Origin of the sequence: Pseudomonas sp. xss_2, assembly GCF_043104195.1 — a bacterium.
Taxonomy (GTDB): Bacteria; Pseudomonadota; Gammaproteobacteria; order Pseudomonadales; family Pseudomonadaceae; genus Aquipseudomonas; species Aquipseudomonas urmiensis.
In genome coordinates this window covers 171,448-226,571 of record NZ_JBICKL010000077.1, presented here as the reverse complement: position 1 = coordinate 226,571, position 55,124 = coordinate 171,448, and the positions used below count along the sequence as shown (strand labels likewise).

Below are 55,124 nucleotides of genomic sequence, written 5' to 3'. Positions count from 1 at the left end.
GAACAGGTCACCACCGCTGACGAAGTGCACGGTCAGAATCAACAAGCAGATACTCAAGCTGAGCAACAACGCGTTCAGCGGCACCCCTTTGGAGGTAGTGCGCGAGAACAACTTCGGCGCATGGCCACGCTGGCTCAGCGAGAACAGCATGCGCGAGTTGGAGAACATGAACGAGTTCATCACCGACATGAACGAGATGAACAACACGATCTTCATCGCCACCGCGGCACCGCTGAAGCCAGCCAGGGTGAACAACGAGACATACGGTGAGGCCAGGTTGGCGGTGTCGGTCCAAGGCAGGCACAGGATCAGGATCGACACGGAGCCCACATAGAAAAGCATCACCCGCAGGATCACGCTCTTGATCGCGCGAATGACGTTCTTGCGTGGATTTTCCGATTCACCGGCCGCCACGGCGGCGATTTCACTGCCGCCCAGCGAGAAGATCACCACCACCACACCTGCCATGACTGGCGACAGGCCATTGGGCATGAAGCCGTCGTGAGCAGTCAGGTTGACCCAGCCAGGGGAGGGGATGTCGCTGTGCAGGCCAAGCAGGATCGAGATGCCCAGCGCCATGAAGATGACAATCGTGGCCACCTTCATTGCCGCCAGCCAGTACTCCACTTCGGCGAAGGATCTGACCGAGTAGGCGTTACTCGCCATCAGTGTCACGAGCATGATGAAAGCGCCTGCCCAGATCGGTAGCCCAGGCAGGAAATCATTCAGGATTGCGCCTAGTAGCACTGCTTCCAAGGTGATGGTCAACATCGACTTGAACCAGTACAACCAGCCGACAGCAAAGCCTGCCCATTCACCGAGGTAGGTGTTGGCGTAGGTGGAGAACGAGCCGGCATCTGGGTTGCGACAGGCCATCTCGCCCAGCATGAACATCACCAAGGTGACCACTATGCCGCCGATGAAGTACGACAGAATCGCGGCAGGCCCGGCCGAGGCAATCAGTTTGCCCGAGCCCATGAACAGCCCCGCGCCGATCACCCCGCCCAGCGCGATCATGGTGATATGCCGTTGTTTGAGGCTTTGCTTCAGACTGTTGGAATGCATTTCCTTGTCCTCTCTTATTATTCGGGAGGAGTCGGCGACATTTGCGCAGCGCACCAATCGGTGTCGCCCGCAAAGACTGTCGCCCCCCAACGCAAGCATCGTCGTGCGCCTGCGTCCACGCCCTGTAGCCTTTCTTTAGGCAATGGCTATCAGGCTGGCCACCTTGGACAAGGCCGGCGCGTAGCTCAAGCGAATTCTGCGCACAACATCCTGCGAATTTTTCTTGAGGGCGGTGCTTGCAAAGCGGCGGCGACAGTCGATCCAGCTAGGGGAACTTGATCGGGTAGTTCGATCAGGCAATTGCCATTGCCATCGTATTGACGGCTGCCTGCCAGGCTTGTCGGCGCTATTCTTAAACCTCGAACCATCGAGGTATCTATCATGAACAGGTTGCTGCTAGGGCTAGCATTAACGCTGGTTGCTGGCTGTCAGACGCCGATGCCCGTCGCCAATCCGCAGATGGCCTGGGTCGATTTCTCGACGCCATTTCCCAACGACAGAGTGCTGATGGCCGAACGCTTGGATAAACAGCGCCTGCGCGATGGGCGGTTTTTTCAAGTGACCCCGGGTCGTCATGAACTGGTGGTCAGGTTCGATTACGAAGTCAACGGTGGCGCAGGCATCAGCCTGATGGGTGGCACCACGGTTCGCCAATGCTACCTGACCGTCAACTACCCGCATTTCCAGGCGGGCCAACGCTATGTTCTTGAGGCGCGCTCGATGGCACTGACGCCGGAAGCGCGGTTGTACGATGCCAAGGGCGAGGTGGTTGCAGAGGTTAGCGAGTTTTATTGCTTGATGTGATGCCTGCCGGCAGAGCGCTGGCAAACCAGGTCTTTGCCAAGCGCTGCAGTTCACCGTTAGCTTGCTCAGCCACCTTTCATGCGCCGTGCCATCAGAAATATCCCAAGGCCTATCAACGCGGTAACAGCACCGATGTAGCCAGTACTTGTCCACCCTGAACCGGCCGTGATCGCCATACCGCCAAGCCAGGGGCCGAGTGCATTGGCCAGGTTGAAGGCAGCGTGGTTGGACGCAGCAGCCAGGCTTGGAGCCTCGTGTGCAATGTCCATCAGGCGAATCTGCAACGGCGCGGCCAATGCGATCATCGTACCGACCAGCCCAATCCCGAAAAGGATCGACCAAAGCGAGTTAGCTGCGACGGTAAAGAACAGCAGCACGGCGATCGACCACACCAAGACGTATCCCACCGCGCGAAACTGGAATCGGTCGAATAGCTTGCCACCTGCGATGTTGCCGATGATGCCGCCGATCCCGAATGCTGCCAGGCCGAATGGAATCCACTCGGGAGAAACTTTGGTCACCTCGAGCATCGTTGGCGCCAAGTAGCTGAAAACGGTGAACATGCCCGCAAAGCCAATGGACGCTATCGCAAGTGCCATCCAGACTTGCGGAAGACGAAACGCCTGAAGCTCCTTGCGCGGATCACTCCGGACTTCATCCTGAGGCTGAGGTACCAAGCGCCAGATCAGGGCAACGGTGCAAACGGCGATGGCCCCAACCAGCACGAATGCCGAGCGCCAGCCGAAGGATTGACCAAGGAACGTGGCGACTGGATTGCCTAGGAGCATGGCGAGGGTCAGCCCCATCATTACCCTGGCGACGGCGCCAGCGCGTTGGTTGGTCGGCACTATGCTTGAGGCCACCACCGCGGCGATACCGAAGTACGCGCCATGAGGCAGGCCACTGATGAAACGGAACGTGACCAGCCCACCGAAGGATGGCGCAAAGGCTGTGGCAAGGTTGCCGATAGCGTAGAGCGCCATTAGCAGGAGCAGCATGTGTTTGCGCAGAAGTTTGGCGCCCAGTATCGCGAGCACAGGTGCCCCAACCATTACGCCCAGAGCATAGGCACTGATCGCATGACCAACTTGAGGCTCACTCAGCTGCAAGTTCCGGGCAATTTCGGGCATCAGGCCCATGATGGCAAACTCGCCGGTGCCGATTGCAAAGCTCCCCAGAGCCATTGCCGCTTCCATCTTGGCAGCAGTGCTTCTGGCGGGCAGGGCAGGTGGCACTTGATGAACAGACATCTAAATCCTTAGCGAAACACGCTGAAGCGTTAAAGCTGCAGATGGTAGACAATACGCCATAGTCGCGTCGAGGGTAGTCGTCGCTGATTCTTTGAAGGCAGTATGCTTTTGCTGTGCATCAGCGTAGATAGAATGGCGACGGTGGCATCGAGGTTGACAATGTTATCCATGGGCTAATGGCCCAAGGCTTCGACAAGAGGACGTTATGGAGCGCCAACCCCCTGGCCCTATGCATGACATGGATGTTCCGGCATCACACAATCAAGGCCATGCCTTTGCAACGGATGCATCAGAGCGTTTGCAGTTGGCACTCGATGCTGGCGCGATTGTCGGTACCTGGGTGTGGGATATCCCGGCTAACCGTGTGACCGCTGACGAGCGCTTTTCCAGATCCTTTGGACTGCCTGCGCACAAGTGCATGGCCGGCATTCCTATCGAGGAGGCGTTTTCGTCTATTCATCCAAACGACCGTGATCGCGTCACGACCGACATCCAGGAAGCCATGCGTCGCGGCGGTGCCTACCGGTGTGAATACCGCGTTCGACAGCACGACGGTAACTACCGTTGGATCGAAGCCAATGGCCGGGCGGAGCTCGATGAACAGGGCAGGGCGATCAGGTTTCCCGGGGTTCTCATGGATATTGAATCCCGTCGCTCAGCTGAGGCTGAGCGTGACAGGATGTCGGCATTGCTGCGCACATTCACTGCCGCCGTGCCCGGTGTTGTCTACGCCAAGGATCTGGAGGGCAGGCTACTTGTAGCGAACCATGGCGCCACGCAACTGATCGGCAAACCGCCAGAGTTTTACCTGGGCAAAACCGATCTGGAGTTTCTTGAGGACAAAGCCCAGGCACGTCAGGTCATGGAAACCGATCAGCGCGTGATGCAGGGTGGCAAAGCGGTGCAGATCGAAGAACGGGTCGATATGCCGGACGGTACAGCGACCTACTGGTTATCAATGAAAGCGCCACTTTGCGACGATGCGGGGGAGGTCATTGGGCTGATCGGCTCGTCCATTGACGTGACTGCGCGCAAGAATGCCGAGTCGCAGCTTGTAGAACTCAATCGCACCTTGGAAGCACGGATCGAGGAGGCTGTGGCCGAGCGGGAAGCGATTCAAGCGGCGCTTCGACAATCTCAAAAGATGGAAGCGGTTGGCCAGCTGACAGGAGGGATCGCTCACGATTTCAACAATCTATTGGCGGGGATCACAGGTAGCCTGGATCTGGTCAAGCGCCGTTTGAAGCAGCGGCGCATTGCCGATGTTGAACGTTATCTTGGGGTGGCCCAAGGCGCCGCCCAGAGAGCGGCATCGCTGACGCATCGGCTCCTGGCATTCTCTCGTCGCCAAACGCTGATGCCTCTTCATATCGACGTGAACAGCCTGATCAGCGATATGCAAGAGCTGATCAGCCGCACAGTAGGGCCCTCGATCAAATTGAAGGTGGAACTGAGCGCGAAATCGAGTATTTGCCTGGTCGACCCGGCACAAGTAGAGAACTCGCTGTTGAACCTGTGTATCAACGCCCGCGACGCATTAGCCAGCAGCGGCTGCATTGCCATTACCACGTTCAACCAAGAGTTGGTACTAGGGCCAGAATTGGATCCTGAACTGCCTCCCGGAAATTATTTGACGATTTGTGTCGCTGACGACGGAATTGGCATGAGCGCCCAGACGCTTTCCCGCGCATTCGAGCCGTTCTTCACCACCAAACCAGTCGGGGCCGGTACTGGTCTTGGCTTATCGATGATCTATGGCTTTGCCAAACAATCAGGAGGCCAGGTCAGGATCGAGTCAGTTGAGGATCACGGCACCCGTGTTTATCTTCAGTTGCCTAGCCAAACGGCCCGAATCACGGCGCCGGAGCGTATGGAGCCACTGGATGAGACGACATTATCTGCATCAGGTGAGACAGTGTTGGTCGTCGATGACGAGCCATCAGTGCGCATGTTTGTGAGCGAAATGCTAGATAACTGTGGGTACCGGGTTGTCGAAGCCGCCGACAGCCTCGCTGGCCTTCAGTTACTTTGTTCAGACACTCAAATCGACTTGCTCGTGACGGACATAGGCCTGCCGGGTGGTATCGACGGTAGACAAATGGCAGATGAGGGGCGTAGAGCCAGGCCTGGATTGCCAATTTTGTTCATGACGGGCTATGCGCAGCCAAATGTGCTCGACAGCGTCCAGCTTGAACCTTGCACTGCGGTGCTGACCAAGCCTTTTTCACTTGAGGCGCTAATGCTGAATATCAGGGCATTGCTCAGGAAAAACGACTGCTAGATCGTGAGGATGTTGAGCGCCTGTGGGCGCGGGAGCGCCTGTGGGCGCGGGAGCGCCCGCGAAGTGGCCGGTCCAGTTAATCGGTCACGTGTCGAGACAGGCAACGGCGCTGCAGCGAGTGGGCTGCGTGAGGATATTACTAGATTTAACATAATATACATTATGCGTAGTTTAATATGAAGGTGCGGCCCTGGTTCCCACCAGATCCAGAGCTACACCACAGCGATTTACTGCTTTTGATTCAGCGCCTCACTCACTGCGTTCACGAACAACGCCTGTTCGTCATACAACGAGCTTGGTGTCTCGGCATTCTTCCAGGTCGACCATTGCACCATCACCAGATGCTCAGCTGGATTGATCGCGATCGTCTGCCCGTAGATGCCCAGCGCCCAGAATGTTTGCTCGCTGGTGGCGGTCTTCTTCGGTTCGGCATCTGCATCCGGCGCCGGCGCGTTGTACCACCATTGGTAGCCGTATTGACCATTAGGTGCGGCTTTGGTTACCGAGCCTTTGGCTGTAGTCCAGTGCGTCGAGCGTGCAAGCCAATCGTTGGGTAGCAACTTTTCGCCGTTCGGCAATTGGCCGCCGCTGAGCACGAACTGGCCGAAGCGTCCCCAGTCACGCAGCGTGGCATTGAAGCCGTGTCCGCCCATGTCGACTTTACCCGGTACCAGTGCGTGCCAGACGCCATCTTGCTGCATGCCATAGCGGCTCCAGATCTGGCTTTCCAGGTACTTGGCGATGGTCTGGCCAGTGGCGTTCTCCAGCACGCGGCCGACCAGCAAGGCGCCGCCGGTGTTGTATGACCAGACTTCGCCAGGCTTCACCCCGGGCTTGCGCTTGACCGATTTGACCAGGTTGAGCACGCAATCGTAAGGGTCTGGCTTGGCCTCGCATTGGGTCATGTGGGAGAAATCAGAGTCTGGCGATGCGTAATTCTCATCCCAGACCACGCCTGAGGTATGTTGCATCAGCTGATGCAGGGTTACGTCCTGCCACTCGGTGCCTTTGAGTTCGGGGATATACGCGGTGATCTTGTCGTCTACCGACTTGATCTTGCCGTCTTTTATAGCTACCCCCACCAGCACGCTGACTACCGACTTGGCAACTGAGCGTGAAGTCCACAGGGTCTGGGCAGTGTTGCCTTTGCCGTAGTATTCGTAGGCAATTTTGCCGTCTTTGAGCACCAACAGCCCGGTTACGCTCTGGTTTTCCAGGTAGTCGGCAAGCCCCTGGTGCTTGCCCTCCAGGCTGTATTGGACGTTGCTGAGCAGATGATCCGCTGCTGGTAACGGACTTGGCGTGGCGCCCTGGGTAGAAAATACATCCCCTTCGTACAGGCGGTAGGTATTACGGAACCCCACTACTCGGGTGTCTTGATCCCAGGTCAGCATGTTCTTGGCTTCCGGCAGCACTTTGTCGAACGGCTGCGGGCATGTGTGCAGATTGGGTACGCCGCACGGGCCCTTGCTATCGGCAGCCTGGGCGGTGCTGGCTGCCAGGGCTAGCGCAAGGATGGAAAATACAGTGGACGGCTTGATTGTTATTGGTGTTGCCCGCATGGGGTTTTCCTCAAGTTTTGCTGTGCGTGGGACACTTCACGGGGCTAGCCCGCGCCCACCGTGAGTCTCAGCAACTTGAACGGCGCGGAAAAGAACAATAAATTGACTGCCACTAATACAAAAACTAATACCCCGAGGCGCGCATGGCCATCGACCGGCTTCCCCCACTCAATGCCATCCGTGCTTTCGAGGCTGCGGCGCGGCTTGGCAGTTACGTGGCGGCGTCACAGGCTTTGCATGTGACTCAGCCTGCGATCGGTCGCCATGTGAAGAATCTGGAAGACTGGCTGGGTGTGCGTCTGCTTGAGCGCAGCCCGCGCGGCGTCACCCTGACGTTGCTAGGTGCGCACTATTACCAAGCGGTATCGCAGGCACTGCAGATCCTTGCCGACGCCAGTGCCCGCCTGGCCGGGCAAGACAACCAGCGTTGGCTGCGCATCCTGTGCGTACCGGCCTTCGCTTCACGCTGGTTGACCCCGCGGATCGACAGTCTGCGCAAGCTGCGACCTGACCTGAAGATCGCCATCGAGCCCAATGCCTCGTTTACTGCAGTGGATGCCAGGCAAGCTGACCTGGGTATTGCCTATGGCTTGCCTGGCGAGCTATCGGGCGTGCGTGAGGTCTTGATTCGCCCGGCAGTGTTTGCCGTCTGCTCGCCCAGCTTTCTTGCGCAGTTGCCAGGGCCGCTGACGATTGCCGATTTGCCCCCAAACAAGCTGATTCACGTCGATGACGGCACATGGTGGAACAGCTGGTTCGCCGCCAATGGCCTGCGTGTGCGGGTCAAGTCCGATGCTTCGCACATGAGCAATGACATTGTGCTCAACCTCGCAGAACGGGGCCATGGCATCGCGCTGGCAACCGAGGTACTGGTTCAGCGCGAGCTTGAGCAAGGTACGCTGATACGCTGCCTGGATCAGGCAGCGCCGCTGGAAAGTTATCAGGTTCTCACGCCGTCCCAGGCACCAAACGAGGATGCGCTGTGGTTCATCAATTGGCTTAAATCCAGCCTGCGCGAGGCATTTCCCCAGGCCAGAGTTGAATCCGTGGGCGTTCTCCCATAAGGTACTGCCCTGCCCTATATTATAATTTTCAGTGATAACTCAACTAAATATTCATTTAGTTGAGTTATATAATATTCAAAAGCACCCCATCCCTACTGAAACGCTCTCTACAAGGACGTCCATGAAGCTTCAATCGCTGTGCTGGCCTTTTTGGGCGCTCAGTACGCTAGCCTGCGCCGCAGTGCCCGATGACGGTCTGGTCTTCTCCCACAAGGACTGGGACCTCGCCTGCAACAAGTCTGGCCAGTGCATCGCGATGGGTTACTCCCCGGGCGATGGCATCGATGGCATCAGCCTGGGCCTGCAACGCGAGGCTGGCCCCAACACCGCTGTCACTGGCACGTTGATGTTCGCCAACCTCGGTGGCGAGCCCCCTGTCCCGCCGGTACAACTGGTGATCGACGAGGTGGTCGTGGGTACCCTGCGCGATGATGCTTCGGATTTTCATATCGAGCACGACCAGGTCTTGGCCCTGCTCGCTGCGCTGCCTGGCAGCACGCAGATCAAGGTGGTCGACTCCCGTGGGGCTGTGCGCACCCTCTCGGATGCCGGCGCTGCGGCAGTGCTGCTGAAAATGGATGAAGTTCAGGAACGGCTCGGCACGCCAGGCGCGCTGGTCAGCCGCGGCGCTGAGGATGAGCAGCTGGTACCAGGGCCAAGGCGCGCAGCGCCGCCTATCGAGCGCCCGCCCTTGGTTGACAATCGCCCTGAAGACCAGGCCTTAGCGCAACTCCCGGTCTTGCGCCAAGCCCTGCGCCAGACCTTGACCGGCCCTCGCCAGTGCCCCGATCTACAAGACTCCAGCCGTGCGCTGCCACTGACCGTGGAGCGGCTCGATGAGCAGCGTGTGCTGGTCGCCACGCAATGCCGGGCCAACAGCTTCAACACGGCCAACGGTTACTGGGTGGTCCAGGATCAGCCGCCCTACGCTGCGCAATTGGTCACCACTGAAGCCACACAATTCGAACGGCGCATGGCCCAGATCAGTTCCTGGCAAAAGAAGCGCGCCCTGGATGACTGCTCCACGCTGTCGTTCTGGGTTTGGAACGGTGCGCAGTTCGAGCTGTGGTACCGCAACGGTTACAACCGCTGCCGAGGCTTCAGATACGGCGCTTGGGGGATGCCGACCTACGTACGCTGAGCTTCAGGCCAAGCCGCCGAAACGCTTGTAGAAGCTCTCGTTGACATCCGGCAACGGCCCGTCGGCGGTCTCCAGGGCGCTGTTCAGCCACTCCTCGGCCTTGGCGCACACCAGTCGATACAGGTTGCGGCACAGCTGGCGGGCAGCCCTACCCTCCCAATCGCCCGGCAGCAACTCATCTGGCAGTTGTGGGTCACGCAGCAGTAGCCGGCGATATTCATGGATCAGCAGTGTGCGCGCCAGGAAGCAGTCCTGGGCGTCAAGCGCTTGCTGTTCCTTGAGGGCTTGCCACAGCGGCCGGAACAGGCGGATGAACTCGCTGTAATGCTCGCCCAGCTCCTCGATCCGCCAGCTTTCGCGAACCTGGGCGCGCATGGCTTTAGAGGCCAGCACTTCCTGGGTGTGGGTTTCAAAGACGATGCTGTCGTCGGTGGCGTCCAGCTCACGCAAGGTTGCGGCAAGATCACTGCGGTCGGCGCGTGGGCAGCCCAGCACGTTCGGCGCGATCGCACCATAACCTTGCCACTCCAGCTCTTCGCGAACGGCCTTGCGCTTGCTGGCTTCCAGCTGCGACAGCAAGACCAGTGTCCAGGCGCCATCCCAGGCCGGCAGGCTTGGGCTGTAGACCCGCTTGAAGGCCTTTTCGAAACGCCGCCGGCCAGTGCCGGTGAGGCTGTAGTAGCTGCGTCGGCCGACCTTTTCGGCGGTCAACCACCCTTCTTTGCTCAAGCGGAAGATCGAGGTGCGGATCAACCGTTCATTGATGCCGATTGGCTCGAGCAGATTGATCAGGCTGCCCAGCCACACCGTGCCGCCATGCGGCTCGATGGCGTCGCCATACAGGGTGATGATCAGCGAACTGGCGCGGATTGGCGTCTGTTCCTGGAAACGGGTGATCAGCGTATTAAGGGGGGCAAGGCTGCTCATGGGAGAACTGGAAGCGGATGGAACCCCGACTATACCTGCACGCCGCCCTGCCTGGCCATTACGTGGCAACGCTTGGTTCATGCACCCTGCTCCGCTTTTGGCCGCAAGCCCGAGTCACCCATGCGCGGTCGCAGCGCTTCGACTTCGGTCAGCGGCGGGCACTCGACCAGCGCGGCCATGCAGCGCTTGGCCAGCAGCTGATATTCGGCGGTACCCCGTTGCTTCCAGGCGATTTCCTGGTCGCTGAGCGTGCGTTTGGCCTGGGCCGGTGAGCCGACCACCAGGCTTTGCTCAGGGCATTGGAAACCTGCCTTGACGAACGCCGTGGCGGCGACGATGCAGCGTGGCGCGATGAAGGCGCTGTCCATCACCACGGCGTTCATGCCCACCAGGGCGTCCTCACCTACCCGGCAACCGTGCAGCACCGCGCCGTGGCCGACATGCCCGTTGCGCTCTATGACCGTATCGCCGCCAGGAAAGCCATGCATCACGCAGGTGTCCTGCAGATTGGCGCCCTCCTCCAGCACGATGCGGCCAAAGTCGCCGCGCAGTGAGGCCAATGGCCCTACGTAGCAGTGTGGACCAATGATCACGTCGCCAATCAGCACAGCGCTTGGGTGTACGTAGGCAGTGGGATGGATTACCGGTGTCAGGCCGTCCAGTCGATAGCAAGGCATGTCACACCTCTCCACATGATTCGAAATGTGTACCGATCATGTATCACAATAAAACTGATCGTCAATCTCGAATTTCCTGTATCGCTTTCAAGTGCTGGGTGGGTCGATCAGCAAAACCCTTATTTTGCGGGCGTTAGGCTGATAAAGACTGAGCCTAGTCAAAATCACTTACCAACTACAGGACACAGAAAACAAATTATGATGTTGCAGTTATGTATCGCATAAGGCATATACTTGGCGCACCTGAGCAGGCGTCGTGCTGCGCCCCCTGCTCCTGCAGACAATTCCAATAAATGCCGGCCTCAAGGCCGTGCGTGCAGCCTGAGGAACCCAACATGCCTCGCTACCTCGTTGTGCAGGCGCCTGAGGACGGCGTCCGTCTGATCACCCTGCAGCGGCCCGAAGCGCTCAATGCGCTGAATACCGAACTGCTCGCGGAACTCGCCACCGAGCTGGACAGCGCCGACCGCGACCCGGCGATCGCGGTGGTGGTAATAACCGGCAACCGGAAAGCGTTCGCCGCCGGTGCCGACATCCGCGAGATGGCCGAGCGCGACCTGGTCGGCATCCTCAATGACCCGCGGGTCGCCCATTGGCAGCGGATCGCCGCCTTCTCCAAGCCGCTGATCGCCGCCGTCAACGGCTTCGCCCTGGGTGGCGGTTGTGAGCTGGTGATGTGCGCCGACATCGTCATCGCTGGCGAAGATGCACGTTTCGGCCAGCCGGAAATCAACCTGGGCATCATCCCCGGCGCCGGCGGCACCCAGCGTCTATTGCGCGCAGTCGGCAAGCCACTGGCGATGCAGATGGTGTTGACCGGCGAGTCGATCAGTGCCCGCCACGCCCAGCAGGCCGGTCTGGTCAGTGAAATCAGCCAACCCGAGCTGACTGTTGAGCGCGCCATGCAGATTGGCGGGGCGATTGCCCGCAAGGCGCCGCTGGCGGTGCGTTTGGCCAAGGAAGCGCTGCTCAAGGCCGCAGACACCGACCTTGCCACCGGCCTGCGCCTGGAGCGCCACGCGTTCACCCTGCTGGCCGGCACCGCCGACCGCGCCGAAGGCATTCGCGCCTTCCAGGAAAAACGCCCGGCCCAATTCCTGGGCCAGTAATCGGCCCATTCCCATCGACTGACGGAGCGAGTCTGCAATGACTTTCGAGCACATCCTGTTTTCCATCGAGGACGGTGTCGCCCTCCTCTCGCTGAATCGGCCCGACCAGCTGAACAGCTTCAATACCCAGATGCACAAGGAAGTGCGCGAGGCCCTCAAACAGGTGCGCCAGGACCCGCAAGTGCGAGTGCTGTTGTTGACGGGTGAAGGCCGCGGTTTCTGCGCCGGCCAAGATCTGTCGGATCGCAATGTCGCACCAGGCGCGCAAATGCCCGACCTGGGCGAGTCGATCGAGCAGTTCTACAACCCGATGATCCGCACCCTGCGCGAGCTACCGATGCCGGTGATCTGCGCAGTCAACGGCGTGGCGGCGGGGGCCGGGGCGAATATCCCGCTGGCCTGCGATCTGGTCCTGGCAGCGCGCTCGGCAAGCTTCATCCAAGCCTTCTGCAAGATCGGCCTGGTGCCCGATTCTGGGGGCACCTGGCAATTGCCGCGGCTGATCGGCATGGCCCGGGCCAAGGCGTTGGCCCTGCTCGGTGAGCGGTTGAGCGCGGAGCAAGCCGAACACTGGGGGCTGATCAATCGGGTAGTCGATGATGCTGCACTGCGCGACGAGGCCCTGAGCTTGGCACGCCACCTGGCAACCCAGCCGACCTACGGCCTGGCCCTGATCAAGCGCGCCCTGAATGCCAGCTTCGACAATCGCTTCGACCAGCAGTTGGAGCTGGAGCGGGACCTGCAACGCCTGGCCGGGCGCAGCGAGGACTACCGCGAAGGCGTCGCTGCGTTCATGGACAAACGCCAGCCAGCATTCAAGGGGTGCTGACATGAGTGTGTTCAACACTAATACCCGGGTTGCAGTGATCGGCGCCGGTGCCATGGGCGCCGGCATCGCTCAGGTGGCGGCCCAGGCCGGTCACCCGGTGCAGCTCTACGACAACCGCCCCGGCGCGGCGGCCCAGGCGCTGCAAGGTATCGATCGGCAGCTCGGGCGGCTGGTCGAAAAAGGCAAGCTCGACGCCGCCGAGCGCGAGGCGATCAGCGCTCGCCTGCAGCCGGTCGAATCGATAGAAGCATTGGCCGATGTACAGCTGGTGATCGAGGCAATCGTCGAGAGCTTGCAGGTCAAGCAGGACTTGCTGCGCCAACTCGAAGCGCTGTGCGCCGACGATTGCATCCTCGCCAGCAACACCTCATCGCTGTCGATCACCAGTCTTGCGGCGGTGCTGCGCCGGCCGCAAAGGGTGATTGGCATGCACTTCTTCAACCCCGCGCCGGTCATGGCGTTGGTCGAGATCGTCAGCGGCCTTGCCACTGATCCGCAACTGGCTGCCCGGCTGTATCAACTGGCCAAGGCCTGGGGCAAGCAGCCGGTACATACCCGTTCCACCCCTGGTTTTATCGTCAACCGGGTCGCGCGGCCGTTCTACGCCGAAAGCCTGCGTCTGCTCCAGGAAGGCGCAGCGGACTGCGCCACCCTCGATGCGCTGCTGCGCGATGCAGGCGGTTTTCGCATGGGCGCGTTCGAGCTGACCGACCTGATTGGCCACGACGTCAACTATGCCGTGACCTGCTCGGTGTTCGATGCGTTCTATGGCGACTTCCGCTTCCAACCTTCGCTGGTGCAAAAAGAGCTGGTCGATGCCGGCCGCCTGGGGCGTAAGAGCGGCCAGGGTTTCTACGACTACCGCGAAGGCGCCGAGCGCCCGCCAGCAGCTGAGCTTCAGAGTACGACGCGAATCGATCGTTGTGTAGTGGAAGGTTGCCTGGGGGTGATGCAGCCATTGCTGCAGCGGCTCAAAGCCAGTGGCATCAGTGTCACTGAACGACCAGGCAATGGCCTGCTGCGCGTGGGCGATGCGACCTTGGCGCTGTCCGACGGTCGCCTGGCCAGCCAGCGCGCACGCGAAGATGGCCTGAGCAACCTGCTGCTGGTCGATCTTGCCCTGGACTACACCAGCGCAGCGCGCATCGCCATCAGCAAGGCGGCGGACACCACCGCCCAAGCGCAGGACCAGGCGATTGCCCTGCTGCGCCAAGCAGGTTTCAGCGTGAGCGAGGTTGCCGACCTGCCAGGCCTGGTGGTGCTGCGAACCGTGGCAACCCTTGCCAACGAGGCGGCGGACGCCGTGCTGCAAGGCGTCGGATCAGCCGCTGATATCGATCTGGCCATGCGCGCTGGGGTCAACTACCCCTGCGGCCCGCTGGCCTGGGCTGAGCACATTGGCCTGGGCTACACCCTGCGCGTGCTGCAGAACCTGCAAAACAGCTATGGCGAAACCCGCTATCGCCCTTCCCTGCTGCTGCGTCGCGTGCATGCCCAAGGAGGCCATCTGCATGACTGAAAGCCAACGCACCCCCGATGAACTGGCCCGCGCCTGTAGCGACGCGATGTTCTCCCGCGACCGAGCGACCCAGGCCATGGGCGCTCGCCTGCTCGACAGCGGCCCAGGCCGTGCGCGCCTGAGCATGCAGGTCCGGGCAGACATGATCCAAGGGCACGGCACCTGCCATGGCGGTTACCTGTTTGCCTTGGCCGACTCGGCGTTCGCCTTCGCCTGCAACAGTTACGACGAAGCCACGGTGGCCCAGGGCTGCAGCATCGATTACCTGGCCCCGGCGGTTGAGCACGATGTACTCACTGCCACTGCCAGCGAACTCAGCCGCAAAGGCCGCACCGGCCTGTATGACGTCAGGCTGGAAAACCAGCGGGGTGAGCTGATTGCCCTGTTCCGCGGTAAATCCTACAAAGTGCGCGGCACGGTGCTGGCGCAGGAGAGCAAAGATGACTGACCAGACCCGCAACGATGCGCTGATCATCGACGCCGTGCGTACGCCCATCGGCCGCTATGGCGGTGCCCTCAGCACGGTACGCGCCGATGATCTTGCAGCTGTGCCGATCAAGGCGCTGATGGCGCGTCACCCGCAGTTGGACTGGAGCGCTATCGATGACGTGATCCTTGGCTGCGCCAACCAGGCCGGGGAAGACAACCGCAACGTGGCCCGCATGGCCACCCTGCTCGCCGGATTGCCGCAGGCGGTACCGGGCACCACCCTCAATCGCCTGTGTGGCTCAGGGCTGGACGCCATCGGCAGCGCAGCCCGCGCCCTGCGCTGTGGCGAGGCTGGGCTGATGCTGGCAGGCGGGGTCGAATCGATGTCGCGCGCGCCGTTTGTCATGGGCAAATCCGAGCAGGCGTTCGGCCGTGGCGCCGAGCTGTTCGATACCACCATCGGCTGGCGTTTCGTCAATAAGCTGATGCAGGCCCAATACGGCATCGACTCGATGCCTGAGACCGCCGAGAACGTTGCCGCCCAGTTCGCTATTTCCCGCGCCGATCAGGACGCCTTTGCCTTGCGCAGCCAGCACAAAGCCGCTGCTGCCCAGGCCCGCGGCCGTTTGGCGCAGGAGATCGTGCCGGTCGAAATTGCCCAGCGCAAAGGCCCGGCGAAGCTGGTCGAGCACGACGAGCATCCGCGCGCCGACACCACCCTGGAGCAACTGGCCAAGCTCGGCACGCCGTTCCGCGGTGGTGGCTGCGTTACCGCTGGCAATGCGTCGGGCGTCAACGACGGTGCCTGTGCGCTGTTGCTGGCCAGCAGCGCAGCCGCCCGCCGCCATGGTTTGCAAGCGCGCGGCCGGATCGTCGGCATGGCGGCGGCGGGTGTCGAGCCGCGAATCATGGGCATTGGCCCGGTGCCGGCGACCCACAAGGTGCTGGAACTGACCGGCCTGGCCTTGGCCGACATGGACGTCATCGAGCTCAACGAAGCCTTCGCCGCCCAAGGCCTGGCAGTGCTGCGTGAGCTGGGCCTGGCGGACGACGACCCGCGGGTCAACCGCAATGGCGGTGCCATTGCCCTCGGCCACCCGCTGGGCATGAGCGGGGCGCGGCTGGTCACCACGGCGCTGCACGAGCTGGAAGAAACCGACGGGCGCTACGCCCTGTGCACCATGTGCATCGGCGTCGGCCAGGGCATTGCCCTGATCATCGAGCGCCTCAGACCAACGGACTGAGACTGAACCTGCTACGGGCAGTATGCTGCCCGCATGACACTCAAGGCCTCTGCGCCTACGTACAAGAACAATTCGAGTGAAGCCATGAACATGTACCACGATGCCGAACGCGCCTTGCTGGACCCGATGGAAACCGCCAGTGTCGATCAACTGCGCCAGCATCAGCTGGAGCGCCTGCGCTGGAGCCTGAACCACGCCTACGCCAATGTGCCGCTGTACCGTCAGCGTTTTGCTGAGTCTGGCGCGCACCCTGATGACTTGAAATCACTGGAAGACCTGGCCAAGTTCCCCTTCACCGGCAAGAACGACCTGCGCGACAACTACCCGTACGGCATGTTCGCCGTGCCCCAGCAGGAAGTGGTGCGCCTGCACGCCTCCAGCGGCACTACCGGCAAGCCGACGGTGGTCGGCTATACCCAGGCCGATATCGACACCTGGGCCAATGTCGTCGCCCGCTCGATCCGCGCCGCGGGTGGGCGCAAGGGCGACAAGGTGCATGTCTCCTATGGCTATGGGCTGTTCACCGGCGGCCTGGGCGCGCACTACGGCGCCGAGCGCCTGGGCTGCACGGTCATCCCCATGTCCGGTGGCCAGACTGAAAAACAAGTGCAGCTGATCCGCGATTTTAAGCCTGACATCATCATGGTCACACCCTCCTACATGCTCAACCTGGCTGACGAGATCGAGCGCCAGGGTATCGACCCGCATCAGCTCAAGCTGCGCCTGGGGATCTTCGGTGCCGAGCCTTGGACCGACGAACTGCGTCGCTCCATCGAGCAGCGCCTGGGGATCAATGCCCTGGATATCTATGGCCTGTCGGAAATCATGGGCCCAGGGGTTGCCATGGAGTGCATCGAAACCAAGGATGGCCCGACCATCTGGGAGGACCACTTCTACCCCGAAATCATTGACCCGATAACCGGTCAAGTGCTGCCGGATGGCCAGTTGGGTGAGTTGGTGTTCACCTCGCTGAGCAAGGAGGCGCTGCCGATGATCCGCTACCGCACCCGCGACCTCACCCGCCTGCTGCCCGGCACGGCGCGGCCGATGCGGCGGATTGGCAAGATCACCGGGCGCAGTGACGACATGCTGATCATTCGGGGGGTTAACGTGTTCCCCACGCAGATTGAAGAGCAGGTGCTGAAAATAAAACAGCTTTCTGAGCTTTATGAGATTCACCTGTATCGCAATGGCAATCTCGACAGCGTTGAGGTGCATGTCGAGTTGCGCGGCGAATGCCAGGCGCTGGATGAGGCGCAGCGCCAGCAGGTGGTTGGCGAATTGGGCCGGCAGATCAAGACTTACATTGGCATCAGCACCCAGGTATTGCTCAAGCCTTGCGGCACCTTGAAGCGTTCGGAAGGTAAGGCTTGCCACGTTTACGATAAACGCCTGGCTAGCTGAGTCTTCGCTCGTCACCCAGCCCCGGCCAATGGCCGTCATGCTGTTCACTTAAGGTACGTTTCGCCTGCTTTGGGGCCGCTTTGCGCCCCCAAAATCTTAAGTGAACTGCATTACGACCATTGGCCGGGGCTTTTTTTCGCCTGGCTTTTTTTGGGGCATTTTGCGGCCCATCGGCGATCCCAAGATTTCAAAGTGATACACAATTAGCATTCGATACATCAAAATATGTTTGATGTTGTGTTTTGTATCGCTTATAAATGACTCATGCCCCACCCAGCCCTGAGGCAGGAGTCAGAACATGTACGCACAGCTAGTGGAAACCGGTGTAAAGCACATCAAGTCGCTCGAGGAGATGTCCCCCGAGGAGCGTGCCTTCCAGGAAAAAATCGACGCCGAGATCAAGATCGAAGCCAAGAACTGGATGCCCGACGCCTACCGCCAGACCTTGATCCGGCAGATCTCGCAACACGCCCATTCGGAAATCGTCGGCATGCTGCCTGAAGGCAACTGGGTCACCCGTGCCCCCAGCCTCAAGCGCAAGCTGCAACTGATGGCCAAGATCCAGGACGAAGCCGGCCACGGCCTGTACCTGTACAGCGCCATGGAAACCCTCGGCGCCGACCGCGACGAAGAAATCGCCAAGCTGCACAGCGGCAAGGCCAAGTATTCGAGCATCTTCAACTACCCGACCTTGAGCTGGGCCGACATGGGCGCGGTCGGCTGGCTGGTCGATGGCGCGGCGATCGTCAACCAGGTGGTGCTGCAGCGCACCTCCTATGGCCCCTACTCGCGGGCGATGATCCGCATCTGCAAGGAAGAAAGCTTCCACCAGCGCCAGGGCTACGAGTTGCTGCTGACCATGATGCGCCACGGCACCCAGGCGCAAAAAGACATGGTCCAGGATGCGATCAACCGCCTCTGGTGGCCGGCGCTGATGATGTTCGGCCCCAGCGACGAGCACTCGCCCAACAGCGCCCAATCAATGGCCTGGAAGATCAAGCGCCAGACCAACGACGAGCTGCGCCAGCGTTTCATCGACCAGACCATCCCCCAGCTCGAACTGCTTGGCTGCACCGCGCCCGACCCAGACCTCAAGTGGAACGAGGCGCGCGGCCACTACGACTTCGGCGAGATCCAGTGGGATGAATTCTACGAAGTGATCAAAGGCAACGGCCCCTGCAACCAGGAGCGCGTCGCCACCCGCCGCCAGGCCATCGAAGACGGCGCCTGGGTACGCGAGGCCGCCGTGGCCTACGCACGCAAGCAACAGAACAAGAACGCCGCCTGAAGCGGCGATTGATGCGGAGATCGAACATGTCTGTCTGGACCCTCTACGAAGTATTCGTGCGCAGCAAGCACGGCCTGAACCATAAACATGTGGGCAGCGTGCATGCCGCCGACGCCGCCATGGCCATCGAGAACGCCCGTGAGCTGTACACACGTCGCAGCGAAGGGGTGAGCCTGTGGGTCGTGCCCTCGGCACTGATCACCGCCTCCTCGCCAGATGACAAAGACCCGCTGTTCGCCCCTGCCGACGACAAGGTTTACCGCCATGCCAGCTTCTACCAGCTGCCTGATGAAGTCGGACACATGTGAGGCCCGCCATGCACAATCAAGCACTCATCCAATACCTGCTGCTGCTCGGTGACAGCGCCCTGATCCAGGGCCAGCGCCTGTGCCAGTGGTGCGGCCATGCGCCGGCTCTGGAAGAAGAGCTGGCCCTGATGAACGTCGGCCTCGATTTGGTCGGCCAGGCACGCAACTGGCTCGAATACGCCGCCGAACTGAGCGACGACGGCCGCGACGCCGACGCCCTGGCGTTTCGCCGCGATGAGCGGGCCTATCGCAACCTGTTGCTGGTCGAACAACCCAATGGCGATTTCGCCGTGACCATGCTCAAGCAGTTCTTCTATGACGCCTGGCATTTCGCCGTGCTCCAAGGGCTGAGCCAATCGCACGACCCGCGCATCGCCGGCATTGCCGCCAAGGCCCTGAAGGAAGTCACCTATCACCTGCGCCGCTCTGGCGAGTGGGTGCAGCGCTTGGGCGGCGGCACCGAAGAAAGCCGCCAGCGCATGCTCGCCGCGATCGCGCTGCTGTGGCGCTTCACCGTGGAACTGGCGGCCGGCAGCGATGCCGAGCTGCGCCTGGCCGAAGCGGGCATTGGCGCAGATCCTGCGCAGGTCGGCGCGGCTTGGCTCAAGCAGGTCAGCGCGATCTTCGCCTCGGTCGAGCTGCCACTGCCCAAAGCGGCCAACCACTTCTATCTGAGTGGTCGCACAGGCCTGCACAGCGAGCACCTGGGCCTGCTGCTGGCCGAGATGCAGTTCTTGCCACGGGCCTATCCCGATGCAACCTGGTGAGCTGATCGCCAGCGACCGTGGCGCCCGCGCGGCACGCGGCGGTGACCTGGCGCGGGCCTGGGCGGTGCTGGAACAGGTGATGGACCCGGAGGTGCCGGTGGTCAGCGTGGTCGATCTGGGCATCGTGCGTGACCTCGACTGGCGCGCCGGCCACCTGCACCTGGTGGTGACCCCGACGTACTCCGGCTGCCCGGCAACCGAAGTGATAGAGGGCGATATCCGCCAGGCGCTGGAGCAGGCCGGATTCGCCGAGCCGGACCTGGAGCGGCGATTGACCCCGGCCTGGAGCAGCGACTGGATCAGCGACCAGGGCCGCGAGCGGCTACGGCGGTACGGCATCGCCCCGCCCGAGGGCAGCCAGAGCAAGCGCAGTCTACTCGGCCAGGCGCCGCAGGTGTGCTGCCCGCAATGTGGCAGTAGCCATACCGAGCTGCTCAGCCAATTTGGCTCCACCGCCTGCAAAGCGCTGTACCGCTGTCGCGAGTGCCTGGAGCCCTTCGACTATTTCAAATGCATTTGAGCCGTGGAGAACACCATGAGCCAGTTTCATAGCCTGACCATCAAAGACGTGCGCAACGAGACCCGCGACGCGGTTTCGATCGCCTTCGACGTGCCTGCGCACCTGCAGGCGGCATTTCGCTTCACCCAGGGCCAGTACCTGGTGATGCGCACCCAGCTGGATGACGAAGAAGTGCGCCGTTCGTATTCGATCTGCAGCGCGGTGCACGATGGCGAGTTGCGCGTGGCAGTCAAGCGGGTACCCGGTGGGCGCTTTTCCTCGTTTGCCAACGAAGCGCTCAAACCGGGCCAGCAATTGGAGGTGATGCCCCCCGCCGGCAGCTTCTTCGTGCCGCTGGAGCCGAGCCGCCAGGGCAATTACCTGGGCGTGGCCGCTGGTAGTGGCATTACCCCGATCCTGTCGATCATCGCCAGCACCTTGGCCAGCGAGCCGCACAGCCGCTTCACCTTGCTGTATGGCAACCGCTCAAGCTCCGCTGCATTGTTTCGCAACACGCTTGAAGACCTGAAGAACCAATACCTGGATCGCCTCAACCTGATCTTCGTGTTCAGCCGCGAGCAGCAAGACGTTGACCTGTACAACGGCCGTATCGACGCCGACAAGTGCGGCCAGCTGTTTACCCGCTGGATGGATGTGGCGAGCCTGGATGCGGCATTCATCTGCGGTCCGCAAGCGATGACCGAAACCGTGCGCGACAGCCTGCAGGCCAATGGCATGGCCAAGGAGCGCATCCACTTCGAGCTGTTCGCCGCGGCCGGCAGCCAGGCGCGGCGTGAAGCGCGTGAGGCGGCGCGCCAGGTCGATTCGGCGATCAGCCAGGTCACCGTGATCAGCGATGGCCGCGCGCTGGCGTTCGACCTGCCGCGCAATACCCAGAACATCCTCGATGCCGGCAACGCGATTGGCGCCGAGCTGCCCTACTCGTGCAAGGCCGGCGTCTGCTCGACCTGCAAGTGCCGGGTGATCGAGGGCGAGGTGGAGATGGACAGCAACCATGCGCTGGAAGATTACGAGGTGGCGGCGGGCTATGTGCTGTCGTGCCAGACCTATCCGATCAGCGACAAGGTGGTGCTCGATTTCGACCAGCTGTGAGATCCAGTAGACCTCATCGCGGGGCCAGCCCGCGCCCACGTACCTCGTCGCAATCGAATCCATTGCGTGGGAGCGGGCTTGCCCCGCGATGAGGCCCTCAGCAACACCGCACTAACCGCGTGACCTCAGTAAAAACAATTACAACACCAAGAGATCGCTTCCCATGACCCCCGAGCACATCGAGCGCATCAGCAATCACCCCGATTTCCAGCAACTGATCCAGCGTAAACGCCGCCTCAACGGCTCGCTGACCCTGATCATGCTGGCTGCCTACTACGGCTTCGTCCTGCTGGTGGCGTTCGCCCCCGGCCTCCTCGGTCAGTCGCTGAGCGGCGGCGTGACCAGTGTCGGCATGCTGGTCGGGGTGCTGATGGTGCTGTTGTCCTTCGCCCTTACCGGCATCTACATGCACCGCGCCAACAGCGTGATCGATCCGCTCAACGACAAGGTCAAGCAGGAGTTCGCCCAATGAACTGGACTGCCATCTCGATGTTCATGGTGTTCGTCTGCTTCACCTTGCTGGTGACCCGCTGGGCCGCCTTGCGCACCCGCTCGGCCAGCGATTTCTACACCGCCGGCGGTGGCCTGACCGGCATGCAGAACGGCTTGGCGATCGCCGGCGACATGATCAGCGCCGCGTCCTTCCTGGGCATCTCGGCGATGATGTTCATGAACGGCTACGACGGCCTGCTGTATGCCCTGGGCGTGCTGGCCGGCTGGCCGATCATCCTGTTCCTGATCGCCGAACGCCTGCGCAACCTGGGCAAGTACACCTTCGCCGACGTGGTTTCCTACCGCCTGGCGCAAACCCCGGTGCGCCTGACCTCGGCATTCGGCACCCTGGCCGTGGCCTTGATGTACCTGGTCGCGCAAATGGTCGGCGCCGGCAAGCTGATCGAACTGCTGTTTGGCATCAGCTACCTGTATGCGGTGGTGCTGGTCGGCGTGCTGATGGTGCTCTACGTGACCTTTGGCGGCATGCTGGCAACCACCTGGGTGCAGATCATCAAGGCGGTGATGCTGCTTTCGGGCACGACGTTCATGGCGTTCATGGTGCTCAAGCACTTTGGCTTCAGCACCGAGGCGATGTTTGCCAGCGCGGTGTCGGTGCATGCCAAAGGCCAGGCGATCATGGCCCCGGGCGGCTTGCTGTCCAACCCGATCGATGCGATTTCCCTGGGGCTGGGGATGATGTTCGGCACCGCTGGCCTGCCGCATATCCTGATGCGCTTCTTTACCGTCAGCGATGCCAAGGAAGCACGCAAGAGCGTGTTCTACGCCACCGGCTTCATCGGCTACTTCTACCTGCTGCTGATCGTCATCGGCTTCGGCGCCATCGTCATGGTCGGCACCGAGCCGTCTTATCGCGATGCCAGCGGCGCAATCATCGGCGGTGGCAACATGATCGCCGTGCACCTGGCCCAAGCAGTAGGCGGCAACTTGTTCCTCGGCTTCATCTCGGCCGTGGCGTTCGCCACCATCCTGGCGGTGGTTGCAGGTCTGGCGTTGTCTGGCGCCTCGGCAGTCTCCCACGACCTTTACGCCTGTGTAATGCGCAAAGGCCAGGCCAGCGAGCTGGACGAAATGCGCGTGTCGCGCCTGGCGACATTGGTTATCGGCGTGTTGGCGATCATTCTCGGCCTGATGTTCGAGTCGCAGAACATTGCCTTCCTCTCCGGCCTGGTGCTGGCGGTAGCGGCATCGGTCAACTTCCCGGTGCTGCTGCTCTCGATGTTCTGGAAGGGCCTGACCACCCGGGGTGCGGTGTGCGGCAGCATGGCCGGGCTGATTTCGGCGATCGTGCTGGTGGTGCTCGGCCCGGCGGTGTGGGTCAACGTCCTGCACAACCAGCAAGCGCTGTTCCCCTACAGCAACCCGGCGTTGTTCTCCATGAGCCTGGCGTTCTTCAGCGCCTGGGCGTTCTCGGTCACCGACGGCTCTGAACGCGCCGCGCAGGAGCGTGGGCGCTACCTGGGCCAGTTCATCCGCTCCATGACTGGTATTGGCGCGGTTGGCGCCAGCAAACACTAACCCTTGAACTTCGAATGTCGGGTACAACAATAATGAACCACACTCGCTTCAAGTCGCTGGCCTGGCTGGCCAGCCTGGCCCTGCCCTCGCCCGCCATGGCGGATTTGATCGCAGACAGCCACGCGCGTATCGAGCTGCGCAACCACTACATCAACCGCGATTTTCGCCAGGCCAACGCCCCCCAGTCCAAGGCCGAGGAATGGGGCCAAGGCTTTACCGCGCGCTTCGAATCGGGGTTCAGCGAAGGCCCGCTGGGGGTTGGCCTCGACGCCATGGGGCAGCTGGGGATCAAGCTCGACTCCAGCCGTGATCGGCGCAATACCGGCCTGCTGCCGTATGGGCCGAACAGCCACGAGCCGGTCGACGACTACAGCGAGCTGGGCCTGACCGGCAAGCTGCGGCTGTCCAAGAGCACCCTGCGCCTGGGCACCCTGCAGCCGATCCTGCCGGTGGTGGTGTACAACGACACCCGCCTGCTGTCATCGACCTTCCAAGGTGGCTTGCTGACCAGCCAGGAAATCGACGGGCTGACGGTCAATGCCGGGCGTCTGACCGAGGCCAACCTGCGTGACTCGTCCGGGCGTGACGATATTGGCTATGGCGCAGCGCAGAGCGATCATTTCGACTTTGCCGGTGGCAGCTACGCACTCACCCCGCAGACCAGCCTGAGCTACTACTATGCCAAGCTCGATGAGATCTACCGTCAGCAGTATCTCGGCCTGCTGCATACCCAAGCGCTGGGCGAAGGCCTGAGCCTGCGCAGCGACCTGCGCTACTTCGATAGCCGCGGTGACGGCGCCGAGCGCGCCGGGCGCATCGACAACCGCAACTTCAACGCCATGTTCACCCTCGGGGTGCGCGCGCATAAGTTCACCGCGACCTGGCAGCAGATGTCCGGCGACAGCGCCTTCCCGTTCCTCAATGGCGGCGACCCCTACACCGTCAACCTGGTCACCTACAACACCTTCACCCGCGCCGGGCTCGACTCCTGGCAGTTGCGCTACGACTACGACTTTGTCGCCTTGGGCATCCCCGGCCTGAGCTTCATGACCCGTTACACCGACGGCCGCCACGCCGAAACCGCAACCCTCAGCAATGGCCGCGAGCGCGAACGCGACACCGACCTTACCTACGTCATCCAGAGCGGCCCGTTCAAGGACGTCAGCCTGCGTTGGCGCAACGTCACCTTCCGCTCTGGCAACGGCCTGACCAGCAAGCTGGACGAGAACCGCCTGATCATCGGCTACACCCTGGCGCTGTGGTAACCGCGCCCCTGTCCATCACAACCGCTTGGAGAACAGTATGTCTGACGCCCCTACCCTGCAGAGCTTCATCGCTGGCCGCTGGATTGGCCAGCACGGCGCCCAGGCCCTGCGTAGCGCCCTGGACGGCCACATCCTGGCCTACAGCCATGAAGAGCGTCCTGATTTCGCCGAGGCTGTGGCATTTGCTCGCAGCCAGGGCCTGGCCCAGTTGCTGGCCATGGATTTCCAGCAGCGCGCTGCGCGCCTCAAGGCGCTGGCCCTGTACCTGGCCGAACGCAAGGAACAGCTCTACGCCCTGTCCCATCACAGCGGCGCGACCCGCGCCGACAGCTGGATCGACATCGAAGGCGGCAACGCCACGCTGTTTTCCTATGCCGGCATCGGTAGCCGCGAGTTGCCTTCGGGCAATCTGCTGCACGAAGGCCCGGCCATCGCACTGGGCAAGCAAGGGCACTTTGCCGGCAGCCATATCCTGGTGCCGCGTGCCGGCGTGGTGGTGCACATCAACGCCTTCAACTTCCCCATCTGGGGCATGCTGGAAAAGTTCGCCCCGACCTTCCTCGCGGGCATGCCGTGCATCGTCAAGCCGGCCACTTCGACCAGCTACCTGACCGAGGCGGTGGTGCGCCTGATGAACGAGTCCGGCCTGCTGCCCACTGGCAGCCTGCAACTGGTGATCGGCAGTACCGGTGACCTGCTCGACCGCCTGCAAGGCCAGGATGTAGTGACCTTCACCGGGTCTGCCGACACCGCGGCCAAGCTGCGGGTAAACCCCAACCTGATCCGCCATTCGGTACCGTTCACCGCCGAGGCCGACTCGCTCAACTGTGCCATTCTCGGCCCGGACGTAACTCCGGACGACGAAGAGTTCGAGCTGTATATCAAGGAGGTGGTGCGCGAGATGACCACCAAGGCCGGGCAGAAATGCACCGCCATCCGCCGCGCCATCGTCCCGGCCAAGCACCTCGATGCGGTCGCCACTCGCCTACGCGAGCGCCTGGCCAAGGTGGTGGTCGGCGATCCCTCGGTGGAAGGCGTGCGCATGGGCGCGCTGGCCTCGCATGATCAACAGCGCGATGTCGGCGAGCGGGTGCGCAGCCTGCTCGCCAGCTGCGACCAGCTGTTCGGCGCCAGCGATGGCTTTGCGCCAGTGGGTGACGGTGTGGCTGAAGGGGCCTTCTTCGCACCAACCCTGCTGCACGCGCGCGACCCGCATGCCGAAGGCGGCGCGCACGACATCGAGGCGTTTGGCCCGGTCAGCACGCTGATGACCTACCACGATCTGGACGAAGCCCTGGCACTGGCCGCACGAGGTAAAGGCAGTTTGGTCGCGAGCCTGATCACTCGCGACCGCGCGGTCGCCGCCAAGGCGATTCCGCTGGCGGCGGCCTGGCATGGCCGGTTGCTGGTGCTGGACCGGGAAGCGGCCAAGGAGTCGACCGGGCATGGATCGCCCCTGCCGCAGCTCAAGCACGGCGGCCCAGGGCGGGCCGGGGGTGGTGAGGAGTTGGGCGGTTTGCGAGCGGTCAAGCATTACCTGCAACGCGCGGCCGTGCAGGGCTCGCCGAGCATGCTCAGTGCGGTGACGGGCGAGTATGTGCGCGGCGCCGAGGTGATCGAAACCCAAGTGCATCCGTTCCGCCGCTACTTCGAAGAGCTGCAAATCGGCGAATCGCTGCTGACCCATCGACGCACGGTGACCGAGGCCGACCTGGTCAACTTCGGTTGCCTGTCGGGCGATCATTTCTACATGCACTTTGACGAGATTGCCGCCAAGCAGTCGCAATTCGGCAAACGGATCGCCCACGGCTACTTCGTGCTGTCGGCTGCCGCCGGCTTGTTCGTCTCGCCTGGCGAGGGGCCGGTGTTGGCCAACTATGGGTTGGATACCTTGCGCTTCATCAACCCGGTCGGGATCGGCGACACCATCCAGGCGCGGCTGACCTGCAAGCGCAAGATCGACCAGGGCAAGAGCAGCCCGCTGGGGCAGCCGCAAGGTGTGGTGGCGTGGGATGTCGAGGTGACCAACCAGCTGGGTGAGTTGGTGGCCAGCTATGACATTTTGACCTTGGTGCTCAAGCGGGCGGGTTGATGCGGGTCAGTCTCGCGTGAGTGTCCGGCCTCTTCGCGGGCAAGCCCGCGCCTACACGATCAGTGCAACACCTGTGGGAGCGGGCTTGCCCGCGAAGAGGCCATAACTGACACCCCATCCATAGCGGCACTACGCCATGTCGTACATCTGCCCTAATCCCAGCGCCCCATCCTCGGCGTTATAGTCCGGCCACTCACCCGCTTTCCACGCGCCGTCCCCGCGGCGCCAGGCCGGCGTGTGGCCGAACAATCAGAACAACGCCAAGGAAGCACCCCATGAAGCCCCGTCATCCCCTGCTCAAGCCAATCCTGACCCTCGCAGCATTGGCCACCCTGGCTGGTTGCCAGACCGTCAAACCCACCGAAGATACCCTCAAGCAGCGTTCCGAAATCGCCCTCGGCGTGCCGGTGACCAAGGTCTCCAACGTGCGCAACGACAGCACCCTGACCTACTTCACCGCCACCACCGCCAAAGGCGAGTACGACTGCCAGATGCCGAGCGGCGCTATCGTTGCCGTCGCTGGCATGGGCCTGTACGACCCAACGCCGTCGTGCCTCAAGGAAGGCCAGCCGCTGATTCTGCGCTGAGCGCCAGCTAACCGCGTTTCCCCTTCAGCCCCGCGCCGGTCTAACCCACCGGCGTTGCTGGCTCCTCCCGCAAGGCCCGTAGGGCTGCACGCAGTTCGGCCGGACGTACCGGCTTGGACAAAATGGCGATATTCCGGTCATGTACTGCCGCCTGAATCCGTTCGATGTCGTGCCCGGTCATGATCAGGGCCGGCACTTGCCTGCCGCGTTGCGCGCGCAGGTCGTCGATGCAGTCCAGCCCGGTGGCCTCCGGCCCCAGGTCGTAATCGGCGACGATCACGTCACAGTCACTGCTCAGGCCCTTGGCCGAGCTTTCTGCCTGCACCTGGCAACCCCAGCGCCCGAGCAACGCCGAGGTGGCCTGCAATACGTTATGGTCATCTTCCACCAGGCACACCCGCAGCCCGGTCAGCAGGCCCGCCTGCAAGGCTGGGTCGACGCCGCTGTGCACGGCTCGCGGCGCTACCCGCGTCAGCCCCTGCAGGGTGACGCTGGTGCCATGGCCCGGACGCGACCGCAGGCTCACGCGCAGATCCATCAGCTGGGCCAAGCGCTTGACGATGGCCAGGCCCAGGCCGACGCCTTCGACATCCTTGTCGCGCATTTCGCGAATCCGGTAGAACTCCTCGAACACCTTGTCTTGATGCTCGGCGGCAATGCCGCGGCCTTGGTCATGAATCTCGATCTGCAAGTGATCGCCGCGCCGGCGTACGCCAATCAGCAGCGGCCGCTGCGCGGCGTACTTGAAACTGTTGGACAGCACGTTCTGCACCATGGTGGCGAGCATGCCTGGGTCAGCCAACGTCCAGTGCCGACCGGCGCGCAAGCGCATCTCCACCCCCGCCCAGCGCGCAGCTTCGGCGTTCTGGCGCAGCAACTCGCGCAAGAACGGCTGCACAGCGAAGGTTTCGTACTTGGGTTGCACCCGGCCGTTGTCGAGGGTGTACAGGTCGAGAATCGAGCGGAACAGCTGGGAGACGTTGAGCAAGGAGCGATCGATATTGTCCACCAGGCGCCGTTCTTCCTCACCCAACTGCCCTTCGCGCAGGCAGGCGGTGAACAAGCCGATGGAATGGATTGGCTGGCGCAGGTCATGGCTGGCCTGGGCAAGGAACCGCGATTTCTCGCGGGTGGCGAGCATGGCCAGTTCCGAGGCCTTGCGCGTGCGCTCCAGCAGCAGGTGGGCATAGATCGGGATCAGTGTGCTGGTGGTCAACAGCATCAGCACCATGAACGGCTGCTGCTGCCAATACGGCGTGATCTGGTACACCACCAGCAACGCCGCCAGCGCCAGCACCGTGGCGATGGCCAGGTAGCGCGAGCCGAAGCGCATGCCGTTGCCCAGGTTCACCCAGACCATCACCGCATACAGCGGCAAGGCTGCCTCGCCGCCGACCACCAGGCCAAAGCAGGTGCCGGTATAGTCATGCACCATGCCCAGCACGCGCCGCCACGGGTAATGCCCAGGCCAATGGGCGATGGCCTGGCGCAAGCCGATCGATACCAGCAGGAACGCTGCGATGTAGTACACCACTGGCAGGTAGGTCTGGTAGGCGCGCCCCGGCAGAAAACCGAGCAACCCCATGTAGACCAGTGCACAGGTCGCGACGATGATGCGCAGGTTGGCCTGGTCCAGTTCGTTATTCTTGTCAAAATCCATTGCAAGCATCCTTGTGCGCCAGTCGACATCCGCGCCATGTGCGCCAGGAAGGCTGCGCAGGCAACTGCTAAATTAGGCTCTGTACGAAATGCATCCGCACTCGCCCATACTGCGTTGAAACGGGGCTCGGAATGCTCATGTACTCCAGTACACTGCGCTTCCTCCCCCCGTTTCGCCTTGTCTGGCCTTCGCGCGAATACATTTCATACAGACCCTAGCATGACCCGGGCAACGGGCGATTTCAGGAGCGACAAGACGTGAGCTGCCGCATCATCGTCGCGGACGACCATCCGCTATTCAGGGAAGCCATGGTCCGTACCGTGCAACGGATATTGCCGCAGGCATGCCTGGAGGAAGCGGGCAACCTCGGCCAAGTGCTGGAGCTGATCGATCACGGCGAAACGCCGGATACGCTGATTCTCGACCTGCGTTTCCCCGGCCTGACCTGCCTGGAACGGTTGGCGGCGCTGCGCAAGCAGTTGCGCCGCACCTCGTTGATCATCGTCTCGATGGTCGATGAACCAGAGCTGATCAGCCAGGTGATGGCGGCCGGCGCCGATGGCTTCATCGGCAAGAGCATCGCCCCTGATGAGCTCGGCGCGGCGATCCTGGCCATCCGTGAAGGTGAAGTCGTGGTCAAGTACCAGCCTTCTGGCCTGCTGCCCGCGCTGGGCGCAGAAAGCGAAGTCGAACAGCTGACCCAGCGCCAGCAAGACGTGCTGCGCCTGATCGCCCAAGGCAAGACCAACAAGGAAATCGCCCGCGAACTGGATATCTCGCCGTTCACCGTGCGCATTCATGTGTCCTCGCTGTTGCGTACGCTCAATGTCTCGTCACGTACCGCTGCTGCGGTCAAGTACACCGGCACCTGATGCCGCTGGTCGGGCTGGTGTGGCTGGCCATGGAGCATTGAGGGTGCTGAGCGGTTCTCAATTGTTGAGGGCTTTCGGATTTTGGTCCGCTTCGCGGCACTTCGCGGGCGAGCCCGCTCCCACAGGTTCGGCGCTGTTCTCTGGGTAAGCGCTGTACCTGGGGCAGCGGCCCCAAAGGAGGTGTTATGAGCAAGATTCTGAACATGGGCGGCGGCAACGTCGAGGACGACTGGCCAGAACTGCAACCTGATCGGCGCAACGACCGCGCCGATGATCCCGATGCCGATCCAAACCTCACCGACGAGGAAGAAAATCGCCCCGGCGTGCCGGCCAGTGATCCTGAGTCCGGTGCATGAAGTGAAAATGACTGGGGCCGCAATCAGCGGCCCCAGGGTCAAACAGTAGGCGAAGTGGCCTGGGCATCATCGCCGCTGGAGGCCTCGACCGGGGTCGGTCTACTGCCCGACAGGCGCCAGTTCACCTCACTGATTCCATAGCGTTCAGCCATGGGCCGGCTGACCTTGCGAATTTTCTCCCGCCCAAACTTGGGGATGATGCCAATACCGGCATCGCAACTGGCCCAATGCCAAGCCTCGGCATTGTCCATCCGCTCCAGGCGAATAATGAAGCTACGCGGCTCGCCATGCAGCCGGTAGTCGATGATGTACAGCTGTGGGTTTGGCATCTGTGGGGCCCTCCTCTTCTCCATGGATGACAAGCCAATGGATCAGGGATTTACGTGAAAATTCAAAACATTGTCGAACAATGTGAATGAGCGGTCAGGTGGCAAAAGGCCGCCCCTTAACTGCCGGCCGGATCAAGCTGCAAAAACAGGCAATAGCCGCCCAATAGCACCCAAAACACCAGAAACAACCACGGCGCGCGAATCGAGAACATCAGCGACTTGCGATAGCCGCGGTGGCTCGATTCGGTCTCACAGAACAGCGGCCAGTCGTCATAGGCCATGCCGACGCTGGGCTCACTGCGTAACAACTGGCTCTGCTTGAAGTGCCAGTGATCGATGATGCCGTAGGCGGCGCGAATACCTGGCCAGGCGTTGAGCGAACTGAGCGCGCCCAACAGTGCAAGAAACGGTGGCACGATCAAGGTGAATTGCCCGCCCCATTTCTGGTTGAGATTGGCCATGCACGAAATGAAGGCAATCACCAGAAACGACTGCGCCGCCAGAAAGGCGTCGGTGCGGTTGGCCAGGATCGTGGTCTCGTACTGGATCTCGCGTCGATAGAACTCCAGCCGTTCGCGCGGGCTTTCGAACAGCAGGCCTTGTTCTGGCGGGTGCAGATCCTCGCTGTTGACCGAAGTGATGATGCGTTGTGACATGCAATCCTCTCAAGGGTGAACGCTGAGCACGGCGTCTGCTGCCTCACCGGGCACCATGATCACCTTGCGGCAGCGTTCTTGTTGTTCATCGAACATCTCATAGCCGCGGATCGCGTCTTCCAGGGCGATGCGGTGGGTGACGATGGCTTCGGGGTTCAGGCGGCCGGCTTCGATATGTTCGAGCAGCTCCGGCAAGTAGCGCTGTACATGGGTCTGTCCCATGCGGAAGGTCAGGCCTTTGTCGAAGGCGTCGCCAAACAAGAAACCGTGGATAAAACCGGCGTAGACCCCTGGCACGCTGACCACACCGCCGCGACGAACGGCTGCCATGCTCTGGCGCAACGCCTTGCCACTGCTGCCTTCGAGTTTGAGCGCGGTGAGCACCGACTCGGTGGTACTGCCTTTGGCTTCAAAACCCACGGCGTCGATCACCGCATCCACACCGCGCATGCCGCGGGTTTGGCGGATGATGGTGTCGGCCGGATCATCATCGTGGGAAAAATCGATAGGGATCACGCCGTAGGCGTCACGGGCGTAGTCGAGGCGATAACCGCACTCATCGACCATGAAGATCTGTTCAACCCCCAGCATCCGCGCGCAAGCCGCCGACAGCAGCCCAACCGGGCCTGCGCCGAAGATCGCCAGTGACGCGCCTTGGCCGACCTCGGCATTGAGCACCGCCTGCCAGGCAGTGGGCAGAATGTCGGAGAGAAACAGCACCTTGTCGTCCGCCAGGTGCCCCGGCACTTTGAAAGGCCCGACATTGGCCTTGGGCACGCGCACGTAATCGGCTTGGCCGCCAGGGATACCACCGTACAGGTGGCTGTAACCGAACAGCGCCGCACCCGGTGGGATGGCCTTTTTGTTGAGGATGGCGCCGCGACCGGTGTTGGTGGTTTCGCATGCGGCAAACAAATCGTGCTGGCAGAAGAAACAGCTACCGCAGGCAATCACGAACGGGATCACCACCCGATCGCCCGGGCTGACCGCGGTCACTTCGCTGCCCACCTCTTCGACAATACCCATGAATTCATGGCCAAGGATGTCGCCAGACTCGACCGCTGGAATCTTGCCGCGGTACAGATGCAAGTCCGAACCACAGATGGCCGTGGCGGTCACCCGCAGCACGATATCGTCATTTGCCTGAATCACTGGATCAGGCACGGTATCGACCCGTACGTCGCCAGCACCGTGGTAGGTCAATGCGCGCATGATCAGGTCTCCTTGGCACGAATTGCTCTTGTCATTAACTCCGAGCATCTTGACTGCCCTGGCGCTCAATCGCGGTCGGTTCTAACTGACGAGCGGCTCATGCATGCACGCTCCATTGGCTGTCGTGCTCCTCGATGGGCCGCTCATCGATGGCGTGGATCATGCCGCTGGCCAATGCCTCGCTCGGCCCAAGAATGCGCGGATAAGCCATCAGGTAGCGTTGTACATCGAGCGCTTCAGCGGCGCCTTGGGTACGTTCGGCGACGATCTCGGCGTACAGGCGCAGGTCGTAGTCCAGGCTCATGGCGTATTCGGCCATGCGCGCGTGGTCGACCGAGCCATGCAAGGTCCAATGAAACGGGTGGAACAAGAATTTGCTCAGTGCACAGGCCGTGCGATGGGCGCCAGCGAGAAAGATGATGTTGCCCATCGACTCCACTGTGCCCAGGTTATGGGTGTGCACCGGCACCGGCAGCGAGCGCAGGAAGTTGTACAAGGTAAAGCCGTAGCTGCACTCCCCGCCCATGGTGGCGATGTTGAGCTGCAGTACCTCAGGGCTCTGCTGGAGAATGCGCGAGCAGGTATTGATCAGGTTGCCGCAGGTGCTTGAGTTGATCGGGCCGGTGAAGTGAACGATATGCCTGGCCATGCGTGCCTCCAGAGTCGGCGGGTCTTGCCCGGATGGGCGAACGCTCAATCGGATGTGTCCTTGGCGGATGCTTGATCGCCCTGCTCGCCCATGCGCTGGTACTGCTTGCGTAAGGCATGCAGCTGGGCGGGGTCCATGTCTTCCAGATCCAGCAGGGCCTTGTGCGCCTTGCGTGTGGTGCGCAGCAGTTCGTCGATCTTCACGTGCAACTCGTCGCTGTCGCGGTTCTGGGTGTTCTGGATCAGGAACACCATCAAGAAGGTGATGATGGTGGTCGAGGTGTTGATCACCAGCTGCCAGGTGTCGTTGAAGTCGAACAGTGGGCCGCTGATCCCCCAGATCAAGATCATCAACATAGCGATGGCGAACGTAACCGGGCGTCCCGTGCAGTTGGCCAGCCATTGGGCGAAGCGATCGAACTTCATCGGCGTGTCCTCCAATGTCAGGCGAGCGATGAAACTCATGGCCCACCTTTGGTGGAATCGTCCGACGCGGCAAAGTTCAACTCATGCACACCTGCAAGCCCGGGCCATTCGTCAAATCCTGCTGAACCCTGGGCGGCGCGCCAAGGTCGCAACTCAAGGATTGCCTGATTCCCGTTCCAGGATTGAAGGAGGCAGTGTGAGCGAGATCCGTATCGGTATTTCAGGCTGGCGTTATGGCCCCTGGCGCAAAGATTTCTACCCCGAGGGGCTGCCCCAGGACAGCGAACTGGCGTTCGCCTCGCGGGCAGTCAACAGCATCGAGATCAATGGCTCGTTCTACAGCCTGCAAACGCCAGAGCGCTATCTTCATTGGGCTGAGCAAACCCCGCAGGACTTCGTGTTTTCGGTCAAGGGCCCGCGCTACATCACCCATATGCGCAGGCTTAAAGACATCGAACAGCCGCTGGCCAACTTTTTCGCCTCCGGCCCCTTACTGCTGGGCGACAAGCTCGGGCCGATTGTTTGGCAGTTTCCACCGAACATGCACTATGACGAGGAGCGTTTCAGCCAGTTTCTCGAGCTGTTGCCGTTCGATCGCAAGGCCGCCCGGCGCTGTGCCCAGCATTGCGCCGAGCGCTTGGTGGGCAATGGCGGTACCCAGATCAAGGGCGACGCGCCGTTGCGCCATGCCGTGGAGATCCGCCACGAGAGCTTTCTCTGTGAGTCGTTCATCAAGCTGCTGCGTACCCACAATGTCGCTCTGGTGGTCGCCGACAGTGCCGGCAAATGGCCCTACGTCGAAGACCTGACCGCCGATTTCGTCTATATGCGCTTGCATGGCGATGTCGAGCTGTACAGCAGCGGCTATACCTCGCGCGCCCTACGCCGTTGGCGCATGCGCGTCGAAGCCTGGAGCCAGGGTGAGCAGCCGGCAGATGTCCAGCTGATCAGCGCGCACGCGCCGCGCAAACGGCGTTCGCGAGATGTGTACTGCTATTTCGATAACGACCAGAAGGTCCATGCGCCCTATGACGCCCGCCGCCTGCTGGCCAAGCTCAATCTCGATGGTGAGCTGGTGACCGAGCCCGGCGTGGAACCGGAGGTTGAACTGTGAACTCGACGCTTACCGACCCTCGCCAGATCACCGACAGCGATACAGCGGTGCACCGGCTCAATGTGCTGACGATCAACGTGCACAAGGGCTTCACCTTCTTCAATCGGCGTTTCATCCTGCCCGAGCTGCGCGAAGCGGTGCGGGCCACGGGGGCTGACCTGGTGTTCTTGCAGGAGGTGCATGGCAGCCACGAGCGCCATGCCGAGCGCCATGCCGCCTGGCCGCAGACCCCGCAGTACGAGTTTCTTGCCGACAGCATGTGGCCGCAGTTCGCCTATGGGCGCAATGCGGTGTACCCCGACGGTGACCACGGCAACGCGCTGCTGTCGAAATTTCCCATCAGCGAATACCACAACCTGGATGTGAGTATTGCCGGCAACGAGCAGCGCGGTTTGTTGCATTGCCGCCTGCAAGTGCCTGGGCATGAGCAGGTGCATGCCATCTGCGTGCATTTGGGCTTGCGCGAAGCCCATCGCCAGCGCCAGGTACGTTTGCTGTTGGAGTTTCTTGACAGCCTGCCAGCGAAGGCGCCGGTGATCGTCGCCGGAGACTTCAATGACTGGCGGCTCAAGGCTGATGCGCTGCTATCGGAGCGGCTGGTAGAGGCGTTCGGCGAGCACTTTGGCACGCCCGCCCGCAGCTTTCCGGCACGCCTGCCGTTGCTCCGGCTGGACCGCATCTACCTGCGTAACGCCATGCCCTGCAAAGCCCAGGTGTTGGCCAAATACCCGTGGTCGCACTTGTCTGACCATGCGCCCTTGGTTGCGGAGGTGAGCCTGTGAAAACCCCTTGGACAGACGGCAACAGCGTACAGCTGCTGATCAATGGCGAGGAGTACTACCCGCGCGTGTTCGAGGCCATGGCCCAGGCGCGTGAAGAGATCCTGCTGGAAACCTTCATCATCTTCGAGGACAAGGTCGGCCAGCAGTTGCAGCAAGTCCTGATCGACGCTGCCAAGCGCGGCGTGCGGGTCGAAGTGGCGGTCGACGGCTACGGCACAGCGGACCTGACCGATCAGTTCATCGCGGCCATGACCGAGGCCGGGGTCAGCTTCCACGCTTTCGATCCGCAGCCGCGGCTGGTCGGGATGCGCACCAACCTGTTCCGTCGCTTGCACCGCAAGATCGTCGTGGTCGACGGCGAGCGGGCGTTTATTGGCGGAATCAACTACTGCCTCGACCACTTGGGCGAATTCGGGCCGATGGCCAAGCAGGATTACGCCGTGGAAGTCACAGGGCCGGTGGTGGCCCAGGTCCATGCGTCCAGCCGACGGCTACTGGCGCCCGTCCTGCAACCGCCAAGCCAGGTGCGGCCAGTCAGCGCGCCTACCGGCAACGCCAGTGCGGTCTTGGTGGAGCGCGACAACAACCGCCACCGCACCGATATCGAGCAGCAGTACCTGCAGGTGTTTCGCCAGGCCCAACGGCGGATTGTAGTGGCCAATGCCTACTTCTTCCCCGGCTATCGCTTGCTGCGAGAACTGCGCAATGCCGCCCGCCGCGGGGTCGAGGTGACCTTGATCCTGCAAGGGCAACCGGACATGCGCTGGGTCCGGGCGTTGTCCCGGCTGCTCTATAACTACCTGCTGCGCGATAACGTGCGCATTCACGAGTACTGCCAGCGGCCGCTGCACGGCAAGGTTGCGCTGGTCGACGAGGAGTGGTCGACGGTCGGCTCGAGCAACCTCGACCCGTTGAGCCTGTCGCTCAACCTGGAGGCCAATCTGCTGATTCGCGATCGCGCCTTCAACCAGATGCTCTACAAGCACCTCAGCGAACTGGCCATGCAGCAATGCAAGGCGGTAACCCTGGAGCGGATGATTCGCGGCTATTGGTGGCGGGCACCGTTGATTTTCATGGGTTTCCACCTGACCCGCTGGTTCCCCCGCGTCGCCGGCTGGTTCCCGGCCCATCGCCAGCGCCTGCAATCGCTGCAACCGGACACCGATAGCCACGCCAACTTTCACGAGGGTAAGACCTGATGCAGACCAAGCGCTGGCATACCTGGGCCAAACGGCTGTTCACCGTGGCGTTCCTGATCCTGATTCCTGTGCTGCTGTATACCCTGGCGCGCAATCTGGACTGGAACGAGGTGCGCCAATCGTTGCTCGCCTATAAACCCAGCACCTTGATGATCGGCCTGGTGCTGGCGTTATGCAGCTATCTGGTATTTGCCAGCTACGATCTGCTCGGCCGGGCCTACACGGGGCACTCGTTGCCGGCGCGCCAGGTATTGCCGGTGGCGTTCGTCTGCTATGCCTTCAACCTCAATTTCACCACCTGGGTGGGTGGCGTGGCCCTGCGGTATCGGCTGTATGGCCGGTTAGGGCTGGATACCGCGACCATCACCAAGATCCTCACCCTGGGTCTGCTGACCAACTGGATGGGCTACATGCTACTCGCTGGGGTGGTGTTCGCTTCACGTCAGGTCAAGCTGCCGGACAGCTGGGCAGTAGGCGTTAGCGGGCTGCAGCTGATCGGTTTTCTGCTGTTGGCTATCGTTATCGGATACCTGCTGGCCTGCGCCTTTGCCAAGCGGCGTACTTGGCAGTGGCGTGAGCATGAGATCACCCTGCCCTCGCTGCGCCTGGCGCTGTGTCAGGTAGCACTGGGGGCCAGCAATTGGGCCTTGATGGCAGCGCTGATTCATTGGCTGTTGCCACATGAGCTGTTCTACCCCTCGGTGCTGGGTATTTTGCTGATCAGCTGTGTGGCCGGTGTAGTGGCGCACATTCCGGCAGGCCTGGGAGTGCTCGAGGCGGTGTTCCTCGCCCTGCTCCATGGGCAGTTGGGCCAGGGCACGCTGGTGGCGGCGCTGCTTGGCTATCGCACGTTGTACTACCTGATTCCGCTACTGCTGGCGGTGGTCGCCTATCTGGTCCTGGAAAAGCGCGCCAGGGCCATGCGCCAGCAGGGCAAGGCGACATTGCGCAAGACCTGAACAAGGGCCGACGGCCCAGGAGGTTAGCCATGCGTGTCCCTGTTCTGCTGTTGGTGCTGGCAAGCTTGACCAGCACCCAGGTGCTGGCCGAGGCCTGCGATGTGATCACGCGTTCGTCCAGCGAGGCGGTCAAACCGGTGGACCGACATACCTGCTACAGCTACAGCAACATGCCTGCCGAAGCGATCAACTGGTCGTGCAGCAATGAAAGCAAGGACATGCTCAGCACCGAGAAGCACAAGGTCGCCCGCTGCGCCGATAGCAGCGTTGGCAGTTGCATCGCGCCGTTGACCCAGGAATCGCTGGCCAATCCGAAAGCCGCTGGCAGTGACCAACCCTCGACCCGGCCAGCCCTGTCCAAGGATGCGCGGGTGATCACCTACTACTACGACACCCCAAGCCTGGGGCAGGCGCGTAACGATTGTGAGCGGAACAATGGTATCTGGCAGACTCACTGACCGGTGAGATGGCTGTTGGGGCCGCAGCGCGGCCCCAAAAACTTAGGTCTGCTCAGATGGATCAGGCTTGCCGCAGGAACAACCACCCATCCGGCACCGTTCACCATTACGATGCCCCGTGGCACAGGCTTCACAGCAATAAGCCTTGCCCCCTTGCTGCACGGCATTGGCGTCTACCGTGCAATTGCAGTGTGGGCAGGCGCAGCGTTGCTCTTTCATGGTCAGCTCCTTTTCTCTTCATCGTGCGAATCAACCGGCGAGACCTCATCGGTCCAGGGCTCGCCGTCCAGCGGTGCTGAGCGGGCCAGCTCTGCTTCATCCAGGCCAATCCCACCCCCAATCTCATTGGCCTCGACTTCGCGCAGGGTTTGATCTGCCGGGCCATCGCCGTCACCCAGTTCATCGGCATCGCGGGCACCGGTCTCGTCATACAAGGTGTCGGGGCTCATATCGTCGAGGGTGACGTTGTCCTCGTGCAGGCTGTCGCTCAGGGCCTCACCGCCGGTCATGCCACTCTCGGCAACGCGCCGGGCTGGGTATTCGTGGTCCACTTCGCGTGCCGGACGCTCATCGCCAATGCGGCCTCGGCGCTGGTCATTGCGCTCGTCGAAATCCAGTTCGTGGACGCTGCCCATACGGTCCTCGGTGTCGTCGATCTCGACCTGAGGGCGGTTTTTCCGATCATCTGGCTGGGCCATCTTGGTTCTCCGGCAAAGGGTTCATTCGGTCGACTGCCAACCCCTGGCAATGATTCAGAGTTTCTGCCAGGTGGCGCCTGCCAACAGATTGAACTCTGTCTGGCGCCGGCCTCTCCCACCTCTAGAGACCCGCGAATCGTCCCGGAGCCGGCCATGGCCAAACCCTTGCAGGAGTACCAACGCAAGCGCGACTTCAGCGCTACCCCTGAGCCTGCTGGCAAGCGCCAGCGCGGCAAGCAGGTGCATGCCTTGCAGTACTGCATCCAGAAGCACGATGCCAGCCATCTACACTATGACTTTCGCCTGGAGCTCGATGGCACGCTGAAAAGCTGGGCCATTCCCAAGGGGCCGTCACTCGATCCGAAGGTCCGGCGCCTGGCCGTGCACGTCGAAGACCACCCGCTCGATTACGCCGATTTCGAGGGCAATATCCCCGAGGGGCACTACGGGGCGGGCGATGTGATCGTCTGGGACCGCGGCATCTGGGAGCCCGAAGGCGATCCGCATGCCAGCTACGCCAAGGGCAAGCTGCGTTTTCGCTTGCAAGGAGAAAAGCTCTCCGGGGTGTGGAACCTGTTTCGCACTCATCTGGCAGGCAAGAAAGAGCAGTGGATGCTGGTCAAGTCGCATGATGACGAGGCGCGTAGCGAAGCCGAATACAGCATCGTCGAGGCGCAACCTGATAGCGTGCTCAGTGATCGCACGCTGGTGTCCCGGCGCGCCAAGGTCGCCGACCAACCGGCCAAGCGCCCCGCGGCCAGCCGCAAGCGCGCCAGCTCTACAGCCAAGACAGCGTTGCCTGATCATTTGCAGCCGCAACTGGCGACCCTGGTCGACTCCCCACCCAGTGGCGATTGGCACTATGAGGTAAAATTCGACGGCTACCGGATTCTGGCCCGCATCGATGGCGAGGACGTGCGCCTGTTCACCCGCAACGGCCATGACTGGAGCGCGAAGATGCCGCATCAGGTGCAGGCGCTGCGCAAGCTCAAGCTCAAGTCCGCCTGGCTCGACGGCGAAATGGTGGTCACTGGCGACAACGGCGTGGCTGATTTTCAAGCGTTGCAGAACGCCTTCGACACCGAGCGCGACGAGCAGATCAGCTACTACCTGTTCGACCTGCCGTTCTTCGATGGCCAGGACCTGCGCCAGGCGCCGCTGCAGGCGCGTCGTGAGCAGCTTGCCAAGCTGTTGAAGAAAGATCGCAGCGATGTGCTCAATTTTTCCGCCGATTTCGATGAGCCGGTGCAGTCGTTGCTCGACAGTGCTTGCCGCCTGGGGCTTGAAGGGCTGATTGGCAAGCGCCTGGACAGCCCCTACGTCAGCCGCCGCAGCAATGACTGGATCAAGCTCAAGTGCCAACAGCGCCAGGAATTCGTCATCGTCGGCTACACCGATCCCAAGGGCAGCCGCAGTGGCTTCGGCGCCTTGCTGCTGGCGCTGCATGACAGCGACAGCGGCGCGCTGCGCTATGCCGGCAAGGTCGGCACCGGGTTCACCGCCACCACCCTGGCCAGTATTCATGCCCGGCTCAAGCCCCTTGAGGTCGGCAAATCCGCCTTGGCCAAGCCACCCACAGGCGCCGAGGCGCGTGGCGTGCATTGGCTCAAGCCGACGCTGCTGGCCGAGGTCGCCTATGCCCAGATGACCCGCGACGGCGTGGTGCGCCATGCGGTGTTTCATGGCCTTCGCGACGACAAGCCGGCGCAGTCGATCGACCTGGAACGCCCGGCGAACAAAGCCGCCAAGCACAAGGAGAACACGCTTTTGAGCGACCTGCACCTGACCCACCCCGAGCGGGTCATCGACGCCTCCACGGGTGTGACCAAACGCGAGATCGCCGAGTACTACGCTGACGTCGCCAAGTGGCTCATGCCCCAGCTGAAAAACCGCCCCGTGGCGCTGGTCCGCGCCCCTGAGGGGCTAAGCGGCGAGCTGTTCTTTCAAAAAAATGCCGGCCAGCTGCACATCCCAGGCGTGCTCAGTTACGAAAAAGCCGAGGCGGGCCAGGCGGCGATGGTCCTCAATCGGCCTGACTCGTTACTGGGCGCGGTGCAGATGAACATGCTCGAACTGCACACCTGGAACGCCACCGACAAGGATTTCGACAAGCCCGATCGGTTCGTCCTGGACCTCGACCCAGACCCTGCGCTGCCGTGGAAATCGATGGTCGAGGCGACCCAGTTGACCCTGACCCTGCTCGATGAGCTGGGTTTGAAGGTGTTCCTCAAGACCAGCGGCGGCAAGGGCATGCACCTGGTCATACCGCTGAGCCGGCGCGACAGCTGGGACCAGGTCAAGGACTTCAGTCACGCCATCGTCGACTACCTGGCCAAGCTGTTTCCGGATCGGCTCAGTGCGGTGTCCGGGCCGAAAAACCGCGTCGGACGGATCTTCATCGACTACCTGCGCAACGGCAAAGGCGCCACCACCGCGTGCGCCTATTCGCTGCGCGCGCGCGAAGGGCTACCGGTCTCGGTGCCGATCTGGCGCGAAGAGCTGACCCAGCTCAAGGCCGCCAATCAATGGACTATCAGCACTATTCGCGAGCGTCTGGCCGAGGTCGATGACCCCTGGGCGCAGTTAGGCAAAACCCGCCAGATGATTACCGCGCGGATGCGCAAGCAGCTGGGGTTGACGTAATGGAACGCTGGATCGACATGCTGCAATGGCCCGCCATGCTCCTGACCGTACTGGCCGCCTGGTGCATTGGCTCGCGCCAGCCCGGGCGGCGGCGACTGGGTTTTTGCTGCTTTATCACCAGCAACGTGTTGTGGGTGCTGTGGGGCTGGCAGATCCAGGCCTGGGCGCTGATCGTGCTGCAGTTCTGCCTGGCAGCCATGAACCTGCGCGGCTGGAAGAAGAACATGAGCATGGAGTCGCAGACATGAATACCTTTTCACATCTTGCCCCACCGCGCCTGGAAGGCCTGCTACAGGCATTCGCCGAGCGCAAGCAGCCGCTGCTGATCGAGGATCAGCTGGCGCAGCTGATGCGCGCGCTGCAGGCCGATCATCTGGATGTGCTGCCGTTGCCAGGTCAAGGCCAGACCCTGCAACGTTGGCAGATCCTGGCGCAAGTCGCTGGCTGCGACCTGGCACTGGCCAAGCTCTACGAAGGGCACACCGACGCCCTGGCGATTCTGGCCGAATGCGGTGCACCGGAACTGGCAGATGATGGCATCTGGGGGGTGTACGCCGCTGAGCCGCCCGATGCTCGGGTAGAGATCGTCGACCGTGCCGGCGACCAGCTGCGTCTGCGCGGGCGCAAGGCCTGGTGTTCGGGTGCCTTGCAGATCGACCGCGCGTTGATCACGGCCTGGGACCAGAATCAGCAGCCGCAACTGGTGGCCATCGATTTGTCCGATCCCAGTCTCACTCTTGCGGCGGATCATTGGCAGGCGGTGGGCATGGCCAGCACTGCCAGCGCCGATATCCTCTTCGACGACTCGCTTGGCACCGCGGTGGGCCAACCGGGTCAGTACCTGGCCCGCCCTGGGTTCTGGCACGGCGGCGCAGGGATCGCCGCGTGCTGGTATGGCGCGGCGCAGGCGCTCGCTGGGTATTTGCGTGCGCATTGCGCAAAGCCGAGCCCCGAGCCGCACGCCGCTGCCCACCTTGGCGCTGTAGATGCGGCGCTCCTGGGTGCCAGCGCCGCCCTGCGCGAATGTGCCGGCTGGATCGACCAGCAGCCGATGGCGGACGCCAGTTTGCAGGTACGCCGCACCCGCGCCCAAGTCGAGCAGGCGGTGGACTGCGTGATCCAGCACGTCGGCCGCGCCCTTGGCGCCACCCCGTTCTGCCGCAACAGTCACTTCGCCAGGCTCAGCGCCGACCTGCCGGTCTATCTGCGGCAAAGCCATGCCGAACGCGATCTGGCTGCCCTTGGCGTACAGCTGGCGCAGCTGCCAACAGGAGCCTGGCAACTATGAGCGAAAACCTGATCCAGTCCAGCACTGGCACCCCGTGGGCCGACTGGCAACACTCTGCGCACCTGGCCCGGGCCAGTTGGATCGCCCCCCAGCAGCTATGTCCGCCAGGCCGCCGCCTGGTGCTGGTGGCGCCGCACCCGGACGATGAAATCCTCATGGCTGGCGGTTTGCTGGCCAGCTTCAAGGGCCGTGAACAGGAGCTGGTGCTGATCTCGGTCACCGATGGCGAAGGCAGTCACCCACATTCGACACAATGGACCGAGCATCGCCTGCGCCGCCAGCGCCCACTGGAGAGTCGCCATGCCTTGCAACAACTGGAACTGGACCTCAATACCCTGGACTGGCGGCGGCTGAACCTCAAAGACGGCGCCCTGCCCCGCGACGAGGCGTTTCTGGTCAATCACCTGAACCAGCTGCTCAAGCCCGACGACCTGCTCCTGACCACTTGGCGCAACGATGGCCATTGCGATCACGAGGCGGTTGGCCGTGCTGCCGCTCAAGCGGCGCTGGCGCGCAAGGCGCAGCTGGCTGAGGTGCCGGTATGGGCCTGGCACTGGGCGACCCCAGACGACCCGCGCCTGCCCTGGCCACGAGCGCATCGTATCCAGTTGGGTGAGGCCCTTGTGGCCCGTAAGCGTCAGGCGCTCGCCGCCCATGCCAGCCAGTTGCAGCCTGACGGCGACACGCCAGCGGTGCTGCCCCAACGTTTGCTCGATTGCCTACTGCAACCTTTCGAATTGGTATTCCTATGAGCCTCGATGCGCAGTACTTCGCCCAGTTGTATGCCGGTAATGATGACCCCTGGGCCTTTCGCACCCGCTGGTACGAGCGGCGCAAGCGCGACCTGGTCATGGCCAGCCTGCCACGCCAATGCTACGAGCGAGTGTTCGAGCCGGCCTGCGCCAATGGCGAACTCAGCGTATTGCTGGCCGATCGCTGTGCCAGCTTGCTGTGCCAGGACCTTGACCCCACCGCAGTGAACCTTGCCCGTGAGCGACTGGCCGGGGTGGATCATGCCCGCGTCGAACAAGGCCACTTGCCCGCAGACTGGCCAGGGCAACGCTTTGACCTGATCGTGTTGAGTGAAGTGGGTTATTACCTGGATCCGACCGATTGGCTGCAAGTCATCGAGCAGTCGGTCGCCAGCCTCGACTACGACGGCGGCCTGCTGGCCTGCCATTGGCGCCATCCGATTGCCGGTTGCCCGCAAGATGGTCGCCACGTGCATGACCTGCTGGCCAAGCATTTACCGCTGTACCCCGTGCTTCGCCATGAAGAGGCCGATTTTCTGCTCGAATACTGGTCGTGCCAGCCCAGCGTGGTCGATCTGGATGAGAGGTGCGAATGATTGCAGTGATCATCCCCGCGCATAACGAAGCCCGGCGTCTGGGGCGATGCCTGAAATCGGTCAAGGCCGCCGCTCTGCTGGCCGAGCAGGCAGGCCATCGGGTCGAGGTGTTGGTCGTGCTCGATCGCTGCAGCGACGGCAGTGCTGGCGTTGCGGATCGCCACGGGGTCGCCACGCTCGCCGTCGATGCGGGTAACGTCGGCCTTGCCCGGCGTGCCGGGGCGGCGCTAATGCTTGAGCGCGGCGCCTCGTGGTTGGCCTGTACTGACGCCGACAGCCGCGTGCCCAGTCATTGGTTGCTGTGGCAGCTGGCGTGCGCTGCGGATGCTGTGTGCGGCACCGTGCACATCGAGCGTTGGCAGCCCTGGCAAAAGGCGGCGTTACGCGAGCTGTATCGCAGCCGCTATGAAGCGCGTGAAGGGCATCGGCATATCCACGGGGCGAACCTGGGCGTGTGCGCCAAGGCGTATGAAAAAGTGGGCGGGTTCGCGCCGTTGCCGGCACATGAAGATGTGCATCTGGTACGTGCGTTGGAGGCGCAGGGGGCGCAGATCGTCTGGACGGCCAAGCACAGTGTCGCGACCAGTAGCCGGCGGGACAGCCGTGCCCGCGAAGGGTTTGGGGATTATCTGGCGGGGTTGGAAAGCGTGAGTGTTTGAGGGGCTGTGCTGGCCTCATCGCGGGGCAAGCCCGCTCCCACGCATCGAGGTGGGTCGCATTCTGCGTGGGAGCGGGCTTGCCCCGCGATGAGGCCAATACAACTCAAGAAGCCTTACGCGTGCGCTTGGCCGGCTTCTTGTCAGTTTCTTTGGTTGCAGCAGCCTTCTTCTTCGGCGCAGGCGCCCCCTTGCCACCCAGGCTGCGTTTGAGCAGCTCGGTCAAGTCGATGATATCGGCGCCTTTCGAAGCGCCCTCGCCTTCGGCTTTCTCCACCACGCTGATCTTGCCCTTGCTGGCCTTTTCTTCGACCAGGTCCATGATGGTCTGGCGGAAGGCATCGTGATATTCGTCGGGGTTCCACGGCCCGCTCATGTCCTGCACCAGCCGCTTGGCCATGTCCAGCTCACGCTTGTCGAGCTTGCTGTCGGTCACGCTCTTGTCCAGCTCCAGGGTATCGATGCCGCGCACTTCCTCGGGCCAGCGCAAGGTGATCATCACCAGCGCATCCTCAAGCGGCCGCAGCAGCGCCAAGTGTTGCCGGGTGTGCAAGACCACCGTGGCCAGGGCCACCTTGCCGGTGCTGTCCAAGGTTTCGCGCAGCAAGGCATAGACCTTGCCGCCACGCCGGTCCGGGCTCAGGTAGTAGGGGGTATCGAAGTGCTGCAAGGGAATGTCACTGGCCTCGACGAATGAAAAGATATCGATGGTCTGGGTCGCTTCCGGCCGGGCATTGCGGATTTCTTCTTCGCTGATGATCACGTAGCGGCCTTTCTCGTACTGCACGCCCTTGACGATGTTGTCCTTGTCGATTTCCTTGCCGGTGGCCTTGTTCACCCGTTTGTAGCCGACCGGATCCATGCTGCGCTTGTCCAGCCAGTCGAAATCGACCCGCTCGGTACGCACGGCGGTGTTGAGGGTGACAGGGATGTGCACGAGGCCGAAGCTGATCGCGCCTTTCCAGATTGCCCGGGCCATGGTCGGTCAGCTCCTAGGGTTGGCAGGTTTGGCCAGACTGGCAGTAGCGCAAGGCGCCGCAACGCTCGCAGCATTGGCACTGTAGGCCAGCAATTTCACCACTGAGTGTGGTGCGCCACTGGCAGCCACGCAGTAGGCAGAGGAGTTTCATCAGCCACCTCCTTGACCCGCGCTTTCGCGGGCTCTTACTTGCACTGACTGCGCGCTGGCGCGAAGGTTTACTCGTATTGCCCTATGGCAGCGGTTTTGCGCCGCTGGCGCTGCTGCGGCCCTCGGCCAGTACCTGAGCGACCACCTGATGCAATGCCTTGGCGCTGTCCAGCCCGGCACCGCGCGCCTCTGCCAGGCAGCTGAGCTGGCGATCGGCGCTGGTGCCGTGCTCAAGGATGTTCAGACCATGGATGAAGGCTCGCTCGGCATCTGCGGTATCCGGTGGGTGCTGGCTGCGCAATTGCGCCAGCCAGGCTTGGGCGGTGACCGGCTGTTGCTGATGAACGCCGAGGAACTGGCCGTGGCGGCCGTAGCGCAGCGCGCGCCAGTAGTTTTCCTGGGTAATCCAGTGCTGTTCACGGCTGAGTGGCAAGGGGCTGTAATGCGCCAGGGCGCACTGCTCGACCAGATGACGAAATACAGCAGCGATGGCCAGCGCGTCCTCCAGCTGCGGGCAGGCATCGCAAATGCGCAGCTCGACCGTGGGATAGCGCTGCGAGGGCCGTATCGCCCACCAGAACGCGCCGTCCTTGGCCAGGGCGCCGGTGCGCTGGTGCAAGGCGCGATAGCGCTGGTAGGCGGCCCAGTCGGCCAAGGGCTCGGGCAGCCCCATGTGCGGCCACTCGCCACAGATCACCCGCCGATAACTCATGTAGCCGGTGTTCTGCCCGCTCCACAACGGCGAAGAGGTGCTCATGGCCAGCAGCAACGGCAGCCAATACAGCACGCGGTTGATCAACTGCATGCGATCGCAGCCGGGCGGCACGCCGACATGCACGTGCAGGCCAGATAACAGACTGCGCTTGGCCACCTGCTGATAGTCGTCGAACAACTGCCGGAAGTGCATAGAGGTCCGAGGTCGTTGTCGCCGCCAATGGGCGCTGGGGTGGCTGGCAGCGCAGTAGAGGCCAGCGCCCTCCTCGGCCAGTGCTTGGTTCAGCCGTTGCCGGTATTCAACGAAAAAGCTTCGTGCCTGGTGCAGGTTGGCGAACACCGGTGAGGCAATTTCGATCTGGCTGCAAAACATTTCTTCGGCAAAGTAGCTGCCGGCGACTTCTCGGCAACGCCGGGCTATCGCTGGCGAGGGTGAGGCCAGCACACGACCGCTGGCGAGGTCCACCAACAGGTATTCTTCCTCGATGCCAAAGGTACATGGCCGGTACATGGCCCGTCAGCCAATGCGGGTAACGCGCAAGGCAACCGCGGCGATGCGCTCGACCTGCGCATAGCCAGGCTCAAGCAGTTGCTCGCCAAACACATCCGGATCCAGCTCTTGATACAGCCAACTCCAGCGCGGCCCCGCCAGGCGTTGGCGGGCAGCTTGCAGGAGGGCATCGCGACCTTCGACGATGGCAACGCCGGTGTACAGCAGCAAGGTCCCGCCAAGGCTCAGGCGCTGGCAGGCTTGCTCGATGATCCGCATCGACAGCTCAGCGCCGAGCGCAGCGCCACCATGGCGATACTGTCGCTGCTGGGTATCGAGCATGTACGGCGGGTTGGCGACGATCAGGTCGAAGCTTCCCGTCAGCCCCTGGAGCAGGTCGCTCGGCTCGACCGACACGTTGCTGAGCCCGGCCAACGCGGCATTGATCGCGGTGTAGCGCAGCGCCAGTGGGTTGATGTCGACCGCGCTGACTTGCGCATGGGGCGCGGCCTGGGCGATCAACAGCGCACCAATACCCGCGCCGCAGCCGATGTCGACGGCGTGCTGGACCGGCTCGGGGCTACGTTGCAGATGATCGCCAATGACCTGGGCGAAGCGGTAGCTGTCCGGGCCGAAAAACACCGAGTCACTGGCCTCGGTAGGATAGGCCGAGTGCACCAGCAGCAGCTCATCCAGGTTCGACCAGCGGACCTTGCTGCGCAGCAGCTCAGCCTGCTGCTCGACAACCTGCGCACTGTGCAGCAGTGCCAGTTCATCGGCAGACACCAGCGAGGGGAGAAACGGTCGGCTCCAGCCAAACACATCGCGCACATTGTGCGCCTGCTCGGCGCCGGGGCGAGCGTTGTTGCGCGCATGGGTGGCGGGCGTGACGCAGGTAAAGCGGTAGCCATCGGCGCGCAAGCGTTGGCCCAGCTCCAGCAGGGCTTGGTCGGCGTGAATTTGCCCCTGGGACAGTTGCATCAGTGCGCGCCCTCTTGGGTAAGCCCAGTGGCGCGGATATACGCCTGGGTCGCCAGCAGGCCTTCTGGCAATGCGTGACGGTTGCCAGCCATCCGCTCGATCAGCACGTCAATAGGCTCAAGTGCCGGGTCGGCCGCCGAGGGTTGCACGGATGATTCAGCCTCCCAGCTACCGGGTATCAGCCGGCGCGGTTTGGGCCCTTGCCAGTCACCGGCAATCCAGTCGTACCAAAGCTGCTTCTCGTAGGCGCTGAACACCCCGAACATGGCGGCCGAAGGGCCTTCGATCAAACCCCAGAAGCGGCTCTGATCCGGCGCTTGATTGCGCTTTATCCAGCCTTGCGCTTGCATGGCTTGGACGAACTCGGCGATCGCCTCTGAGCCTGCCAGCCATTGGTTGACCGTACGGCCTTGCAGCTTGCAGTGGTCAGAGTGCATGAACTGGCCAAACCCACGCTTGCGCTCCAGCGCTGCGAACAGCTCGCCTTGCAGGTCAAAACGGGCTATCAGCTCGGCGGCCGGAACGCCCAGGTCATTCAAGCGATAACCGCCTCGCACGCGTTGGTAGAACGCCTGCGCGTCGGATTGCGGACACAGTTGCAGCAGGGCCTGGATCGAGCGCTGGGCATGGCCGCTGGCGGCATTGTCGATGGTGACGTGGAGCTGGAAGTAGTGCCCGTCGATACCCAGTTCAGCCAGCTCGTAGGTGGTGATCAACAGGTGCAGCGGCGGTTGCTCGTAGCCCAGGTTGTAGCCGATCACTTCAGCCAGGAACTGCTCAGTGTTCTGCCCTAAGGCCAATTGCACGGCGCCTTGTAGATAGCGGGCGTCGTCCAGCGCAATCGACTCAAGGCAACCCAGGCGACTGAGCAGGCGCTGGTAGATCAACACATGGTTACAGCGCGAATCGCCGTCGCCCAGCTCTTCCAGATAAGTGCGGATCAGGCCGTGGTAGCGTGGGTCGCGCCACTGGTGCAAGGTGCCGTGCAACCAGGCCCCATCGACCGCCTTGGTCGGTGCGACTTGCTGCAAGTACCACAGCGCCTGGGCCCGGTTGGCGAAATACCGCCGGGGTTCGCCCTGGCGGCGCTGTTGTAGATAGGCGGCGTAGTCACGCGCAACCCGGGTGGCAGCGTGTGCGCTCCACTGCGCCAGTTGCTGCGGATCATCAGGCAGGTCATCAGGCATTTGCGCGGCCCGTTGCAACTGCTCGGCAAGCCACTGCGCGCCGTTGCCGCCTTGCAGCAAGGCGTGGTAGCGCTGCTGTAGGCTGCTGCTCTGGGCCGGTACCAGCAGGTCAGTCTTGCGGGTCATCACCGTCATGCCTGACTCCTTGCCCAACTACGGACGTTTGCTGTCTTGGGGGATCGGCTCAGGGCCGGGGGTTGGCTGCGGTGCAGGTTGATCGGGTTTTTGCATTTGCAGGGAAGGCTTGCTTTGGTCGGCGTCTTCGGCCGGATGATCGGTGTCTCGGTCAAAGCAACCGCCAAGCAGTGCAAGGCTGCTCAACAGGCAAACGGTAGATACCAGGCGCATGGGCTGTCCTCCTGCGAATAAAAAACGCAGTGCCGCGCAAACGGCACTGCGTGCTTCATTTACGAGCGGCCACCTTTGCGGCCCGACTCGCTGCGGTCGGTAGTGGTGCCCGATTGCTGGCCGCCTTTACGGCCAGCCTCGGAGGCTTTCTGCCGGTCATTGGCGAAATTGCCAGGGTTCTTGGTGCCGCCCTGACTGCCCGACTTGCCACTTTCTTTGTTAGCCATGGTCATGAACCTCATGAGGCTTGGGAAAATGCACAGCGCTGCGCCGTACATAGTGTGGGAGTACGGCGATAAGCGCGGATTCGCTTTATTTCCGAAGCGGCCTGACCGGTGGCATTAAATAAGCACCAGGCGCTTATTTGGTGCGCAAGCCTTGCGCGCTACCAGGTCAGCACTGCGCCCACCGCGAAGGTGTCAGTCTCTTCGTTCTGCGCATCCCCTTCATGGCCTTCGATCTCGAACTGGTTGTACTCGGCGACCAATTTGAGGTTGTCATTGATGTCGTGAAACAGGGCAATGCCGCGGGTTTGATAATCGGCCCCGGTATTGACCGCGCCATTGCCATCATCCTTGGTCTTGCCATACGACAGCGCCAGGCGGTTCTTGCCCAAGCGATACGAGCCCTGCAGCAGGTAGCCCTTGCTGTCGACCTCGCGCAGGGTCGCCTCGCCGGCATTGTTGGTGAAAAACGGGTTGATGCCTTTGGCGGTAAAGCCAGAACCGGTCAGGGAAAACGCCCCCATTTTGGCCTGCACGCCATAGCCCACGCCCTTGGAGGTCACCGACTCGACCGTGCTGTCGGTGTTGTCGGAGGTCTGGTAGCTGCCGTTGAGCCAGCTGTAGATCTGCGCGCCGGCCAGGTCGAACTGGTAGGTAATCTCGCTCTCGGTGCGCGGGTTTTCCTGGTAGGCCTTGCCCACCGCGCTGTCATCGTTGGTATCGACCGGGTCCATGATGCCCACGGCGATGCGCAGGCCGTCCATTTGCGGGCTGCGGTAGGTGATCTGTGAGGTCGGGAACGGGTACGGGTAACCGCTGCCGATGTTGCCGAACGATACCCCGCCGCCGTCCACCAGGCCCAGGGTATCGCTGACCTGACCGTAACCGGCGAGCAGTTCATCGAGGAGGATGTTGGAACGGGCGAACAGGCCAAAATCCTTGCCGATCAGCACTTCGCCCCATTCAGGGTTGGCCACGGTGCCGTAGAACTGGCGCACATCGATGGCAGTGTCGGTGCCGTTGGTCTCGCTGTCGTTGATGGTGACCCAGAACGAGGAGCGCCCGCCGAGCTTGAGATCGTCGATCTGGCGGGTCATGTTGAAGCCTAGGGTGTTGGGCAAAAAGCCCATTTTTACCCGCGATTGGCGCCGGTCGTACTGCTCGCCAGCCCGGTCGATATCGCTGTTGACGTAGAAGGCGTTGATGTAGCCGTCGGTGGAAAAGGTGGTCTGGTCCTTGTCATAGAGCATGATCTCGGCGCTGGCCATTGGGCTCAGGGCCAGGCTGGCAAGGCCGCCAAGCAGCGGCAGGATACGGCGTTGGGCATTGTTATTGTTGTGCATGGCGCGCTCCGCAATCGGTAGGGACGGGTGTCGGGCCGATTATCGAAAGCGCGTGCGCCCTGCCCTACGCTGCCTTGGCAGCGATTGGCCAGTGCCTTGGCCGGGCGCGAGTGGATGGCGGCACAGCGAACTAATCCCTTGTCCACCCGTGTCACACGGCTAAAGTGGCAAGACCCGGTCCGGAAGGCGCGCCTTTAAGGCAAAAATGCAGGCACGCCCTGCATATTTGTCGATTGTGCAAGGCAAATTCGCATGACAGGATCCCCTGATCCTCCAGCGCACTCCAGACTTCACTTGGAAAATCAATAACAAAGCAGGGAGAACGCGATGACCGCGCATGCTCACATTTCGGCAACGGATCATGTCTTGGCCGAAGTCCGCAATCAGATTGGCCACCTCACCCTCAACCGCCCCGCCGGCCTCAATGCCCTGACCCTGGATATGGTGCGCAGCCTGCAGCAGCACTTGGACGCCTGGGCCGATGACAGCCAGGTGCAGGCCATTGTCCTGCGTGGCGAAGGCCCCAAGGGCTTTTGCGCCGGCGGCGATATCCGCTCGCTGTATGACAGCTTCAAGGCCGGTAGCACGCTGCATGAGCAGTTCTTCGTCGAGGAGTACGCCCTCGACCAGTGCATCCACCGCTACCGCAAGCCGATACTGGTGCTGATGGACGGCTACACCTTGGGCGGTGGCATGGGCCTGGCCCAGGGCGCCGACCTGCGGGTGGTCACCGAGCGCAGCCGTTTAGGCATGCCGGAGACTGCCATCGGTTACTTCCCGGATGTCGGCGGCAGCTATTTCCTGTCGCGCATTCCCGGCGAGCTGGGCACTTACCTGGGCGTCAGTGGCGTGCAGATCCAGGCGGCCGATGCCTTGTATTGCGGTCTGGCCGACTGGTACCTGGCCAGCGACAAGCTATCGGCCCTGGATCAAGCACTGGAGCGCATCAGCTTCGGCGAGCATCCGTTAAAAGACCTCCAGGGCCTGCTGGCCAAGCTTGGCACCCAGGTCCTCGACGACGCGCCGCTGGCCAGGCTGCGCCCAGTGATCGATCACTTCTTCGCCCAGCCCGACCTGGCCAGCATCATCGAGCAACTGCGTGCCGTGACCATTGGCGACAGCCATCAATGGGCACTGGCCACCGCCGACCAGCTGGAAAGCCGCTCGCCGCTGGCAATGGCGGTTACCCTGCAGATGTTGCGCCGTGGTCGCCATCTGGGGCTGGAGGACTGCTTTGCCATGGAGCTGCACCTGGACCGCCAGTGGTTCGAATACGGCGACCTCATCGAAGGTGTGCGCGCGCTGATCATCGACAAAGACAAGCAGCCCCGCTGGAACCCACCGAGCCTCAAGCAGTTGCAACAGGCCCGAGTCGACCAATTCTTCGAAGGCCTGTAAGGCTGGGAGTAAGCAGATGCAAGACCTGGAACTGAGCGAAGAGCAAATCATGATCCGCGATATGGCCCGGGACTTTGCCCGTGGCGAGATCGCCCCGTATGCCCAGGCCTGGGAAAAGGCCGCCTGGATCGATGATGGCGTGGTGCGCAAGATGGGCGAGTTGGGCCTGCTGGGCATGGTCGTTCCGGAAGACTTCGGCGGCAGCTACACCGATTACGTCGCCTACGCCCTGGCGGTTGAAGAGATTGCCGCCGGTGACGGCGCCACGGGCGCCTTGATGAGCATCCACAACTCGGTCGGCTGCGGGCCGCTGCTCGCCTACGGCACGCCTGAACAGCAACAGGCCTGGCTGCCACGCCTGGCCAGTGGCGAAGTCATTGGTTGCTTCTGCCTGACCGAACCCCAGGCCGGTTCCGAGGCGCACAACCTGCGCACCCGCGCCGAGCTGGTGGATGGCCAGTGGGTGATCAACGGCGCCAAGCAGTTTGTCAGCAATGCCCGTCGCGCCGGCTTGGCGATTGTGTTCGCTGTGACGGACCCGGAGCTTGGCAAGAAGGGCCTGTCAGCCTTCCTGGTGCCCACCGACAACCCTGGCTTCAAGGTTGATCGCAGCGAGCACAAGATGGGCATTCGCGCCTCCGATACCTGTGCGGTGACGTTGGACAACTGCCGCATTCCCGCCGCCAACCTGCTCGGTGAGCGCGGTAAGGGGCTGGCGATTGCCCTGTCCAACCTGGAAGGCGGGCGCATCGGCATCGCTGCGCAAGCATTGGGTATTGCCCGCGCCGCATTTGAAGCAGCGCTGGTCTACTCGCGTGATCGCATCCAGTTCGGCAAGCCGATCAATGAGCACCAGAGCATCGCCAACCTCTTGGCGGACATGCAGGTGCAGATCAATGCCACGCGCCTGTTGATCCTGCACGCAGCGCGTCTGCGCAGTGCCGGCAAGCCGTGCTTGTCGGAGGCCTCGCAGGCCAAGCTGTTCGCCTCGGAGATGGCTGAACGGGTGTGTTCGATGGCGATTCAGGTGCATGGTGGCTATGGCTACCTGGAGGACTACCCGGTGGAGCGCTATTACCGGGATGCGCGGATTACCCAGATTTATGAAGGGTCGAGCGAGATTCAACGGATGCTGATTGCGCGGGAACTGAAGAACTATCCGTTGTAGGCGCAACACCTACCGGCCTCATTGCGGGGCCGGCCCGCGCCTACACGCTGGGGGAGCGGGCTTGTCCCGCGATGAGGCCGGCCCTGCCGCAATCATTCCGTCACATGCACACTGTCCAGGTAGGTACGCACTGCCCACAATGCCTCCTGGCTGAGAAAATCGGCCATCTTGGGCATATACACCCGCCCATCGCGCACCGCGCCATTGCGTACGCGCTCGACAAACCATTCATCTCCCGCCGCGCCTTCATCGAGCATGCGCAGGTCCGGGGCAATCCCGCCCGACTTGGCCTCCAGGCCGTGGCATGCCGCGCAGTTCTGGTTATACGCCGATGCACCAATGGACACCGCCTTGTCGTGATCCTTGCTGTCGCGATACGGGTTTTCGGCGCGCCATTCGCTGCCAAGCGGCTCCAGCCCTTCGGTATTGACGGCCGTTGGGGTGACGTTGCCATGGGCGCTGGCAGCGCCGGCAGCGCACAGGCCAAGCATCAGCAGGGTGGATTTGCAGGCGTTTTTCACGATTGTCATTGTTCTGGCCTCGACTTCTGAGAGTGCACGCGCCACCTCTGAGAGCGAGGCGGTTGGAGCATCCTAGAAAGCGGCCAGGCCGGCCCCCATGCTGCTTTGGTGGCCGCGCCCTCCTCCCTTGGTCGTAGCCCGTGCGGGGCAGTGCCAAATCATGCCCGCCCTGGGAAGTTTTCCCGTAATAGCCGGGAAGATTTCCGTATCTCGCCGAGCGGTGGCGTTCCAGGCTATGCAGGCCACAACCTCACTGGGAACTCCACCATGACAACAAGAACGTTACCCGCCATGCTTTCGCCCCTTTCTGCCGCCCTGCTGCTGGCGAGCCTGGCCATTGGCGGTACCGCCCAGGCCAAGCCGGTCACCTGGGAAGACATCGCCGACGACCACAAGACCACCAACAACGTGCTGCAGTACGGCATGGGCACCAACGCCCAGCGCTGGAGCCCGCTGGCGCAGGTCAACGAGCAGAATGTGTTCAAGCTCACGCCAGCCTGGTCGTTCTCCTTCGGCGACGAGAAACAGCGCGGCCAGGAGTCCCAGGCCATCGTCAACGACGGGGTGATCTACGTCACCGGCTCCTACTCGCGGGTATTTGCCCTCGACGCCAAGACCGGCAAGCGCCTGTGGACCTACAACCACCGCCTGCCAGACAACATTCGCCCCTGCTGTGACGTGGTCAACCGCGGCGCGGCCATCTATGGCGACAAGATCTACTTCGGCACCCTCGATGCACGCTTGGTCGCGCTGAACAAGGACACCGGCAAGGTGGTGTGGAACAAGAAGTTCGGCGACCACAGTGCTGGCTACACCATGACCGGCGCCCCGACCATCGTCAAAGACCAGAAGAGCGGCAAGGTGCTGTTGATCCATGGCAGTTCTGGCGACGAGTTCGGTGTGGTCGGCCAGCTGTATGCGCGTGACCCGGACACCGGTGAAGAGGTATGGATGCGGCCCTTCGTCGAAGGCCACATGGGCCGCCTCAATGGTAAGGACAGCACGCCCACCGGCGACGTCAAGGCGCCATCCTGGCCGGATGATCCGAGCACCGAGACCGGC

The 55,124-nt window shown here is 62.3% G+C and carries 57 protein-coding genes and 1 pseudogene (2 of these 58 only partly in view); 36 read left to right on the top strand and 22 right to left on the bottom strand.

Going from position 1 to position 55,124, the window contains the following annotated elements; translation table 11 throughout:
- A protein-coding gene (locus ACF8K2_RS19690; protein WP_392467126.1) for an amino acid permease crosses the window boundary here: on the bottom strand, positions 1–1,065 show its 5' portion. Its footprint begins 312 nt before the window's first position; only the first 1,065 of its 1,377 coding nucleotides appear in the window; the start codon lies at positions 1,063–1,065; its stop codon lies beyond the left edge, outside the window.
- A gap of 381 nt (positions 1,066–1,446) precedes the next feature.
- Between ACF8K2_RS19690 and ACF8K2_RS19685 the strand changes: the two genes are divergently transcribed.
- Positions 1,447–1,869: a hypothetical protein gene (locus tag ACF8K2_RS19685; protein WP_392467124.1), complete on the top strand. Its 423-nt coding sequence runs from the start codon at positions 1,447–1,449 to the stop codon at positions 1,867–1,869.
- 65 nt (positions 1,870–1,934) lie between these two features.
- Here the strand turns inward: ACF8K2_RS19685 and ACF8K2_RS19680 are convergent, their stop codons facing one another.
- Positions 1,935–3,119, bottom strand: coding sequence for an MFS transporter (locus ACF8K2_RS19680; RefSeq protein ID WP_392467122.1), 1,185 nt, complete (start codon positions 3,117–3,119; stop codon positions 1,935–1,937).
- 229 nt (positions 3,120–3,348) lie between these two features.
- Here ACF8K2_RS19680 and ACF8K2_RS19675 point away from each other — a divergent pair, with 229 nt between their 5' ends.
- Positions 3,349–5,400: a PAS domain-containing protein gene (locus tag ACF8K2_RS19675; RefSeq protein WP_392467252.1), complete on the top strand. Its 2,052-nt coding sequence runs from the start codon at positions 3,349–3,351 to the stop codon at positions 5,398–5,400.
- A 227-nt stretch (positions 5,401–5,627) separates the two neighbouring features.
- On the opposite strand, the gene ACF8K2_RS19670 is transcribed toward ACF8K2_RS19675, so the two are convergent.
- Positions 5,628–6,962, bottom strand: a complete 1,335-nt coding sequence (locus tag ACF8K2_RS19670) for a serine hydrolase domain-containing protein (RefSeq protein ID WP_392467120.1) — start codon at positions 6,960–6,962, stop codon at positions 5,628–5,630.
- Positions 6,963–7,105: 143 nt separating this feature from the next.
- On the opposite strand from ACF8K2_RS19670, the gene ACF8K2_RS19665 reads away from it, so the two are divergent.
- The gene (locus ACF8K2_RS19665; protein ID WP_392467118.1) at positions 7,106–8,026 is read left to right on the top strand and encodes a LysR substrate-binding domain-containing protein; all 921 of its coding nucleotides are present in this window, start codon (positions 7,106–7,108) and stop codon (positions 8,024–8,026) included.
- A 121-nt stretch (positions 8,027–8,147) separates the two neighbouring features.
- Positions 8,148–9,167 carry a DUF1176 domain-containing protein gene (locus ACF8K2_RS19660; protein ID WP_392467116.1) on the top strand — a complete coding sequence of 340 codons (1,020 nt, stop codon included), beginning with the start codon at positions 8,148–8,150 and terminating at the stop codon, positions 9,165–9,167.
- Between the two features lie 3 nt (positions 9,168–9,170).
- Here the strand turns inward: ACF8K2_RS19660 and paaX are convergent, their stop codons facing one another.
- On the bottom strand, positions 9,171–10,094 hold the full coding sequence (gene paaX, locus ACF8K2_RS19655; RefSeq protein WP_186554490.1) for a phenylacetic acid degradation operon negative regulatory protein PaaX: 924 nt from the start codon (positions 10,092–10,094) through the stop codon (positions 9,171–9,173).
- A 77-nt stretch (positions 10,095–10,171) separates the two neighbouring features.
- Positions 10,172–10,771 (bottom strand): phenylacetic acid degradation protein PaaY, encoded by a 600-nt coding sequence (paaY, locus tag ACF8K2_RS19650; protein ID WP_392467113.1) that lies wholly within the window; start codon positions 10,769–10,771, stop codon positions 10,172–10,174.
- 335 nt (positions 10,772–11,106) lie between these two features.
- Between paaY and paaF the strand changes: the two genes are divergently transcribed.
- The 16 genes and pseudogenes from paaF (at position 11,107) to ACF8K2_RS19570 (ending at position 27,255) form a co-directional block, all read left to right on the top strand.
- On the top strand, positions 11,107–11,880 hold the full coding sequence (gene paaF / locus ACF8K2_RS19645) for a 2,3-dehydroadipyl-CoA hydratase PaaF (RefSeq protein ID WP_392467111.1): 774 nt from the start codon (positions 11,107–11,109) through the stop codon (positions 11,878–11,880).
- A gap of 37 nt (positions 11,881–11,917) precedes the next feature.
- Positions 11,918–12,709, top strand: coding sequence for a 2-(1,2-epoxy-1,2-dihydrophenyl)acetyl-CoA isomerase PaaG (gene paaG / locus ACF8K2_RS19640; RefSeq protein WP_392467109.1), 792 nt, complete (start codon positions 11,918–11,920; stop codon positions 12,707–12,709).
- Position 12,710: 1 nt separating this feature from the next.
- The gene (gene paaH, locus ACF8K2_RS19635) at positions 12,711–14,228 is read left to right on the top strand and encodes a 3-hydroxyacyl-CoA dehydrogenase PaaH (RefSeq protein ID WP_392467107.1); all 1,518 of its coding nucleotides are present in this window, start codon (positions 12,711–12,713) and stop codon (positions 14,226–14,228) included.
- Positions 14,221–14,676 (top strand): hydroxyphenylacetyl-CoA thioesterase PaaI, encoded by a 456-nt coding sequence (paaI, locus tag ACF8K2_RS19630; protein WP_186554485.1) that lies wholly within the window; start codon positions 14,221–14,223, stop codon positions 14,674–14,676. The genes paaH and paaI overlap by 8 nt, the downstream gene beginning before the upstream one ends.
- Positions 14,669–15,901, top strand: a complete 1,233-nt coding sequence (gene pcaF, locus ACF8K2_RS19625; protein WP_392467106.1) for a 3-oxoadipyl-CoA thiolase — start codon at positions 14,669–14,671, stop codon at positions 15,899–15,901. The genes paaI and pcaF overlap by 8 nt, the downstream gene beginning before the upstream one ends.
- Before the next feature lie 84 nt (positions 15,902–15,985).
- The gene (gene paaK, locus ACF8K2_RS19620) at positions 15,986–17,305 is read left to right on the top strand and encodes a phenylacetate--CoA ligase PaaK (protein WP_392467104.1); all 1,320 of its coding nucleotides are present in this window, start codon (positions 15,986–15,988) and stop codon (positions 17,303–17,305) included.
- Positions 17,306–17,603: 298 nt separating this feature from the next.
- On the top strand, positions 17,604–18,593 hold the full coding sequence (gene paaA, locus ACF8K2_RS19615; RefSeq protein ID WP_186554482.1) for a 1,2-phenylacetyl-CoA epoxidase subunit PaaA: 990 nt from the start codon (positions 17,604–17,606) through the stop codon (positions 18,591–18,593).
- Between the two features lie 26 nt (positions 18,594–18,619).
- Positions 18,620–18,901 carry a 1,2-phenylacetyl-CoA epoxidase subunit PaaB gene (paaB, locus tag ACF8K2_RS19610; RefSeq protein WP_186554481.1) on the top strand — a complete coding sequence of 94 codons (282 nt, stop codon included), beginning with the start codon at positions 18,620–18,622 and terminating at the stop codon, positions 18,899–18,901.
- An 8-nt stretch (positions 18,902–18,909) separates the two neighbouring features.
- The gene (gene paaC / locus ACF8K2_RS19605) at positions 18,910–19,668 is read left to right on the top strand and encodes a 1,2-phenylacetyl-CoA epoxidase subunit PaaC (protein ID WP_392467101.1); all 759 of its coding nucleotides are present in this window, start codon (positions 18,910–18,912) and stop codon (positions 19,666–19,668) included.
- Positions 19,655–20,188 (top strand): 1,2-phenylacetyl-CoA epoxidase subunit PaaD, encoded by a 534-nt coding sequence (gene paaD / locus ACF8K2_RS19600; protein WP_392467098.1) that lies wholly within the window; start codon positions 19,655–19,657, stop codon positions 20,186–20,188. Before paaC ends, paaD begins: the two co-directional genes overlap by 14 nt.
- A 15-nt stretch (positions 20,189–20,203) precedes the next feature.
- Entirely contained in the window at positions 20,204–21,280 is a 1,077-nt protein-coding gene (gene paaE, locus ACF8K2_RS19595) for a 1,2-phenylacetyl-CoA epoxidase subunit PaaE (protein ID WP_392467096.1), read from the top strand.
- 163 nt (positions 21,281–21,443) lie between these two features.
- Positions 21,444–21,752 (top strand): DUF485 domain-containing protein, encoded by a 309-nt coding sequence (locus ACF8K2_RS19590; RefSeq protein WP_186554477.1) that lies wholly within the window; start codon positions 21,444–21,446, stop codon positions 21,750–21,752.
- Positions 21,743–23,311 (top strand): annotated as a pseudogene (locus tag ACF8K2_RS19585) (cation acetate symporter); the annotation flags it as partial. The gene ACF8K2_RS19590 and the pseudogene ACF8K2_RS19585, both read left to right, overlap by 10 nt.
- Before the next feature lie 32 nt (positions 23,312–23,343).
- Positions 23,344–24,576 (top strand): OprD family porin, encoded by a 1,233-nt coding sequence (locus tag ACF8K2_RS19580; protein WP_392467093.1) that lies wholly within the window; start codon positions 23,344–23,346, stop codon positions 24,574–24,576.
- Positions 24,577–24,613: 37 nt separating this feature from the next.
- Positions 24,614–26,668, top strand: a complete 2,055-nt coding sequence (paaZ, locus tag ACF8K2_RS19575) for a phenylacetic acid degradation bifunctional protein PaaZ (protein ID WP_392467091.1) — start codon at positions 24,614–24,616, stop codon at positions 26,666–26,668.
- A gap of 275 nt (positions 26,669–26,943) precedes the next feature.
- Complete coding sequence (locus ACF8K2_RS19570) at positions 26,944–27,255, top strand: hypothetical protein (protein WP_264232857.1); 312 nt, start codon at positions 26,944–26,946, stop codon at positions 27,253–27,255.
- A gap of 40 nt (positions 27,256–27,295) precedes the next feature.
- Here ACF8K2_RS19570 and ACF8K2_RS19565 read toward each other — a convergent pair whose 3' ends face one another.
- Positions 27,296–28,915, bottom strand: coding sequence for a hybrid sensor histidine kinase/response regulator (locus ACF8K2_RS19565; RefSeq protein WP_392467089.1), 1,620 nt, complete (start codon positions 28,913–28,915; stop codon positions 27,296–27,298).
- Between the two features lie 257 nt (positions 28,916–29,172).
- On the opposite strand from ACF8K2_RS19565, the gene ACF8K2_RS19560 reads away from it, so the two are divergent.
- Both ACF8K2_RS19560 and ACF8K2_RS19555 read left to right on the top strand, forming a co-directional pair.
- Complete coding sequence (locus tag ACF8K2_RS19560) at positions 29,173–29,787, top strand: LuxR C-terminal-related transcriptional regulator (protein WP_392467087.1); 615 nt, start codon at positions 29,173–29,175, stop codon at positions 29,785–29,787.
- A 185-nt stretch (positions 29,788–29,972) separates the two neighbouring features.
- A complete protein-coding gene (locus tag ACF8K2_RS19555; RefSeq protein ID WP_186554615.1) occupies positions 29,973–30,143 on the top strand; it encodes a hypothetical protein in 171 nt (56 codons plus the stop codon).
- Positions 30,144–30,181: 38 nt separating this feature from the next.
- Here ACF8K2_RS19555 and ACF8K2_RS19550 read toward each other — a convergent pair whose 3' ends face one another.
- The 5 genes from ACF8K2_RS19550 to ACF8K2_RS19530 form a co-directional block, all read right to left on the bottom strand.
- Positions 30,182–30,472 (bottom strand): DUF6555 family protein, encoded by a 291-nt coding sequence (locus ACF8K2_RS19550; RefSeq protein ID WP_392467085.1) that lies wholly within the window; start codon positions 30,470–30,472, stop codon positions 30,182–30,184.
- A 116-nt stretch (positions 30,473–30,588) separates the two neighbouring features.
- A complete protein-coding gene (locus tag ACF8K2_RS19545) occupies positions 30,589–31,128 on the bottom strand; it encodes a hypothetical protein (protein ID WP_392467083.1) in 540 nt (179 codons plus the stop codon).
- Positions 31,129–31,137: 9 nt separating this feature from the next.
- Positions 31,138–32,340 carry a zinc-dependent alcohol dehydrogenase gene (locus ACF8K2_RS19540; protein ID WP_186554469.1) on the bottom strand — a complete coding sequence of 401 codons (1,203 nt, stop codon included), beginning with the start codon at positions 32,338–32,340 and terminating at the stop codon, positions 31,138–31,140.
- Between the two features lie 97 nt (positions 32,341–32,437).
- Positions 32,438–32,989, bottom strand: coding sequence for an ATP-dependent Clp protease proteolytic subunit (locus ACF8K2_RS19535; protein WP_392467081.1), 552 nt, complete (start codon positions 32,987–32,989; stop codon positions 32,438–32,440).
- 44 nt (positions 32,990–33,033) lie between these two features.
- Positions 33,034–33,414 carry a low affinity iron permease family protein gene (locus ACF8K2_RS19530; RefSeq protein WP_186554608.1) on the bottom strand — a complete coding sequence of 127 codons (381 nt, stop codon included), beginning with the start codon at positions 33,412–33,414 and terminating at the stop codon, positions 33,034–33,036.
- A 196-nt stretch (positions 33,415–33,610) separates the two neighbouring features.
- On the opposite strand from ACF8K2_RS19530, the gene ACF8K2_RS19525 reads away from it, so the two are divergent.
- From ACF8K2_RS19525 to ACF8K2_RS19505, 5 genes are read left to right on the top strand one after another with little or no spacing between them, the layout of a single operon-like run.
- Entirely contained in the window at positions 33,611–34,528 is a 918-nt protein-coding gene (locus ACF8K2_RS19525) for a DUF72 domain-containing protein (RefSeq protein WP_312152661.1), read from the top strand.
- Positions 34,525–35,310: an endonuclease/exonuclease/phosphatase family protein gene (locus ACF8K2_RS19520; protein WP_312152663.1), complete on the top strand. Its 786-nt coding sequence runs from the start codon at positions 34,525–34,527 to the stop codon at positions 35,308–35,310. Before ACF8K2_RS19525 ends, ACF8K2_RS19520 begins: the two co-directional genes overlap by 4 nt.
- Complete coding sequence (gene clsB, locus ACF8K2_RS19515) at positions 35,307–36,509, top strand: cardiolipin synthase ClsB (RefSeq protein WP_186554465.1); 1,203 nt, start codon at positions 35,307–35,309, stop codon at positions 36,507–36,509. Before ACF8K2_RS19520 ends, clsB begins: the two co-directional genes overlap by 4 nt.
- The gene (locus tag ACF8K2_RS19510) at positions 36,509–37,468 is read left to right on the top strand and encodes a lysylphosphatidylglycerol synthase domain-containing protein (protein ID WP_392467078.1); all 960 of its coding nucleotides are present in this window, start codon (positions 36,509–36,511) and stop codon (positions 37,466–37,468) included. Before clsB ends, ACF8K2_RS19510 begins: the two co-directional genes overlap by 1 nt.
- A gap of 29 nt (positions 37,469–37,497) precedes the next feature.
- Positions 37,498–37,926 carry a hypothetical protein gene (locus ACF8K2_RS19505; RefSeq protein WP_392467076.1) on the top strand — a complete coding sequence of 143 codons (429 nt, stop codon included), beginning with the start codon at positions 37,498–37,500 and terminating at the stop codon, positions 37,924–37,926.
- A gap of 42 nt (positions 37,927–37,968) precedes the next feature.
- Here the strand turns inward: ACF8K2_RS19505 and ACF8K2_RS19500 are convergent, their stop codons facing one another.
- Together ACF8K2_RS19500 and ACF8K2_RS19495 are read right to left on the bottom strand one after the other, a co-directional pair.
- Positions 37,969–38,145 (bottom strand): metallothionein, encoded by a 177-nt coding sequence (locus ACF8K2_RS19500; RefSeq protein ID WP_312152666.1) that lies wholly within the window; start codon positions 38,143–38,145, stop codon positions 37,969–37,971.
- A gap of 2 nt (positions 38,146–38,147) precedes the next feature.
- Positions 38,148–38,624 (bottom strand): phosphotransferase system, HPr-related protein, encoded by a 477-nt coding sequence (locus ACF8K2_RS19495; protein ID WP_392467074.1) that lies wholly within the window; start codon positions 38,622–38,624, stop codon positions 38,148–38,150.
- A gap of 153 nt (positions 38,625–38,777) precedes the next feature.
- Between ACF8K2_RS19495 and ligD the strand changes: the two genes are divergently transcribed.
- The 6 genes from ligD to ACF8K2_RS19465 are packed head-to-tail and all read left to right on the top strand — an operon-like array spanning position 38,778 to position 44,562.
- The gene (ligD, locus tag ACF8K2_RS19490; protein WP_392467072.1) at positions 38,778–41,267 is read left to right on the top strand and encodes a DNA ligase D; all 2,490 of its coding nucleotides are present in this window, start codon (positions 38,778–38,780) and stop codon (positions 41,265–41,267) included.
- Entirely contained in the window at positions 41,267–41,515 is a 249-nt protein-coding gene (locus ACF8K2_RS19485) for a hypothetical protein (RefSeq protein WP_186554459.1), read from the top strand. Before ligD ends, ACF8K2_RS19485 begins: the two co-directional genes overlap by 1 nt.
- Positions 41,512–42,555, top strand: coding sequence for an acyl-CoA dehydrogenase (locus ACF8K2_RS19480; protein ID WP_186554458.1), 1,044 nt, complete (start codon positions 41,512–41,514; stop codon positions 42,553–42,555). Before ACF8K2_RS19485 ends, ACF8K2_RS19480 begins: the two co-directional genes overlap by 4 nt.
- On the top strand, positions 42,552–43,307 hold the full coding sequence (locus ACF8K2_RS19475) for a PIG-L deacetylase family protein (RefSeq protein ID WP_392467070.1): 756 nt from the start codon (positions 42,552–42,554) through the stop codon (positions 43,305–43,307). Before ACF8K2_RS19480 ends, ACF8K2_RS19475 begins: the two co-directional genes overlap by 4 nt.
- Positions 43,304–43,903: a bifunctional 2-polyprenyl-6-hydroxyphenol methylase/3-demethylubiquinol 3-O-methyltransferase UbiG gene (locus tag ACF8K2_RS19470; RefSeq protein WP_186554456.1), complete on the top strand. Its 600-nt coding sequence runs from the start codon at positions 43,304–43,306 to the stop codon at positions 43,901–43,903. The genes ACF8K2_RS19475 and ACF8K2_RS19470 overlap by 4 nt, the downstream gene beginning before the upstream one ends.
- Positions 43,900–44,562, top strand: a complete 663-nt coding sequence (locus ACF8K2_RS19465; protein WP_392467067.1) for a glycosyltransferase — start codon at positions 43,900–43,902, stop codon at positions 44,560–44,562. Before ACF8K2_RS19470 ends, ACF8K2_RS19465 begins: the two co-directional genes overlap by 4 nt.
- Before the next feature lie 103 nt (positions 44,563–44,665).
- Here the strand turns inward: ACF8K2_RS19465 and ACF8K2_RS19460 are convergent, their stop codons facing one another.
- The 8 genes from ACF8K2_RS19460 to ACF8K2_RS19425 form a co-directional block, all read right to left on the bottom strand.
- Positions 44,666–45,538: a Ku protein gene (locus tag ACF8K2_RS19460; RefSeq protein WP_392467066.1), complete on the bottom strand. Its 873-nt coding sequence runs from the start codon at positions 45,536–45,538 to the stop codon at positions 44,666–44,668.
- A 13-nt stretch (positions 45,539–45,551) separates the two neighbouring features.
- A complete protein-coding gene (locus ACF8K2_RS19455) occupies positions 45,552–45,689 on the bottom strand; it encodes a PSPA7_2676 family Cys-rich small protein (RefSeq protein WP_186554453.1) in 138 nt (45 codons plus the stop codon).
- An 81-nt stretch (positions 45,690–45,770) separates the two neighbouring features.
- Entirely contained in the window at positions 45,771–46,913 is a 1,143-nt protein-coding gene (locus ACF8K2_RS19450; RefSeq protein ID WP_392467063.1) for a carboxylate-amine ligase, read from the bottom strand.
- Positions 46,914–46,919: 6 nt separating this feature from the next.
- Positions 46,920–47,873: a methyltransferase gene (locus tag ACF8K2_RS19445; RefSeq protein WP_392467061.1), complete on the bottom strand. Its 954-nt coding sequence runs from the start codon at positions 47,871–47,873 to the stop codon at positions 46,920–46,922.
- Complete coding sequence (locus ACF8K2_RS19440) at positions 47,873–49,195, bottom strand: iron-containing redox enzyme family protein (protein ID WP_392467059.1); 1,323 nt, start codon at positions 49,193–49,195, stop codon at positions 47,873–47,875. Before ACF8K2_RS19440 ends, ACF8K2_RS19445 begins: the two co-directional genes overlap by 1 nt.
- 18 nt (positions 49,196–49,213) lie before the next feature.
- Complete coding sequence (locus ACF8K2_RS19435; RefSeq protein ID WP_186554449.1) at positions 49,214–49,408, bottom strand: hypothetical protein; 195 nt, start codon at positions 49,406–49,408, stop codon at positions 49,214–49,216.
- A gap of 59 nt (positions 49,409–49,467) precedes the next feature.
- Entirely contained in the window at positions 49,468–49,635 is a 168-nt protein-coding gene (locus ACF8K2_RS19430) for a general stress protein (RefSeq protein ID WP_186554448.1), read from the bottom strand.
- Between the two features lie 158 nt (positions 49,636–49,793).
- Positions 49,794–50,975, bottom strand: coding sequence for a porin (locus ACF8K2_RS19425; protein WP_392467057.1), 1,182 nt, complete (start codon positions 50,973–50,975; stop codon positions 49,794–49,796).
- A gap of 327 nt (positions 50,976–51,302) precedes the next feature.
- Between ACF8K2_RS19425 and ACF8K2_RS19420 the strand changes: the two genes are divergently transcribed.
- Both ACF8K2_RS19420 and ACF8K2_RS19415 read left to right on the top strand, forming a co-directional pair.
- Positions 51,303–52,373 carry an enoyl-CoA hydratase/isomerase family protein gene (locus ACF8K2_RS19420; protein WP_392467055.1) on the top strand — a complete coding sequence of 357 codons (1,071 nt, stop codon included), beginning with the start codon at positions 51,303–51,305 and terminating at the stop codon, positions 52,371–52,373.
- A 16-nt stretch (positions 52,374–52,389) separates the two neighbouring features.
- Entirely contained in the window at positions 52,390–53,541 is a 1,152-nt protein-coding gene (locus ACF8K2_RS19415; protein WP_392467053.1) for an acyl-CoA dehydrogenase family protein, read from the top strand.
- A gap of 92 nt (positions 53,542–53,633) precedes the next feature.
- On the opposite strand, the gene pedF is transcribed toward ACF8K2_RS19415, so the two are convergent.
- Complete coding sequence (gene pedF / locus ACF8K2_RS19410; protein WP_372353281.1) at positions 53,634–54,032, bottom strand: cytochrome c-550 PedF; 399 nt, start codon at positions 54,030–54,032, stop codon at positions 53,634–53,636.
- 297 nt (positions 54,033–54,329) lie between these two features.
- On the opposite strand from pedF, the gene exaA reads away from it, so the two are divergent.
- Positions 54,330–55,124 carry the start of a quinoprotein ethanol dehydrogenase gene (exaA, locus tag ACF8K2_RS19405; RefSeq protein WP_186554443.1) on the top strand. The gene runs 1,065 nt beyond the window's last position, so the window shows 795 of its 1,860 coding nt (coding positions 1–795); it begins with the start codon at positions 54,330–54,332; the stop codon falls past the right edge of the window.

Coding starts and splice junctions, on each gene's coding strand:
- ACF8K2_RS19500 (WP_312152666.1), bottom strand. CDS start 38,145: ATGAAAGAGCAACGCTGCGCCTGCCCACACTGCAATTGCACGGTAGAC.
- ACF8K2_RS19665 (WP_392467118.1), top strand. CDS start 7,106: ATGGCCATCGACCGGCTTCCCCCACTCAATGCCATCCGTGCTTTCGAG.
- pedF (WP_372353281.1), bottom strand. CDS start 54,032: ATGCTTGGCCTGTGCGCTGCCGGCGCTGCCAGCGCCCATGGCAACGTC.
- paaK (WP_392467104.1), top strand. CDS start 15,986: ATGAACATGTACCACGATGCCGAACGCGCCTTGCTGGACCCGATGGAA.
- ACF8K2_RS19440 (WP_392467059.1), bottom strand. CDS start 49,195: ATGACGGTGATGACCCGCAAGACTGACCTGCTGGTACCGGCCCAGAGC.
- ACF8K2_RS19465 (WP_392467067.1), top strand. CDS start 43,900: ATGATTGCAGTGATCATCCCCGCGCATAACGAAGCCCGGCGTCTGGGG.
- pcaF (WP_392467106.1), top strand. CDS start 14,669: ATGACTGACCAGACCCGCAACGATGCGCTGATCATCGACGCCGTGCGT.
- ACF8K2_RS19420 (WP_392467055.1), top strand. CDS start 51,303: ATGACCGCGCATGCTCACATTTCGGCAACGGATCATGTCTTGGCCGAA.
- ACF8K2_RS19590 (WP_186554477.1), top strand. CDS start 21,444: ATGACCCCCGAGCACATCGAGCGCATCAGCAATCACCCCGATTTCCAG.
- ACF8K2_RS19450 (WP_392467063.1), bottom strand. CDS start 46,913: ATGTACCGGCCATGTACCTTTGGCATCGAGGAAGAATACCTGTTGGTG.
- ACF8K2_RS19565 (WP_392467089.1), bottom strand. CDS start 28,915: ATGGATTTTGACAAGAATAACGAACTGGACCAGGCCAACCTGCGCATC.
- ACF8K2_RS19435 (WP_186554449.1), bottom strand. CDS start 49,408: ATGCGCCTGGTATCTACCGTTTGCCTGTTGAGCAGCCTTGCACTGCTT.
- ACF8K2_RS19445 (WP_392467061.1), bottom strand. CDS start 47,873: ATGCAACTGTCCCAGGGGCAAATTCACGCCGACCAAGCCCTGCTGGAG.
- paaF (WP_392467111.1), top strand. CDS start 11,107: ATGCCTCGCTACCTCGTTGTGCAGGCGCCTGAGGACGGCGTCCGTCTG.
- ACF8K2_RS19555 (WP_186554615.1), top strand. CDS start 29,973: ATGAGCAAGATTCTGAACATGGGCGGCGGCAACGTCGAGGACGACTGG.
- paaY (WP_392467113.1), bottom strand. CDS start 10,771: ATGCCTTGCTATCGACTGGACGGCCTGACACCGGTAATCCATCCCACT.
- ligD (WP_392467072.1), top strand. CDS start 38,778: ATGGCCAAACCCTTGCAGGAGTACCAACGCAAGCGCGACTTCAGCGCT.
- paaZ (WP_392467091.1), top strand. CDS start 24,614: ATGTCTGACGCCCCTACCCTGCAGAGCTTCATCGCTGGCCGCTGGATT.
- paaH (WP_392467107.1), top strand. CDS start 12,711: ATGAGTGTGTTCAACACTAATACCCGGGTTGCAGTGATCGGCGCCGGT.
- ACF8K2_RS19680 (WP_392467122.1), bottom strand. CDS start 3,119: ATGTCTGTTCATCAAGTGCCACCTGCCCTGCCCGCCAGAAGCACTGCT.
- ACF8K2_RS19455 (WP_186554453.1), bottom strand. CDS start 45,689: ATGAAACTCCTCTGCCTACTGCGTGGCTGCCAGTGGCGCACCACACTC.
- ACF8K2_RS19430 (WP_186554448.1), bottom strand. CDS start 49,635: ATGGCTAACAAAGAAAGTGGCAAGTCGGGCAGTCAGGGCGGCACCAAG.
- ACF8K2_RS19570 (WP_264232857.1), top strand. CDS start 26,944: ATGAAGCCCCGTCATCCCCTGCTCAAGCCAATCCTGACCCTCGCAGCA.
- ACF8K2_RS19550 (WP_392467085.1), bottom strand. CDS start 30,472: ATGCCAAACCCACAGCTGTACATCATCGACTACCGGCTGCATGGCGAG.
- ACF8K2_RS19540 (WP_186554469.1), bottom strand. CDS start 32,340: ATGCGCGCATTGACCTACCACGGTGCTGGCGACGTACGGGTCGATACC.
- paaE (WP_392467096.1), top strand. CDS start 20,204: ATGAGCCAGTTTCATAGCCTGACCATCAAAGACGTGCGCAACGAGACC.
- ACF8K2_RS19535 (WP_392467081.1), bottom strand. CDS start 32,989: ATGGCCAGGCATATCGTTCACTTCACCGGCCCGATCAACTCAAGCACC.
- ACF8K2_RS19510 (WP_392467078.1), top strand. CDS start 36,509: ATGCAGACCAAGCGCTGGCATACCTGGGCCAAACGGCTGTTCACCGTG.
- ACF8K2_RS19460 (WP_392467066.1), bottom strand. CDS start 45,538: ATGGCCCGGGCAATCTGGAAAGGCGCGATCAGCTTCGGCCTCGTGCAC.
- ACF8K2_RS19485 (WP_186554459.1), top strand. CDS start 41,267: ATGGAACGCTGGATCGACATGCTGCAATGGCCCGCCATGCTCCTGACC.
- ACF8K2_RS19425 (WP_392467057.1), bottom strand. CDS start 50,975: ATGCACAACAATAACAATGCCCAACGCCGTATCCTGCCGCTGCTTGGC.
- ACF8K2_RS19545 (WP_392467083.1), bottom strand. CDS start 31,128: ATGTCACAACGCATCATCACTTCGGTCAACAGCGAGGATCTGCACCCG.
- ACF8K2_RS19480 (WP_186554458.1), top strand. CDS start 41,512: ATGAATACCTTTTCACATCTTGCCCCACCGCGCCTGGAAGGCCTGCTA.
- ACF8K2_RS19495 (WP_392467074.1), bottom strand. CDS start 38,624: ATGGCCCAGCCAGATGATCGGAAAAACCGCCCTCAGGTCGAGATCGAC.
- paaA (WP_186554482.1), top strand. CDS start 17,604: ATGTACGCACAGCTAGTGGAAACCGGTGTAAAGCACATCAAGTCGCTC.
- paaD (WP_392467098.1), top strand. CDS start 19,655: ATGCAACCTGGTGAGCTGATCGCCAGCGACCGTGGCGCCCGCGCGGCA.
- ACF8K2_RS19415 (WP_392467053.1), top strand. CDS start 52,390: ATGCAAGACCTGGAACTGAGCGAAGAGCAAATCATGATCCGCGATATG.
- paaG (WP_392467109.1), top strand. CDS start 11,918: ATGACTTTCGAGCACATCCTGTTTTCCATCGAGGACGGTGTCGCCCTC.
- ACF8K2_RS19470 (WP_186554456.1), top strand. CDS start 43,304: ATGAGCCTCGATGCGCAGTACTTCGCCCAGTTGTATGCCGGTAATGAT.
- paaX (WP_186554490.1), bottom strand. CDS start 10,094: ATGAGCAGCCTTGCCCCCCTTAATACGCTGATCACCCGTTTCCAGGAA.
- paaB (WP_186554481.1), top strand. CDS start 18,620: ATGTCTGTCTGGACCCTCTACGAAGTATTCGTGCGCAGCAAGCACGGC.
- paaI (WP_186554485.1), top strand. CDS start 14,221: ATGACTGAAAGCCAACGCACCCCCGATGAACTGGCCCGCGCCTGTAGC.
- ACF8K2_RS19505 (WP_392467076.1), top strand. CDS start 37,498: ATGCGTGTCCCTGTTCTGCTGTTGGTGCTGGCAAGCTTGACCAGCACC.
- ACF8K2_RS19670 (WP_392467120.1), bottom strand. CDS start 6,962: ATGCGGGCAACACCAATAACAATCAAGCCGTCCACTGTATTTTCCATC.
- ACF8K2_RS19580 (WP_392467093.1), top strand. CDS start 23,344: ATGAACCACACTCGCTTCAAGTCGCTGGCCTGGCTGGCCAGCCTGGCC.
- ACF8K2_RS19685 (WP_392467124.1), top strand. CDS start 1,447: ATGAACAGGTTGCTGCTAGGGCTAGCATTAACGCTGGTTGCTGGCTGT.
- ACF8K2_RS19530 (WP_186554608.1), bottom strand. CDS start 33,414: ATGAAGTTCGATCGCTTCGCCCAATGGCTGGCCAACTGCACGGGACGC.
- ACF8K2_RS19660 (WP_392467116.1), top strand. CDS start 8,148: ATGAAGCTTCAATCGCTGTGCTGGCCTTTTTGGGCGCTCAGTACGCTA.
- ACF8K2_RS19675 (WP_392467252.1), top strand. CDS start 3,349: ATGCATGACATGGATGTTCCGGCATCACACAATCAAGGCCATGCCTTT.
- paaC (WP_392467101.1), top strand. CDS start 18,910: ATGCACAATCAAGCACTCATCCAATACCTGCTGCTGCTCGGTGACAGC.
- ACF8K2_RS19475 (WP_392467070.1), top strand. CDS start 42,552: ATGAGCGAAAACCTGATCCAGTCCAGCACTGGCACCCCGTGGGCCGAC.